The organism is Pantoea sp. GW821-FHT03E06, assembly GCF_059420725.1.
In genome coordinates, this window is sequence record NZ_JBWKUG010000001.1 from 1,551,489 (window position 1) to 1,608,134 (window position 56,646).

Consider the following 56,646-nt stretch of genomic DNA (forward strand, 5'->3'; position numbering starts at 1 on the left):
CAGATTATGCTGATGATTACCCGCGGGCAGAAAGTGACGGAGATTTCCGAACAGCTTAATCTCAGCCCGAAAACCGTTAACAGTTACCGTTATCGTATGTTCAGCAAGTTAAACATCAGCGGTGACGTAGAGTTAACGCATTTGGCCATTCGACATGGCCTGTTCAATGCGGAGCCATTAATCAGTAGTGAGTGACGTTTTCAATCCCAAAGCCTTTCTCAGCACCGTGACCAGTCAACCCGGCGTCTATCGCATGTACGATGCGGCCGGCACGGTGATCTATGTTGGTAAAGCCAAAGACCTCAAAAAGCGCCTGACCAGCTACTTCCGGACGCAGGTGGGCAGTCGCAAAACGGAAGTGCTGGTCAGTAACATCCAGAATATTGACGTCACCGTAACGCACACTGAAACGGAAGCACTGCTGCTCGAGCATAATTACATTAAGCTCTATCAGCCGCGCTATAACGTATTGCTGCGCGATGACAAGTCTTACCCCTATATTTTTCTCAGCGGCGATAGCCATCCACGTCTGGCGATGCATCGCGGTGCGAAGCATGCCAAAGGTGAATACTTTGGGCCATTCCCCAACGGCTACGCGGTGCGGGAAACACTGGCGCTGCTGCAAAAAGTTTTCCCTATTCGCCAATGCGAAAACAGTGTTTATCGCAACCGTTCGCGGCCCTGTCTGCAATATCAGATTGGGCGTTGCCTGGGGCCTTGTGTTGCGGGCCTGGTGAGCGAAGAGGAGTATGCGCAGCAAACCGATTATGTGCGGCTGTTCCTTGCGGGCAAAGATGATCAGGTGATTAATCAGCTGGTTAAACGTATGGAAGACGCCAGCCAGGCGTTGCGTTTTGAAGATGCGGGCCGTTTGCGCGATCAAATTCAGGCCGTGCGGCGTGTTACCGAGCGGCAGTTTGTTTCCAATCAAGGTGATGACCTTGACGTGATGGGCGTGTCATTTGATGCCGGCATGGCCTGCCTGCACGTGCTGTTTATTCGCCAGGGCAAAGTGCTCGGCAGCCGCAGCTATTTTCCTAAAGTGCCAGCGGATACTGAACTCACGGAAGTGGTGCAAACTTTTGTCGGCCAATTCTATTTGCAAGGCAGCGAAGCGCGCACCTTACCGGCTGAAATCCTGCTGGACTTTTACCTGCCCGAGCGCGAATTGCTGGCCGAGTCGCTCAGCGCCCTGGCGGGACGCAAAGTCAATATTCAGAGTAAACCGCGTGGTGACCGCGCGCGCTATCTTAAGCTGGCGCGCACCAACGCGGCGACAGCGTTGACCACCAAACTGTCACAACACTCTACTATTCAGCAGCGTCTGGCGGCGCTGGCGACATTCCTTGAGCTCGACAGCATCAATCGGATGGAGTGCTTCGACATCAGCCATACCATGGGCGAGCAGACTATCGCTTCATGCGTGGTATTCAACCGCGATGGCCCGCTGCGCTCGGATTATCGCCGTTATAACATTGAAGGCATTACGCCGGGCGATGATTATGCGGCGATGAATCAGGTGCTACGGCGTCGTTACGGTAAAGCGCTGGAAGAGGATAAAATCCCCGACGTCATTATCATCGACGGCGGTAAAGGTCAGCTGGCCCAGGCGAAACAGGTGTTTGCCGAGCTCAATGTACCTTGGGATAAAGATCGTCCCATTTTACTCGGTGTTGCCAAAGGCAGCGATCGTAAGGCGGGATTAGAAACCCTGTTCTTTGAAGCGGAAGGTGAGGGCGTTTCTTTACCTCCGGACTCGCCAGCGCTGCATGTGATCCAGCATATTCGTGACGACTCTCACAATCATGCGATTTCAGGTCATCGGAAAAAACGCGCCAAAGTGAAGAACACCAGTGCGCTGGAAAGCATTGAAGGAGTGGGACCAAAACGGCGCCAACAGCTGCTTAAGTATATGGGTGGGCTGCAACCGCTAATGAATGCCAGCGTGGAAGAGATAGCCAAAGTACCGGGCATTTCTGTCGCTCTGGCAGAAAAAATATACTACTCACTGAAACACTAACATTGAAACAGGGTGGGCAATGTAGGAACATACATGAAATCCTACTCACACCAGACAGTTACTGGCATATGCAATTTAACATTCCGACGTGTCTTACCCTGTTTCGAGTCGTACTTATTCCCTTCTTTGTCCTGGCGTTCTATTTGCCATTTCAATGGGCTCCCTTTGCCACTGCACTGATCTTCGTCATCGCTGCGGTAACTGACTGGTTTGATGGTTTTTTAGCTCGCCGCTGGAAGCAAACAACACGGTTTGGTGCATTCCTCGATCCGGTGGCGGATAAAGTGCTGGTGGCAATTGCCCTGGTGCTGGTGGCTGAGCATTTCCACGCATGGTGGATCACTTTGCCAGCGGCAACCATGATTGCCCGTGAAATTATTATCTCTGCGCTGCGTGAGTGGATGGCTGAGATTGGCAAACGCAGCAGTGTGGCGGTTTCCTGGATCGGTAAGGTAAAAACCACCGCGCAAATGTTCTCACTGTTTGCCTTACTGTGGCGTCCGGAGGCGACGGTAGTCGGCGTGGGTGTGGTTGCGCTGTATATCGCAGCGGTGCTGACTTTCTGGTCAATGTTCCAGTATTTAAGCGCGGCACGTGGCGATTTGCTCGATAGCTGATCGATGCGATTTAAAAAGCAGCAAACGGACGCAGTGTGTGGATAATTCTATTGACTCATTGCGTCAGATAAGTAGAATGCATCGCATCGAACGGCAGCTGGCCTGCAAGAAGCTGAATGAAATCAGCAGGTTTGATGAAGAAAGAACAGAATCGAGTAGTTGAGTTAGCAATGCAGTCGCAAACTCAAATACAGAGATTATGCGGGAATAGCTCAGTTGGTAGAGCACGACCTTGCCAAGGTCGGGGTCGCGAGTTCGAGTCTCGTTTCCCGCTCCAAATTTAGTAGTTCGTATCCAACGGATTACATATCAGATTAAAGGCGCGTTGGCAGAGTGGCCATGCAACGGATTGCAAATCCGTCTACCTCGGTTCGACTCCGGGACGCGCCTCCAATTTACACCCTGCCCGGGTGGTGAAATCGGTAGACACAAGGGATTTAAAATCCCTCGGCTTATGGCTGTGCGGGTTCAAGTCCCGCCCCGGGCACCATATTTGAAGTTGAATAAAACGAATAAAAAAGCAATATGCAGTAATGTCGTAACCGCCCAAGGGCGGTTTTTTTGTTTTTGTTGTCTGCCTTTTACCCATAAAAAACCCGGCTAAGCCGGGCGCCTTGTTACGATTGCGGTTGTCCCACCGGTCCTGCGCCTTCGCTGGCCCCCGGAACAGGCTGATTACTTGGTGCATGTGGACGTCCATCACCGCCGACCGCGTCACTTTTATGCATACAGCCCGCAAGCGATACCAATGTTAATGTTACCAATACTGCTTTGGTTAAAACCTGCATCTGTAGCTCCTTATTAATAAGCGCTTAGCTAACCAATCTTAAAGAGATCAACGTATTGACCCTCAAGATAAGCAAAGCAGCCGCGGCGAATTACGCAAGTTAAATGCTGGCGAAATACTAAAAAACGCCGAATTTTCGGCGTTTTTCATCTCAATCCTAATTTTACCCAAGATTACCGGTTAATCGTTCATGAAAATCACTGCTGCGATTATCCAGACCAACAAACGTCACGATCGCCCCGTGGCGCTGATAGCGGTACTCGATGGCATCGAGAGCCGCCACGCTGGATGCATCCCAAATCTGCGCGTGGGTGAGGTCAATGGTGACGGTTTTAGGATCGTGACCGTAATTAAAGTGTTCGAACAGGTCATTACTGCTGCCGAAGAACAGTGGACCACGCACGATGTAACTGACCTGCTTTCCGTCGTCGCTCAGCTGACGCTCAGCATGGATAACGTGGGCAATGCGACGCGCAAATAGCATCATTGCCAGAATCACGCCAACCAGCACGCCAATGGCCAGGTTGCCGGTCCACACGGTGACGGCAACGGTGAGCAGCATCACAAAGGTTTCTGACCACGGCATGCGTTTCAGCGTCGCGGGTTGCAGGCTGTGCCAGTTAACGGTTTTCACCGCAACTACCATCATAATACCTGCCAGTACCACCATTGGAATCTGCGCCATAATCTGGCTAAGTCCGGTAACCAGCAGCAGCAAAACAATACCTGCCGCCAGCGTGGAAACGCGCGTCCGCGCTCTGCCTAGCTCAACATTGACGATGGTCTGGCCGATCATAGCACACCCTGCAATGCCACCATAAAAGCCCGCAAGAATATTGCCGACGCCCAGCGCCCAGGATTCACGGCGCTTGCCGGATGGCGTATCGGTAATGTCATCCACCAGTTTGGCGGTCAGCAGCGACTCCATCAGACCAACAAAAGCGATGCTCAGCGCGGTGGGCCAGATAATTTGCAACGTTTGAAGATTGATCGGCACCAATAGCGTGGTAAAGCCTGGCAAACCGGCGGTCATAGGGCCTTCATCGCCAACATTAGGCACGCGATAGCCAAGCAGCAGTGCGACGGCGGTGACCACCACAATTGCTACCAGCGGTGACGGCACGCTTTTCAATACTTTAGGCAGCAGGACGACGATCGCCACCGTGACGGCAAACAGCCCGCACACCAGCGTGGATTGTCCCCAAACGTGCGGGACTTGCGCAAAGAAAATCAAAATGCCAAGCGCGTTAACGAAGCCAATCATCACTGAACGTGGGATATAGCGCATCATGCGCGATAAGCCGGCGAAACCAAAAATGATCTGGATGAGCCCGCCCATAATCACCGCCGGCAGAATGTACTCCACACCGTGCGCATGCACCATTGGGCCAATGACCAGCGCCACTGAACCAGCCGCAGCGGTCACCATCGCCGGACGACCGCCCAGAATCGAGAGCGTCAGACACAGCACGACCGACGCTACCAGGCTCACTTTAGGATCAACGCCTGCAATCACCGAAAATGAGATCACTTCAGGAATCAGCGCCAGTGCGGTAATGATCCCCGCCAGACATTCACGGGTTAAGAGGGCAGGCGAACGTAATACGTGCCCCACAGTGATATCGCTCTCCACCGCAGGGGTGCGCTCAGTTGGTTGGCTCATAGATTATGCAGGCTCTTTTATTATGTTGCGCATACCGTCGCGGTACGGCAGTAACCAGTTGGAATATTCAGGGAAGGATGTTACCGGGCAATGATATCTGATGCTAGCAAGATGGGAGAGGAGAAGGTGATTCCATCCCTGGAATCCGGTTTCAGACCGCGAGATCGTCAGGTGTTTTATTGACAACTAATTCGAGCAGATGGCGATAAATATCCAGCTGAATCACATCACTTTCCATTTCAAGGCGATTGATCAGGGATGAAATGATCGCTTTATTTGAAACCGGCGTACCGGCTTGCAGGATTTCGGCAATGATTTGCCCGAAAACTTCCATTTCAGTGCTATCGCTGTTACCGGCGAGGGTAAAGTAATCAGCGATGGCGTTGCTGCTGGCTGCGGCGTTTTGCATATGTGAGGCCCTTTAAATCGGTCTGATGGCAAATTTGCCTTCAGCTTCATGATGGAAAAACTTACACGCGGACAGGCGCGCAAGACCCAACTCATCAACCAACGCAAAAAGACACCTCTGAAGGTGGAAATCCACAACACCTTCAGAGGCGACGCAAAGTGCATCATTCGTTACGGAGCCATCAGCTGGCTCTCGGGACGTAAAGTTATACAATATGGCTCAACTTGTACAATGTTGATATTAAGCTATTTGTGCTAATCGTTATTTATCAGTAAATTATATTTAAATTTATTCTGTAAAATCTATACAAGCAGCCAGCCGTAACTAAAATCATGCCAACGTTGTACAACTGAATGTGAGACATGGAACGCTATTTGGTGCGTCGAGGAGCGCTGCTGATGCCAGCACACTTTCCATTGCAGTTCACCTTCGCATATAATAACGCACTTATTTAGTTAGATATCTAATCATTAGGTCACTACGTTTTGAGCGACTATCCGCAACCTTTTTCTCGTTTACTGCATCTTACCGCTCACGCATGGCGGCTGGCAGTTGACCGTCGCTTAAAAGAGAGCGGGCTCAGCATGAGCAGCTGGATGGCAATAGCCAGCGTCGCCACCGCCACAGAGCCACCCACGCAAAAGGCATTGGCACAGCTACTCGGCCTGGAGGAAGCCAGCGTCGTTCCGCTGGTTGATCGATTGGTGAAGCAGGCGCTGCTGGCGCGCGTCCAGCCACCTGAAGATCGACGCAAGCGCCTGCTGATCCTGACGGAGCAAGGCCACGTGGCATTTGCCGAAGTGAAAACGCAAGCCGATGCACTGCGGGCGCAGCTGCTGGCGGATATCGAACCCGAATCTTTGGCGGTGACCGAAAAGGTTTTGCAGCAGCTGCTTGAACGTCTGGGAAGTGTGTGACCGTGGCGAAGCGCAATCCTTATGCCCAGCGCGAATGGCTGCCGCACGAGAAACCCATGTTGCCTGGCTCGCCTTCCACGCCGCTACATTCCCCTGCGAAGCGAATCGCCTTCGGTATTATTGGGCTGTTGATCTCGATAACCGGCGCCCTGAGTAACGCGCTGGTTTCTGCCAATCTAACCAATCTGCAGGGCACTTTTGGGGCCTACAGCAATGAGATCGCCTGGCTGCCCGCCGTTTATGTGATGGGCAATATCTCCATTAATCTGCTGTTGGTGAAGTTTCGCCAGCAGTTTGGCCTGCGACTGTTTACCGAAGCGTTTTTAGTGCTGTACGTCATTGTGGCGTTCTTCCATATTCTCGCCAACGATCTCAGCTCAGCCATCATTGTCCGCACCGCACACGGTATGGTGGGGGCCGCGCTTAGCTCGCTCGGCATCTATTATCAGATTCAGGCGTGGCCAGCAAAGCATCGGCTTAAAGCGCTGGTGATCGGTATCACCGCGTCGCAGTTGGCGATTCCGCTGGCACGTTTATTTTCAACCGAGCTGCTGCAGCTGCAAGAGTGGCGCGGATTGTATCTGTTTGAGCTCGGACTGGCGCTGATTGCGCTGGGTTGCGTGCTGGTGGTTAAATTACCGCCCGGCGACCGGATCAAAGCCTTTGAGAAGATGGATTTTGTCACTTTCATGCTACTGGCACCCGGCATGGCTTTACTGTGCGCCGTGCTGTCGCTGGGACGTATCGAGTGGTGGTTCAGTACGCCGTGGTTGGGCGTGGCATTGGCTTTGGCGCTGGTGTTGATCGTGGCGGCAATCGTCGTGGAGCACAATCGCGCCAATCCGTTAATTAACACGCGCTGGCTCAGCAACGGCATGATTGTAAGGCTGGGAATTGTGATGATCATGATGCGCATCCTGCTGGCCGAACAGAACACCGGCGCGGTTGGCTTTCTGCAGCAGCTGGGTTTGCTCAACGATCAAATGCGCGGGCTGGCATTTGCCATCATCGCCGGCGTGATTTGCGGCATGGTTGCCAGCGCCTTAACCATCAAACCGACGCATCTCAGTTGGCCGATCGTTGCCTCGCTGGTGGTGATGATCGTTGCCTCGCTGATGGATGCGCAATCCAGCCCGCTGACGCGCGGCAACAATCTTTATGTTAGCCAGTTTTTGCTGGGCTTCGGCAGCGCGTTCTTCCTCGCGCCCGCCATGCTGCTGGGGATTGGCGGCGTGGTAACGCAGCCCAAAAATCTGGTGAGCTTCGTGGTGCTGTTCGGGATGAGCCAAAATCTCGGCGGGCTCATTGGTGCGGCGATCCTTGGCACTTTCCAGACGTGGCGCGAAAAATATCACTCCAGTCTGCTGGGCGATCAGCTGTCACAGCTTGATCCGAACGTCACTGAGCGACTGAGCCAATACAGCGCGCTGTTCAGCAGCCAGCTAGCGGATAACGTACTGCTCAGCGCGCAAAGCAGCAGTCAACTGCAAACGGTGGCCACGCTGCAAGCCAACGTGCTGGCCTATAACGACACCTATTATCTTACCGCTGCGTTGGCGTTCATCACGCTGATATGGGTGTTGTACCGCCTGTCGCGGTTACGCTATATCAACTGGCGTCAGACAAAAATGGATGCGGCAAAATCATCAGTAAACCCGACGGAGAATTCATGAGCCAACAGGACGATATTCAGGCTGCGGAGCGCGAGCGCACCAACCGCCGACGCATTCTTTCCATTGCTGCCGGCAGCGGCATTGTGATTGTTGGCGTGCTGGTGATTTTGTATGCCTGGCAGTTATGGCCGTTCACTAGCACCCTGCAGGCCACGGAAAACGCCTATGTACGCGGTCAGGTCACCTTTATCAGCCCGCAGGTGAGCGGCTATCTCACCGAGGTTGACGTGGTGGATTTACAGCCGGTGACCAAAGGGCAGCTGCTGATGACCATCGACGATCGTATTTATCGTCAGCGGGTGCATCAGGCGCAGGCGCAGTTAGAGATGAAAATCGCGGCGCAAAACAATAACCAGCAGCAGCGCAAAAGTGCTGAAGCCACCATTGTTAGCAACAAAGCGGCACTGGAGAATGCCAAGGCCCAGGCGCTGAAAAGCAGCCTCGATCTCAAGCGCGTGGAGAATCTGGCAGCCGACGGTTCGCTGTCGGTACGCGAGCGCGATGCGGCACGCGCCGCCAACGCGCAGGCCGAAGCGCAGCTGCGTCAGGCGGAGGCGCAGGTAGCCGTGTCACAGCAAAATCTGCAAACTGTGGTGGTCAATCGCGGCTCACTGCAAGCGGATGTTGCCAGCGCTCAGGCGGCGTTAGAACTGGCGAATATCGATTTGGCCAACACGCGCATTATCGCGCCGGATAGCGGGCAGCTTGGCCAACTCTCGGTGCGCAAAGGGACCTACGTCACCGCCGGAACGCGATTAACCTCCGTGGTGCCTGAAAACAAATGGGTGATCGCTAACCTGAAAGAGACCCAGCTGGCGCGCGTCCGTCCCGGCTTGCCGGTCAGCATTCGCGTCGATGCGCTCGACGGCAAGCATTATGACGGCCGCGTTGAGTTTATTTCACCCGCTGCCGGTTCCGAGTTCAGCGCTATCTCGCCAGATAACGCCACCGGCAATTTTGTGAAAATTGCCCAGCGCATTCCGGTGCGCATCAAGATTCTCAACGACGATCTGCACGCGCTGCGCCCGGGCATGTCGGTGGAAGTGGAGATTGATACTGCCGCAGAGCCGTATAAGGAAGCGCCATGAAGCGCCTACTGTTAGCCACCTGCATGGCGCTGATGGTGACAGGCTGCGCCACTGAGGTCGAAAAAGCGCCTTCATCCTTACCCATTCCGGATAACTGGCGTCAGCAGGTGGGGCCGCACGCGGCACCAGAAGCGCGCTGGTGGCAACATTTCGGCGATGATAACCTCAATCGTCTCGTTAGCCAGGCGTTGCAGCACAATAGCGATATCCTGATGGCGCGGTCGCGCGTCGATCAATACCGCGCCGAGTTGCGTGCTGCGCAGGGCGATAATTTCCCCACGCTGTCAGCGGGTGTTGCCGCTACTCACCAGCGCACACTGTCGGCGGCAACCGGCCAGCCGTATGAAAGCGCAGTGTTTCAGGGATTGCTGCAGGCTAACTATGAGGTTGATCTGTGGGGCAGTCGCAGCAGCAGCATCCGTGCCGCCGCAGCGTCGTTGGATGCGCAGCGTGCCGCCGCCTCAGCGGCCGAATTAACCGTCGCCAGTTCGGTGGCATCGGGCTATCTCAGCCTGTGCGCGCTGGATGAACAGCTGCGGGTCACGCAAGCCACGCTGGCGACGCGGGAAAATTCGCTTAATCTGGCGCAGCGTCAGTTTGAAACTGGCTATACCTCACGCCTTGAATGGATGCAGGCAGCATCGGAATACCAAACGGCCAAAGCACAGGTTCCGCAGCTACAGCATCAAATTGAGCAGCAGGAGAACGCGCTCAGCGTGCTGGTGGGTATGAACCCACGTGAGATTGCGCGCAGCAGCCAGTTCGATCATATCAAGCCGCAAATCTTGCCATCTCTGCTCCCTTCGCAGTTGCTTAATCGTCGGCCAGATATTGTGCAAGCGCAGCGCCAACTGCTGGCTGCGGATGCTTCGCTGGCGTCAACGCAGGCGAAGCTTCTCCCGTCGCTCAACCTCACCGCCAGCGGCACGTTACAAAGCAGCGAGCTGCATCAGCTATTGGATAATCCGTTCCGCTTGTGGAGTATTGGTGGCAGCATTCTGGCTCCGCTGCTCAATCGCGAAGCGCTTACTGCGCAGGTCGACGTGGCAATGGCAACGCGTAACCAGGCGCTTTATGGCTATGAGAAGGTGGTTCGCAACGCTTTCTCCGAGGTGGATAATGCGCTGGATGCGATTCGCCGCAGTCAGGAGCAGCTGGCAGAATTGCAGAAGCAGGAGAGTTATGTCGCGGAGGCGTATCGCATTGCGCATAACCGTTATCAGAATGGTTATGCTTCCTACCTTGATGAGCTGGATGCCCAGCGCACGCTGTTCAGCACCCAGCTGAATATCGTGTCGGTGAAAAATACGTTGTTATTGGCACAGATCGATCTTTATCGCGCGCTGGGCGGAGGCTGGCAGGGGTAACGCCGTTGATCGTGTATTTTAGCTCCGCCATTCAGCTGCCTGCGTCGACGCAGGCAGCATAACAGCCTACTTAACGATCCCTTTCTAACGTTTTATGTCGACCGCCTTATTTTCTCACAGACCTTTTTTTAACTGGAAAGTTCAGGAAACTTCTTGCTTTCGCCGTTCGACTGCGCATAATCGCAAACCGCAATAATAATGATTATCAATACGTTTGCATTAGGGGATCTCCATGCGCAATACGCCTTTCAATCCCGGACTGAAACCGACGCTGTTGGCCGTAATGGTCAGCGCCGGTTGTTTGCCAGTGATGGCTGCTACTACCAACACCACAACTCAAACTGACGCGAAGAACGACCAGCAGACGCTGACCGTGACCGCAGCACCGCAAACCGATTTCAAACCAGGCGGCGACGATCTGGTACCTGCTTACCTTGATGGGCAGGTGGCTCACGGCGGCCGCCTTGGCATGCTGGGCGAACAGAATGCGATGGACGTGCCGTTCAACGTGATTGGCTTCACTTCGAAGATGATTCAGGACCAGCAGGCGCAAACCATCGGTGACGTGGTGCGCAACGATGCTGGCGTGCAAAATCTGAAAGGCTACGGCAACTTCGCGGAAAGCTATCGCATTCGTGGCTTCAAGCTGGATGGCGATGCCATGACCTATGGCGGGCTGGCCGGCATTGTGCCACGTCAGGTAATGGATGCTTCGCTGATTGACCGCGTGGAAATTTTCAAAGGTGCCAACGCATTGTTGAACGGCTCGGCCGAGAGCGGCGTTGGCGGCATGATTAACCTTGAACCAAAGCATGCGGATGATACGCCACTGACGCGTATCGGCGTGGATTACACCTCAGGTTCGCAGGTCGGCGGCAGCGCCGATATTGGCCGTCGTTTTGGCGACAATAACCAATTTGGCGTGCGTCTGAATGCGGTGAATCGTGAAGGCGGCACCGAGATAGACGGCGAGAAAAAACGGACTACGGCGGCATCACTTGGTCTGGATTATCGTGGTGATCGTCTGCGCACGTCGCTGGACGTGGGTTATCAGAAGAAAACTTTCCACGATGCGCGTAATGGCATCAATATCAGCAATATTGATTTCATTCCTGATGTGCCGTCTAACTCGAAAAACTACAGCCAGAACTGGGTGTTCAGCGATATTCAATCAGAATTCGGATTGGCGAAAGCCGAGTACGATCTGACCGATCAGTGGACCGCCTATGCGGGACTTGGCGCGCAGCACACGCATGAGGTGGGCAACTACGGTATTCCAAAGGTGTTGGATAGCGCAGGCAACGCCACTATTGGCCGTTTCAGAACCAACCGTGTGCAAGACAACATGAGCGGCATGGTGGGGCTGCGTGGCGATTTCACTACCGGTCCGGTGACGCATAAAGTTAACGTTGGTTACTCGGCGATGACCGCGAATGCCAAAAACAGTTACCGCATGTCGTCGGGTAATGATGCCGATGTGAATATTTACCAGCCGCAGGATGTGACCGAGCCGGACAATGTTTTCTCCGGCGGCACCAAATTTAGCGATCCTTTGACCACTTACCGCTCGCGTTCACAAGGTTATCTGCTGAGCGATACGCTGGGCTTCTTTGATGACACCTTGCTGGCAACGCTGGGGGCTCGCCATCAGAAGGTGGTGGTGCGTAACTATGGTTACGACGGGGCGGAAGATGCCGGCACCCGCTTTGACAGCAGTCGCTGGTTGCCAGCTTATGGGCTGCTGTATAAAGCCACCGAAAACATCTCGCTGTATGCCAACCATACCGAATCATTGACGCCGGGCACTGCTGCACCGTTTGGTACCAGCAACTACGGCAGCGTAACCGGGATTGTGCATGCCAAACAGAATGAAGTGGGCGTAAAAGCGGACTTTGGTCGCGTAGGCGGATCGTTGGCGCTATTTGAAATCAAACAGCCGGTTGGCGTGAAAAATAACAACGTATACCAGCTGAATGGTGAACAGCGTAATCGCGGCGTGGAACTGAACGTCTTCGGTGAACCGGTGCTGGGCCTGCGCCTCAACAGTAGCGCGACCTGGATTGATCCAGACATGACGAAAACGGGCGACAGCGATCAAAATGGCAAGAATGCCATTGGCGTGCCGCGCTTCACTGCGGCGCTGGGCGCGGAGTACGACATCAAACCGGTCGATGGACTCACGGCAACCGCTTTGCTGAATTACACCGGCTCTCAGTACGCTGACCTGGCGAATAACATGAAACTGGACGATTACACTACGCTGGACTTAGGGCTGCGTTATCGCATGAAAGTTAATCAGAACGATATGGTGTGGCGTGTGGGCGTTGATAACGTGACCAATGAGAAATATTGGGCAAACGTGGATGACAGCGGCACCTATTTGTCACAGGGCGAACCACGCACCGTGAAAGTCTCACTGAGCTACGATTTCTAATTCGTATCCACGGGGCGTCTTCACGCCCCGTTATCATCCTGTTGAGAAATAATCCTGTACCTTACGGCACTTTGCATTACACTCTCCTCGGCAATCCTGCTCGAAAACTCGCCCTATGTTTGAGTCACCATGAGTTCACCTGCACCACCTGACGATCACGACGAACCTTATCGCCAACCGCTGGATGATGCGCTCTTCGCCATAGTGGTGCTTGCAGTGACGTCGGTTACCCTTATAATCTTCGTCCTGATGATTACGCTGTGGATGAGTTAACGTCAGCAACGGGAAAGGGAGGTCTGTGAGGAGATGTCGATGGAATCCAGAGATGACAAACTGATCGCCATAATTGGCCTGTTATCCGCCTGTTTGATTGGCGTGGTGTTTCTCTTCACCATGACCTGGCTCACCGACGTGCGTCACCCGGTGGATCCAACCTTGGATGTCCAAACCTGTCCTCAGAACAGGGAAAACACCCAGCAGTCTTAATCCCTTTTCTGCCAGCTTTGCCACTTAATCTGTTGACTGCGTAACTCCAGCGCCAGCGCTTCATGCAGAGTGCGATTGCCGTTAGGATCGCCCAAGCCAAACAGCGCGCCTGGTGAACGTCTATCGTCGGCCCATGCCGGATACTCCACCACCGGATAAAGTGAAATACCTTCCAGCGCCACACCTTGCTCTAACGCCAGCCGCGCTTCTTCGCTCACCTGACGCAGCCAGGGCGCACGCGCATCACCTTCGGCCCCGGTTTCTGCCAGCAGCATGGGACGCTGATAGCGTTGCCAGCACTGCATCAGCAAACGGTGCAGCGGTTGACGCGTTGGGTGATCGAGCGGAATGGTTTCACCTGAAAAGAACCAGTGATTATCGGGGTAATAATTGAGGCCAAGAATATCGAGAAAATCTTCGCGGCCTCCCAGTTCCGGTGCATCGCGTCCGGCCAGCCAATCCCAGGCTTCAAATTGCGCCTGATGCTGCGCGTCGGCGTAAGGTTTACTGTCAGGATTATCGGGATGCGTTGCTACCTGTACCAGCGGATCGGTCAACACAAAGCGTGCATCCGGATAAACGTCTCGAATGGCGTGCATCGCCGCCAGCGAGGCGCGGACTAACTGACGTTTTAATTCTCTGCCACGATCGCTGGCATAAGGGTCGAGCCAGGATACGTCGGCGCCCGCCCACGACCAGAATGAAATTTGATTAATCGGAGTAAAAAACGGTTTTTCAACGCCTTCGTCATGCATTAGCTGCGCCATCGCGCGCGCGAAGCGCTCAAAGTGATCGACAAAGCTGGCTTTCCAGATATCAAGATGATCGGGGTAGCCGAAATGCGCCAGCTCCCAGATAATCTGCACATCATGACGCGCCGCTGCGTGCACCATGGGCAGAAACGAGCGCCAGTCATATTCATTGGGTGTGGCTTCAATCAGATGCCAGCGCGCACCATCGCGCGCCGTGCGTAATCCTTCTTGTGCTAGCGCGGCATAATCTTTTTCCAGCAGCATGTCATGCCCGCTGCTGATCACCATATCCAGCCTGCGTCCGCCTGCCCGACAGGCGGTGGAACAGGGAAAACTGCCTTGAAAGAAGCTTTGGAACAGCTGAGGGTGATGGCGCAGGGTTTGCTGAGTCATAATCCTCTCCTCACGGTGAAGGCCGGATGCAGAACGCTTGGCTAAGTCTAGACTAAATTAACGTCGTGCCAGTGGGCAGAAGTGGAAGGCTCTGATTGCTTCTCTGCGCGGCGATACTAACAATTATAGGTCCACAGCTTTCAGGGATTCACTATGAGTGAAGCAGCAACATCTTTGCCGCCCGAAGAACCAGCGGGCAGGGGGCTAAAGCCAGGTGTCGACGCGCGCTGCGCCTTACATCCTGGCAAGAGCGGCATTCATCCGCTTAACGACGGGTTGGATGCCTTTGCAGCGCGCTATCAACTGATGAGCATGGCGCAGCACACCATTGATGTGCAGTACTACATTTGGCACAACGACATGTCTGGGCGCTTATTGTTTAGCGCGCTGCTGGATGCCGCCGAGCGCGGTGTGAAGGTGCGTTTGTTGCTGGATGACAACAACACGCCGGGTTTGGATGAAACGCTGGCCGAACTCGATCGGCATGCCAATATCGCCGTGCGCCTGTTCAACCCGTTCTCATTCCGTACGCTACGTGCGCTTGGCTATCTCACCGATTTTTCCCGCCTTAATCGGCGTATGCACAATAAAAGTTTAACGGTGGATGGCGCTGCCACGCTGGTGGGCGGTCGTAATATCGGCGATGAGTATTTTGGTACCGGCAATGAACCGCTGTTTACCGATTTGGATGTGCTGGCGATTGGTCCAGTCGTCGATGAAGTGACGCAGGATTTTGAACGCTATTGGCGCAGCAAAGCGGTGTCACCGCTGCGCAAGGTGGTTGATGTTAGCGGCGATGCGCATCAGGCGGTGCGATTGCCGGTTGAATGGCAGCAGAGTGAAGCCGTTGAGCGCTATCTGGCGCGACTCAAGCACTCTTCGTTTATTAGCCAGATGGAGCAGGGCGAGCTGGATATGACGTGGGCGGCGTCACGACTGCTGAGCGACGATCCACGTAAAGGCCTTGGAAAGGCGAAACGCCGCAATTTACTGCCCCAGCGTATGCTGGAGGTCATCGGCACGCCGCAGCAGCAGTTTGATATTATCTCCGCCTACTTTGTTCCTACGCGTTCCGGTGTGGCACAGCTGCTGGCGCTGAAGCGGCGCGGCGTCAAAATTGCGGTACTGACCAATTCACTGGCGGCTAATGACGTTACGGTGGTGCACGCCGGTTATGCGCGCTGGCGTAAAAAGCTGCTGCGCCACGGCATCGCTTTGTATGAACTAAAACCGCAGGATAACCCGCAAAGCGCACCGCATGACCGCGGGTTAACCGGTAACTCGGGTTCAAGTTTGCATGCCAAAACGTTTACCGTGGATAAACGTAAGGTGTTTATTGGATCGTTTAATTTTGATCCACGATCGGCGGTGCTAAATACCGAAATGGGACTGGTCATTGAGAGTGAAGCCCTGGCGCAGCAAACCCATCAGCGTTTTATCGCTGGGATGCGCGATCGTGCCTGGACGCTACGTCTGGATAAATGGGGACGCGTTAACTGGGTAGAGTTTGCCGGAGAGCAGGGCGAAGTGGTGCATAAACATGAGCCGCAGTGCACGCTAATGCAGCGTTTGCTGGTGCGTTTGGTGTGGCGATTACCCGTGGAGTGGTTGCTCTAAAGTAATCGGGCCAGCTTAGCTGGCCCGACATCTATTTGCGCTGCGGCTTACCTGAGAACAGGAAACGCAGCAGCGGAATACGCAGATGAATTTCGTACAGCGTAAAGGCCACGCCAAACACCATCAACAAGCCAAGGAAGAAGCCAAGCGTGTTGCTGCCAATGTGCGGCGTAATGTAGATGCCGTACAGAATGGTCAGCGGATGGTGTACCAGATAGATAAACAGCGAAGCATTAACCAGATACATGATGCGCGGAGAGTGACTGTTCAGCAGATTGTGGCCGAAGCTAAAACAGACATTCAGCATGCACAATCCCATCAACGTCGAAACAAGCATATCAATTTCGTAAAGCCAGCCCTCACCGCTGCTGTATCGCTGATTCAGGCTGTAAGCAATGAATACCGCAATGGCGCCAAAGCACACAACGGGATTGAAGCGGACAAACAGCGCTTTCAATGCCTGATGTTTCCAACTGAGCGCGCCTAACATGAAGAACGGCAAGAACATCAACGTTTGCATCACGGCAATGCTAAACAGGCCATCGGCGAATACGGCTGGAGCCAAAATAAATAATACGCGCCGGAAAATACACCAAACCAGCGCGTAAGCCAGCAGCGCCAGCATGAGTTTCCCCCAGCCAATCTGCTGATAATCAATGCGACGCTGCTGTGTGCTCAGCCAGCGAAACGCCAACATCCCGAACGTGGTCAGGATCACCAGGACCAATAAGAACCACAGGTGTGAGATCAGCTCCCACATCAGCGTGTTGTATTTGTCATAGAGCGAAAATTGGTTCCAGTCACCTATCTTATCGGTGAGGTTTTTGGTGATGAAAAACTGCGGCAGGGTGATGAGCGGAACCGCCGTTAACAGCGGAATGCCGACGCGCTCCAGACGCACCTTCAGCCAGCGCTGCGGCTGATAGCGCAAGTAAAGCATGTAGGAAAAATAGCCTGAAATTACAAAGAACACCTGCATGCGGAAGGCGTGAATAAAATCATTCAATACCGTCAACCACATTGAGGCGTCATGGCTGTTGACGGCCCATCGTTGCGTGGAGTAAATCAGGGAGACGTGAAATGGCACGCCTAATAACATTAAATACGCTCGAATCGAGTCGAGGAAATATTCACGTTGGGGTTTAGCTGAACTCATAATCTTCCAATAGTCAGTTTACTTGCCGGTTTCGCCCTGAAACCGGATTATGCCGAATGAAAATTCTACCGGCTGTAAACAGGGTATACTATCAGGTGGATCTGTAGGTGATTTTGCAGGGTTTAATTATCCGAAAAGCACACTTTCAGCTTACAAATCAGCGGAACAATCTTTTACATACGCTGTCGGAAAACCGAATAATCCTTTAAGATAAGCGGGTTTGATCTAAGCACACGAAAGGGGGGGATGTGCTGAATAATGTGAATAATAAAGTGGGACTGGTAAAGATGCGCTGGGTAGGCGCGGCAGTTCTGCTGGCTATGTATGCCAACAATAGTTGGGCGTTTAACATCGATGATGTAGCAAAACAAGCCAAGGCGTTGGCAGGGAAAAGTTTCGAAGCGCCAAAGAGCAATTTACCCTCTCAGTTTCGTGAAATGAAGTTTGCTGATTATCAGCAGATCCAGTTTAACCACGACAAAGCTTATTGGGGCAAACTGCGCACGCCGTTTAAGCTTGAGTTCTATCATCAGGGCATGTATTTCGATACGCCGGTGAAAATTAATGAAGTCACCGCGTCTTCCGTGCGTGAAATTAAATATAACCCTGACTACTTCAATTTCGGCAACGTAAAGCACGATGCTGATTCAGTCAAAAACCTCGGCTTTGCTGGGTTTAAGGTGTTGTATCCTTTAAATAAAAAAGGAAAAGACGACGAAATTTCCAGCTTCCTTGGCGCCAGCTATTTCCGTGTGATTGGCGAAGGGCAAGTGTATGGTCTTTCCGCGCGTGGTCTGGCGATTGACACCGCGCTGCCTTCCGGCGAAGAGTTCCCGCGCTTTAAAGAGTTCTGGATTGAGCGTCCAAAACCGCAGGATAAACAGCTGGTGATTTATGCGCTGCTGGATTCGCCACGTGCGTCGGGTGCCTATCGCTTCACCATCCGTCCGGGCAAAGAATCAACCGTTGATGTGCAATCCAAAGTTTACCTGCGTGATAACGTTGGCAAGCTTGGCGTTGCGCCGCTGACCAGTATGTTCCTGTTTGGTGCGAACCAGCCATCGCCGGTGACCAACTTCCGTTCAGAGCTGCACGATTCGAACGGTCTTTCCATTCACGCGGGTAACGGGGAGTGGATTTGGCGTCCGCTGAATAACCCGAAACATCTGGCGGTGAGCACCTTTACCGTTGAGAACCCGAAAGGCTTTGGTCTGCTGCAGCGCACGCGTGACTTCAGCCGTTTCCAGGATCTCGACGATCGTTACGACCTGCGCCCAAGTGGCTGGGTTGAGCCGCAGGGTGATTGGGGTAAAGGCCGCGTTGAGCTGGTAGAGATTCCGACCGCCGATGAAACTAACGATAATATCGTTGCTTTCTGGACGCCGGAAAAACTGCCAGAGCCGGGCAAAGAGATGAACTTCCAGTATCGTCTGCACTTTACCCGTGACGAGAACCAGCTGCACTCAGACGACATTGCCTGGGTGAAAGACACGCTGCGTTCCGCTGGCGATGTTAAACAGTCGAATCTGGTGCGTCAGCCAGACGGTTCGATCGCCTTCACCGTTGATTTCGTTGGCAAAGCGATGAGCAAGCTGCCGGAAGATACGCAAGTGGCTCCGCAGGTTAGCGTGGGTAATAACGCTGATGTGGTTGAGCAAAGCGTTCGCTACAATCCGGTGACCAAAGGCTGGCGTTTAGTGTTGCGTCTGCGTGTGAAAGATAACAAGCAACCAACCGAGATGCGCGCAGCGCTGGTGAGCGGCGACAAGACATTGACGGAAACCTGGAGCTATCAGCTACCTGCCAATGAATAAATCGATATTTCTACCTCAATCCTACGTGGAGGCCCTGCCGCTTGATGCGGCAGGGCGTGCCCGTCTGAGCGATTCACTCCAGAATGCGCAGGCGTTCCACGCTATTCATTCGACGCTGGGGCAGGATATCGCCGCCAGCGAGCGTCCGGACGATGCGCCGCTGAAATCGGTCTCGTCCCGTGTGCAAATGGCCTGGCCTGACTCGTTGGCGGAGGGTCAACAGCTGAGCAAGGATTATCTCGATCGCACCACGCTAAAGGCCATGCCAAAGGTGAAGCGTTCGCTGATGTTCCCTGAGGTGTGGCGTACTAATCCCATTGCGCGCGCCTGGGATTCGGTACGTGGTAAGAAATCCACGCCGCGCTATGCTTCGGTGGAAGAGCAGAAAACCGAAGATAAGTGGCGTCACGTGGGTTCCATGCGCCGTTATGTGCTGCTGATTCTGACGATTCTGCAAACCGTCGTGGCTACCTGGTACATGAAAACCATTCTGCCCTATCAGGGCTGGACGCTGATCGATCCCATCGAGATGTTTAACCAGAACTGGTTGCAGTCAGTTGAGCTGATCCTGCCTTACATTTTGCAGACCGGGATTCTGTTCCTGTTTGCCATTTTGTTCTGCTGGGTTTCTGCCGGTTTCTGGACCGCGCTGATGGGCTTCCTGCAGTTGCTGATTGGGCGTGATAAATACAGTATTTCGTATTCAACCACCGGTGATGAACCGCTGAATCCGGAACACCGTACGGCGCTGATCATGCCAATCTGTAATGAAGACGTTGAGCGTGTGTTTGCCGGCCTGCGTGCGACCTGGGAATCGGTCAAACGTACCGGCAATGCCGAGCACTTTGACGTTTACATTCTGAGCGACAGCTACGATGCGGATATCGCTATCGCCGAGCAAAAAGCCTGGATGGAGCTGGTGCGTGATGTCGGCGGTGCAGGTAAGATTTTCTATCGCCGTCGTCGTCGTCGTGTGAAGCGTAAAAGCGGCAATATCGATGACTTCTGCCGCCGCTGGGGCAGCAACTACAGCTACATGGTGGTGCTGGATGCCGACAGCGTGATGAGCGGTGAGTGTCTTACCGGTCTGGTACGCATGATGGAAGCCAACCCGAACGCCGGTATTATCCAGTCGTCGCCAAAAGCGTCAGGCATGGATACGCTGTATGCGCGCTGTCAGCAGTTTGCTACGCGTGTGTATGGCCCGCTGTTTACCGCCGGCTTGCACTTCTGGCAACTGGGTGAATCACATTACTGGGGCCACAACGCCATTATTCGTGTGAAGCCCTTCATCGAACACTGTGCGTTAGCACCGCTGCCAGGAGAAGGTTCTTTCGCCGGTTCCATCCTTTCACATGACTTCGTCGAGGCGGCGCTGATGCGTCGTGCAGGCTGGGGTGTATGGATCGCCTACGACCTGCCGGGTTCCTATGAAGAATTGCCGCCGAACCTGCTGGATGAGCTCAAGCGCGACCGTCGCTGGTGTCACGGCAACCTCATGAACTTCCGCTTGTTCCTGGTGAAAGGTATGCATCCGGTTCACCGCGCGGTATTCCTGACGGGCGTGATGTCCTATCTGTCTGCGCCGCTATGGTTTATGTTCCTCGCTCTTTCCACCGCCTTACAGGTGGTGCATACGCTGATGGAACCGACCTACTTCCTGCAGCCGCGCCAATTGTTCCCGGTGTGGCCGCAGTGGCGACCGGACCTGGCGATTGCGCTGTTCTCAACTACGCTGGTTCTGCTGTTCCTGCCGAAGTTGCTGAGCGTGATACTGATCTGGTTCAAAGGCGCAAAACCTTACGGTGGTGCCATCCGCTTGTTCTGCTCGCTGATTCTGGAGATGCTGTTCTCGGTGCTGTTAGCACCGGTGCGCATGCTGTTCCACACCGTGTTCGTGGTCAGCGCGTTCCTCGGTTGGGAAGTGGTGTGGAATTCGCCGCAGCGTGACGACGACGCCACGCCGTGGGGTGAAGCCTTCCGTCGCCATGGTTCGCAGATGCTATTAGGTCTGGTGTGGGCGGGCGGCATGGGCTTGCTCGATCTCAACTTCCTGTGGTGGCTGTCGCCGATTGTCTTCTCACTTATTCTGTCGCCGTTTGTTTCGGTGATGTCGAGCCGTGCCACGGTAGGGCAGAAGAGTAAGAACGCCAAACTGTTCCTGATTCCGGAAGAGTACGAGCCGCCGAAAGAGTTGGTCGATACCGATCATTATCTGCAGATTAACCGTCAACGTGCGCTGAAAAATGGCTTTATGCACGCGCTGTTCAATCCCGCGTTTAACGCTCTGGCGACGGCAATGGCCACCTCACGTCACAAGCAGAGCGATTTGCTGGACCATGCACGCGATCGTCGTGTTGATCAGGCACTGAGTGACGCACCAGAAAAACTGAACCGCGAGCAGCGTTTGCAGCTGATCAGCGATCCGGTGGTTCTGGCACGCGTACACTCACGCCTGTGGGAAAGTGCGGACAAATATCATCAGTGGGTAGAAAGCTATCAAAAGCTGAAGCTCAATCCTGAAGCGCTGCCACAGCGTTAAGGATAGAAAAGTAAAAAGCGGCAGAAATGCCGCTTTTTTTTCGTCTTTAATCTGGCTGGATTAACGTAATCTTTACGTCTGAAGGTGTGGTTATTTCACCTCACAGGCGTTTAAACTGGCACCCGTTCATTGTGAGTAAACGTTGTGAATTATTTCCTGAAAGTCGCCGCGCTTAGCGCCGCTATCCTATTACTTACCGGCTGTGGCAGCATTATTAGCCGTACTATTCCCGAGCAGGGGCACGGCAATCAATATTATCCCGGCGTGCAATGGGATGTTCGTGACGGACCCTGGCGCGTGCTAACCATTCTCGATCTTCCGCTCTCATTAGTAATGGACACACTTTTGCTGCCCGTTGATGCTAGCCATGGCCCGTACGAATAACCTTTAAGACAGGTTGTCCGAGGGGCTGTTATCGTCTTCCCACTCTTGCGCTGCCGCTTCGCCTTCTTCCAGGTCACGCGGTGGTTCAAGCTGGAATTCGCCTTCATCCCACTCATGCAGGGTGTTTTCTGCTTGCCACTCCTGACGCAGTTCGACTTCATCGTAATCGCCGTCAAACACCGCCTGTGCGGCTTCTCCGCTGGAGATCGGCAGGCATTCACCTTGCCCATCCTCTTCTGCGAAAAATTCTGCCTGCCACATAATGTCGCCGTCCTGCATCACATACTTCTGTAGTGCAAACTGGCTGACGCTGGCATCGTCTTCGGCGATGTCAGGTTGGCTGGCGAGAAACTCCTCACGTGCGGCTTCAATGGCTTCTTCCAGGGTGCTATACAGGCTCATCATCAACTCCATGTCTGTTAAAAAGGGATTTCACAGAAGGATAGACGAAAAATCACGAAGTGAAGGGTAAAGAGGAAATATTGATTGGGCGGTTGATTGAAATTCAACCGCCCAACCGGTCAGGCTATTTTCTGCGGAAAATGTAATACAGGACGGACTGATTCATGAATAATTGGAGCCGAGTAGCGGATACAACATTTAATACAGGGTTTAACTTTTTTGAAATTAATGCGTGCTGTCGAAAGCGCCTGATTTAAATTATAGAGGGTGCCAATAAAAACCATATCCTCTTTAACCGGCAGGCGTTTACACTCTTTGCGATGTAGAAGATGATAGCCTTCATGATCGGTACTGATCGTGACATAGTAATAGATGCCTTTATTCATTTTATAGTTTCCTGAGATATATTTGCTGTGTGTAATCTTTTTATATTTTTTTCAAAATTGAACTTATTAAAATAGCTGACACTGTCGAAACTAACTGGATTTATTATAGGGAACAAATTCCATAATGATATAAGGGTCTATGATAATTGAATAAAATGGAATATAGATGATTTTAATCAGACAATACCTTGTTTATTAAGTTAATTTTATTACATTGATTAGAGTGGTAGAAGAGTTTGCAAATATTAAATAGGATTAGCCCTGGAAATGATAGTAATCAGATCCGATGAGATACATTCTTACCCATAAATGTTAATGAGGATTAAAATCGGGAATCAAGCACTAGCGAACCGTTTTGTTCACGCCTCGCCTGTAAAGGTTAATATTTAACCTAAAACGCGTGGCCGCAATGAAAAAAACTCGCTTAAAAGTGGTACTAACCAAACTATCAGGCTAAGTTCAGGCTGGTCTGGAAGGAAGCTAAAATAGCCAAATGATGTCTCAAGATAAGCCAAATCACAGCGGGAATTGATGAGGCACCCCGTGTGCCTCATCACAATTAATAAATGGATGGCTGCCCTTCAGGGCGGGTTTTAAAGCGGCGATGTAGCCACATATATTGCTCTGGTGCGAGCAGAACGGTCTCTTCCACCACTTTATTCATTACCGTTGCAGTGTCGAGTTCTGATTCCAGCGAGAATTTATCGCGGATATCCGGCATCATTTTCAGTTCATAGCCACGGCCATTGGGCAGACGTCGTGCCAGAAACGGTACGACACTCGGATTAGCCAGGCGAATCAGCATGTGCGTACCGCTGGTGGTGGCGGCATCCGGCACGGCAAAGAACGGCGCAAATACGCTGCTGCGTGGGCCGTAATCATGATCCGGTGCATACCAGATAATGTCGTTATTCTTCATCGCGCGGATCATGCCCTTCAGATCTTTACGGTCTAACATACTTTTGTTGGAACGCATGCGGCCCCAGGTTTGCAGCCAGTCGAGCAATTTGTTGTCGTTAGGACGATACACGCCAATGCCTGGATTGTGCATACCGAACACGCGCGCGCCCAGTTCAAGCGTCAGAAAGTGCATACCAATCAGAAGAATGCCGCGTTTCTCTGCCAGCGCATGACTAACATGCTCTAAGCCGCTGGTGGCAACCCATTTACGGATGCGCCAGTCCGGCCAGAACCAAGCCATGCCGGTTTCAATGAGGCCCATGCCCACAGATTCAAAATTGTGTTTCACCATGGCCTGGCGTTCATTTGTTGGCATCGCGGGAAAACAGACTTCCAGATTGCGCTGCGCCACTTCTACGCGGCGCTTCATGAAGCGCATCGCGATACGCCCAAGCCCGCAGCCGATAGCATGCAGCACGGGATAGGGCAGCAGCACCAGCACATAGAGAAAACCAATGCCGACCCATGTCGGCCAATAGCGAGGATGAAGGAGTTCACGGGTGAGTTGGGGAAGTTGAGTCATGGAAATGTCAGTATCCTGCGTCTGATGCCAGAGAGTCCGGTTTCTGTAATTGGGTGTGATTATGCCATTTTTTCCTCCTGGCTGAAATCAAGCATAGATGGCGGATCCAAATCCGACAGCAGGTATACGCACGAAAATGCAATTGCAGCGCAGAAAAACGTGCATTTTGCACGCCGTCAGGCTTTTCTCGCCAACGTTTCGAATCATGCTGAATTCGGGTATGATACGCGCGCTAAATTTCTCTGATTGCTAACAGGACGAACACCATGCCAGTGTTACATAACCTTGTTTCCAATAAAGAGCTGAAGGAACGTATGTTGGCGGAAACCGAACCACGTACCACAGTCTCTTTTTATAAATATTTCCAGATTGCCGACCCCAAAGCGTTCCGTGATGCTCTTTACGTTGAGTTAACCAAACTCAAGGTGTTTGGTCGCGTCTACGTGGCGCACGAAGGCATCAACGCACAGATTAGCGTGCCCGCCAGCCGTTATGAACAAATGAAGGCGACGTTGTATGCTTTCGACGCAGCGCTGAATAATCTGCGCATGAATATTGCGTTGGATGATGACGGCAAATCCTTTTGGGTACTGCGTTTGAAAGTACGTGAGCGCATCGTTGCGGACGGCATTGAAGACGCCAGTTTTGATGCCAGCGATGTCGGTGCTTACCTGAAAGCGGCTGACGTCAATGCGATGCTTGATGATCCAGATGCGCTATTTGTGGATATGCGTAACCACTATGAATATGAAGTGGGCCGCTTCGATAACGCTATGGAAGTGCCGGCGGATACCTTCCGCGATCAGCTGCCGATGGCGGTGGATATGTTGCAGGATCGCAAAGATAAGAAGATCGTCATGTATTGCACCGGCGGCATTCGTTGCGAAAAGGCCAGCGCCTGGATGAAACATAACGGCTTCAATGATGTTTATCATATTGAAGGCGGCATTATTGAGTACACGCGCCGCGCGCGTGAGCAGGGTTTACCGGTGCGCTTCAAGGGCAAAAATTTTGTCTTCGATGAGCGCATGGGCGAAAGGATCTCTGACGATATTCTTTCCAGCTGCCACCAGTGCGGTGCGCCTTGCGACAGCCACACCAACTGCGTGAATGATGGCTGCCATCTGCTGTTTATCCAGTGCCCAAGCTGCGCGGAAAAGTATAAAAACTGCTGCAGTCCAATCTGCATGGAAGAGTCAATGCTTTCGCCTGAAGAGCAGCGCGCACGCCGTGCGGGCCGCGAGAACGGTAACAAAGTGTTCAACAAATCGCGTGGTTTGCTGAACATGACAATGGCGATTCCGGCACCCGATAAAAAGTAATCTGCTTGCAGCCTGAAGGATTCAGGCTGCATTTCTTACTGGCGCACGCCTTCAACTGAAATAATCAATTCCGCTTTCTGCGCTGCCGGGCCAAGATCTTTGCTGATGTTAAACTCTTTCAGCACAATCTCCCCGCTGGCTTCAAATCCTGCGCGATAGCCGCCCCACGGATCTTTGCCTTCACCAATCAGTTTTGCCTCCAAAGTCACCGGTTTAGTGACGCCATTAAGCGTCAGGTCGCCGGTAACTTTGTATTCTTTGCCCTCTTTCTTCACGCTGGTGGAAGTAAAGGTGGCCTGCGGGAACTTGCCGGTATTGAGGAAATCCGCGCTGCGCAGGTGCTTATCGCGTTCCGCATGATTGGTATCGAGACTATTGGTGTTAATCGTAACGTTGACCTTGTCCGCCGACGGATCGGCTTCATCAAAGGTGAAGCTGCCGTCAAAGTCTTTGAAAGTGCCGTATAACCAGCTGTAACCCAAATGCTGAATACGGAACTGGACAAATGCATGCTGGCCTTCCTTATCAAACTTGTAGTCCGCAGCGCTGGCCGTCAGGCTGACGCTCAGTAATCCCGCCGCCGCTACTGCCAATAATGTCTTTTTTAACATGCTACTTTTCCTTTTCAGAGGTTAACGGGATGCGGTAACTCAACATCCTTTTCAATGTCACATCACGGTCGATGAAATGGTGTTTTAGGGCTGCCAACGCATGTAGTGCTGAAAGTAAAATCAGGCTCCAGGCCATCCAAAGATGAATATCGCCGGCAAGGTCGGCCTGCTGAGCGGCACCGCTGAAGAGGGCGGGCACATCGAACCAGCCGAATAAGGAGATGGGTTTACCCTCTGCGGTAGAGATGAGGTAACCACTCAACAGCAGCACCATCAGCAATCCGTACAACAAGCCATGTGCAACGCGTGCGGCGCGACGAACTGAGAGGGAGTCACTCTGCAGCGGCTTAGGAGGTGGCGAAAGAAAACGCCAGCCGATGCGCGCGAGTAGCGCAGCAAACAGCAGAAGGCCGATGCCCTTGTGTATTTCTGGTGCATCGTGATACCAGCTGTCGTAATAACCTAATCCGACCATCCACAGGCCCAGCGCAAACATGCCGTAGATAGCCAGCGCCATTAGCCAGTGCAATAAAATCGAAACCATACCGAAATGCTGTGTGGAATTGCGCCACATAATAATTATCCAGCAGGATGAAATAAGTGGTAATGAGCATCTACATTTTGAAATGTAAAATCAATTACCCTTACTTTTCTATAATATTGAAAATAATATTCGGATTATATGAGGGAATATTGAGAAGTTAATCAGGATAATTGAAGGGCTAAACCATAATGTTAGAGTAGCGGTTAAGCCATGCACGAATACGTGTTCTTATGCGGCACAAAAGGTCAATGAGCGTAAGGTAATGTCAGTTTCCTTCAGGAGAGCCAACGCAATGTCCGCGTTGGCTCGATAGCATTAATTAAAACGGTCAAGCGAGAAGGGCTTGATATCGAAAGAGAAAGGTTTTTCCTGGGCAAACTCACTGGCGAGTTCACCGAGCACGCTGGCAAATTTGAAACCATGTCCACTTAAGCCGGTGATGATAAGACGATTTGGTTCACCCGGCAGTGTATCAATAATGAAATCTTCATCCGGCGTATTGTCATAGCTACACGCCTCGCCATGCAAACAGACGCCCACGCCCGGTAAAAACTTGCGCAGGAAGGTAAAGGATTCATTACCATCCACCGCGATGCTGCCAAAGGGCTTACGATCTTCAGGCGTTTGCATCAACTGGCCGCCGTCGTGACGTCCCACTTTTAGTGCATTGTTATCGGCGGGGAAGCCATAGAAATGGCTGCCATCAATCATCTCAACCGTAAAACCCGGGAACTGGTTGTTCTCGCTGTAGCGACCATCGGCCTGATACCAGGCAAATACTTTGCGTACCGGCGCCACGGGTAAGTCGGCCACTAAATGACTCACCCAAGTACCCGCACTGATCAGTAATTTGCGTGCACGGAAAATCCCATCGCTGGTGGTGACCTGCTGCAGATCGCCATCGCGATCGATATGAGTGACCGGACAGTTAAACAGTTGCGCACAGCCCGCCTGTTCTGCCAGCTGCACCCAACTGCGTACCGCTTGCTCGCATTTGAGAAAACCGGAGTGAGGCTCGAATACGCCGAGGTAGCCGTCGGGCACCGTAAATTGCGGCCAGCGCGCGCGCACTTCCTCTGCCTGCAGGATCTCGACAGTCAGCTGCCAGGTTTTCGCGCTTTGTATCACATTTTGAATAAAGGAGGAGGTGTGGGGTGCTAAATTCAGGATGCCGCTGCGATGCATAATGCGTTCACCGCTCTGTCGTTCCAGCTCATCCCATAATGTTTGGGCGCGCAGTACCAGCGGCACGTAACGCTCACCTTCGCCGTAAGCATGACGAATTAGACGTGTTTCACCGTGGTGTGTGCCCTGATTATGCGGTGGGTGGGCGCTATCAATCATTAGCACGGATAAGCCCGCTTGAGTCGCGTAAAAACCGGCGGCAGCACCGACCGAACCGCTTCCCACTACAATCAGATCATAAACCATAACGACATCACTCCAGGCAAAGGGCGAAATTTTTCAACAGCATATCAAAAGATAACGGCCATGAAAAAGGCACCCTGTTGGGTGCCCTTTCACGCGATAGTATAAATTAGTGCTTCTGATTGTCGCGTAGGTATTGCTCTGTGGATTCTATCTTTGCAATGCCAGCTTCGAGTATGGAGATAAACTGTCTGGCCACATCGGTTGTCAGCCAGTAGGTCGGGCCCACGTCAGCTTCTTCTTCTTTCTGACCCTGCGAGGAGAGCGAGTGCAGGCGAATCATCATGGCGTCATAACTGTCTACGGTGCTGATGTCCCATCCTACCAACGGATGAGTCTGAATGACGTCTTTATTTCTGTCCATTATAACCTCCGTATTACTCGTTAAACGAAGTGCTTCTTGAGGTTCAATGCGGCTTGTATCGTGCACTAGCGAAACAATTATAACATGAATTAGCGTCTTCAATAGTTAAAAGATATGGCGAACTTAAACACAGCAAAATTAAACGCATTTAAAAAGCGAATTTTAACGAATAATAAAATGCCCGCAGAAGAGGGCATTTTATGGGAAATCTAAGGGTGGGGCGTCAAAGATGTTATCGACGTTTATACGCTAAAACTTTAGCCCGAAAAGCACGGCAACTCTATTCGGCAGGCGCTGCAGGAATCAGGCCATGGCGTTTCTGAATCTCTTCGGCCAGCCGGGTAAAATGCTGCTGTAACTGTGCGTCATGGTTCTGGTTTTGCGCTTCAAGCGTCAGATTATGTACCAGCAGCTGATTAGCGCGATCGTCAAGACAAAACGTTAAGCTGGCAAAGGCATTTTCTAATACCGTTAAACGGCGCTGTTGCTCGGCAATGAATGCCAGCAATTCACCAAAGGTCATTGCCTCTTCTGGTTTTTCAGTAGTCATGTAAAACACCTCCTGTAAGCATGACGAGGCAAGAATAGGGGATTGCTTAGCATGAGTCTAGATGCAGGAAGTTTTTCTGGCGAGGGGGAAATAAAAACAAAAAAGCCGGATAGCGAAACCCGGCAAAAACGGCACAGTGGCTGTTAATCGTTATTAAACCAGTCGTCAGCGCTTTCCCAGGTTTCTTGTAGAATATCGGTGATGCGATCGCGTGACGCTTTGCAGCCACCAAAAACGGTGAGCTGATTGCCGCCCGCGTAGCGGACTTTCACGTGGTGATCGTCATCAGGAAAGTCTTGAGTAATGCGGCGTACAAGCTCGATGCTGAGTGCATCCAGGGCACCCGCAGGAAGGGGCTGAGTTTTTGCTACGGTAATTTCAACACGCATAGAAGCCTCCGGAATAATATACTGTTTATTTGTACAGTACATTTATTCCAAAGGCAAGTACCGGTTACTTATTGTTTGATGCGCCAGTGTAGTGTCTCGCCCGCAAGGAAGGGCACCAGCGTGTCATTCGCCAGCGCGATACTTTCCTCAACTTGCCACGATTCGCGTACCAGCGTTATTGTCCCTTCGTTGAGGGGCAGACCATAGAAATTCGCACCGTTTTCAGAACAGAAGGCTTCGAAATGCTCCAGCGCGTTCAGCTCCTCAAATACCGTTGCGTACGCAGGCAGTGAGGTTGGCGCATTAAATACGCCGGCACAACCACAGCTCGCCTCTTTCAGGTGACGCAGATGGGGCGCGGTATCGGTACCGAGGAATACGCGGCGATTGCCGCTCGCAACCAGCTTGCGTAGCGCCTCCTGATGAATATTGCGCTTGAGAATCGGCAGGCAATAAAGATGCGGGCGGACGCCGCCTACCAGCATGTGATTACGGTTAAACATCAGATGCTGTGGAGTAATGGTGGCGCCCAGCAAATCGTTGCCTGCGGCCAGATACTCTGCCGCTTCTTGCGTGGTGATATGTTCCATCACGACTTTCAGGGCAGGAAACTGTTGACGCAGCGGCTCAAGCACGGTTTCGATAAAGCGGGCTTCGCGGTCAAAAATATCGATATGCGCATCGGTCACCTCCCCGTGTACCAACATCGGCATGCCAATTTTCTGCATGCGATCGAGCACCTTGGCAATGGAGGCGATGTTCGTCACACCATGACTCGAGTTGGTGGTGGCGTGCGCAGGATAGAGTTTGGCGGCGGTAAAGGTGCCGTCGTGGAAACCGCGTTCAATCTCATCAGGATCGAGCGAATCTGTAAGATAGCAGGTCATTAGCGGAGTAAATGCGTGCTCAGCAGGTAGCGCCGCCAGAATACGTTCGCGATAGGCTACGGCCGCCGCCACGCTAATGACCGGTGGAACCAGATTTGGCATAACGATAGCTCGACCATTCACCGCGCTGGTATAAGGCAGCACGGCGTTAAGCATCGCGCCATCGCGCAGATGGATGTGCCAATCGTCAGGACGGCGAAGGGTAATTTGCTGAGGTTGGGCTGTCATTCAAAGACTCCGGCAGAGAAGAAAACGAAGAGGCGCGTTTAGGCCGGGGAGTAATCATAAGGATGTAGGCAACCGTTTGCACGGGATTTTATTGTGACAAACAAAAACCGCACCCTAAGGTGCGGTTGTGCGACTCAATGGGTAAACGGAATCACCAATTCGCCGGGTTTGACTTCAATACCTTTCGCCAGTTTTTTCGCCAGCGCTTCCGTTTTGCTGCGGTCTTCGCTCAGCACATAGGCCGGCTTCTCGTTAAAGTAGCGCTTTAGAGACTCATTGAGGTAGGGCGTGAGCGTTTTCATAATCGACGCCATTTTCTCTGGCTGCACCTGCGCATCAACAATCTCCATGTCATGCAGATAAATTGCGCCTTCTTGTGCGTTATACACCGGCTGCGCCTTCATCTTCAGCTGCATTTCTGCCTGTTGCGGACCAAACAGCGAGCTGACATTGATATTGGCTTTGCCGGAGAGCGTAATTTTACCGGGCTCTTCACGGCCAATCTGACTGATCAGATCGCTCAGCACGATGTGTGCGTTTACCAATCCGGAAACGCCAATGTCTTTTTCGAAGTTATTACGCTTTTGCAGCGCCTGATTCACTTCCTGTTCGCTGATGGTGTATTGCGTCAATTGATTACAGCCGCTGAGAAGCACGGCCAAAAAGAGGGCCAGCAGCCCGGAAAACGCCTTTTTCATATTGTCCTCATCCTGATCGATACGGCAAAACAGGCGTTAGCCTGCCTGATTCAGCGAGCCGTGTCACCAGGAGAGAGATGAGAAGCGCCGTAGCGCTTCTCTTGCAGCGATAGAGGAGATCGGTTACGGGGGCAAACTAACTGCTGAAAATTGCCGGTGCCACCTGGCGGGGATGAAATTGCCACCAAAGTGCAAACAGGGTGATCATGCCGATACTGCTGAGCAACATCCACGGCAGCTCTGGCAATCCCCATTGTTGTCCCATGTCGAACATCCAGCCGCCGCCGGAGTAGCCAATCAGACCACCAATGGCGAGGCCAAGGCGGCTAAAGCCCATATAGCTGCCGCGCGCGCGCGCGCTGGCCAGCGAAGCGCTGAGCGTTTCGCGTGCCGGTTCGGCAATGATCGAGCCGAGATAAAAGAGGGCAATCAGCATAAACAATGACGGCAATGAATCGGTCAAGCCCACCGGTAGCAGGCTGAAGGTCATCAGGCATAAACCCGCCATTAATCGGGTTTCCAGGCGGAAGCGCTTCTCGCTCCAGCGCGCCAGCGGATAGAGTAAGCTCAATGACAACAGCGCCTCAATGGCATACATCCACTTCACCGCCGCCGGCGCACCCGCGACCTGATTCACCATCACCGGCAGCATCAGCATCACCTGCACGGCAAGGATGTAATAGCCTGTCAGCGTAAGAACATACAGGCGGAAACGTTTGTCCTGCCAGACGCGCTGCATGCCCGCCCGCATTGCGATGCGTTCGGTCGAAATACGCCAGGCCGGCAGCCAAATCGCGTTAAACAGGGCGGCACAGACAAACACGCCCGCGCCAACCCAGCAGACTAAACGGAAATCCCACGCCAGCAACCAGCTCCCGATTAACGCGCCAAGTACCGCGCCGGCGCTGTCCTGCATCATCAGCAATGAGAAGAAACGACCGCGTTCACGCGCACGCACCAGCTTCATTACCAGCGCACTGCGCGGTGGGTCGAAGAGCGTTCCCCCCAGACCGGAAAGTAAACAGGCCAGCCACAACAGCCAGGGCTCATGAGCCAGCGCCATGCAGGCAAAGCCCGCCGCACGCATCAACATGCCCGTGACGATCAGCGGACGCGCGCCAAACCGATCAGCAATGGCTCCGCCGAATATGCCGAACCCCTGCTGAACAAACTGACGTAAGCCGAGCGCAATACCCACCATCAGCGCTGCCCAGCCAAGCTGTTCGACAAAATGTATGGAGATGAGGGGAAATACCACAAAAAAACCCATCACGACCAACATGTTATCCACTAAAAGAAATGTTTTACCGAGGCGTCGTGCCCGCGCAACCCGAGACATGCTAATTCCTAAGCAAATAGAAGCAGAGAAGAGACCAATTGGTCTATATTCCGCCTGCTGAAGGGTTAAAAACAGGTTTCTGAGGATGATATTTTTTCATCGAATCCGCAGAAATATTAATCCTAAATCAGGATGAATCTCCTGGAACGCGTTGCGGGGTTTTACCGCAGGCGGGGCGACGGTTATAGTGAGAAGTATCGCCGCTGGCGTACATCTTTCTTAAGTTATGGATTTCAGGAGTCATGATGTTTGGCTATCGTTCTGCTGGCCCACGCGTGAGCCTCACTACCGATCGCTTAGTGGTCCGTTTAGTACACGAACGCGATGCCTGGCGATTGGCGGATTATTACGCTGAAAATCGCGCGTTTCTTAAGCCCTGGGAGCCAGTGCGCGACGAGAGCCATTGTTATCCTTCGGGTTGGCAGGCCCGCCTTGGGCTAATCGCCGACATGCATAAACAGGGCTCAGCCTACTATTTTGTGCTGATGGACCCAGAAGAGCGCGAAGTGCGTGGCGTGGCTAACTACAGCAATGTGCTGCGCGGTTCGTTCCACGCTTGCTACCTTGGCTATTCGCTAGGAGAGAAATGGCAGGGCCAGGGTCTAATGTATGAAGCGCTCAGCACCACCATTCGTTATATGCAGCGGCAGCAACGCATCCATCGCATCATGGCCAATTATATGCCGCATAATCAACGCAGCGGCGATCTGCTGGCGCGGCTGGGATTTGAAAAAGAGGGCTATGCCAAAGATTACCTGCTAATTGATGGGCGCTGGCAGGATCACGTGTTGACCGCACTGACCTACCGGGAGTGGACCCCGGATCGCCGTGGACAATAAACAAGGATTAACCCAATGAAAATGGCCTTATCCGCGCAGGCGTTGCGCGTGATTGGTTGCCTGCTGGAGAAGCAGGTCACTACACCGGATCAATATCCGCTCTCGCTGAATGGCGTCGTGACCGCCTGCAATCAAAAATCTAACCGTGAACCGGTGCTTAACCTCAGCGAAATGGAAGTGCAGGCACAGCTTGATGAGCTGGTGAAAAAGCATCTGGTGACGGCTAATAATGGCTTTGGGCAGCGCGTGAGTAAGTATGAGCAGCGCTTCTGCAACTCGGCCTTCGGCAATCTGCAACTGAGTCGTGCGGAAGTGGCGGTGTTGACGCTGCTGTTTCTGCGCGGCGCCCAGACGCCAGGTGAGCTGCGCACACGCAGCGGCCGTCTGCATGAGTTCAGCGATATGAACGAAGTAGAGCAGACGCTGAATCAGTTGAGCACGCGGGAAGACGGCCCGATGGTGGTGCGTTTAGCGCGTGAGCCTGGCAAACGCGAAAGCCGTTATATGCACCTGTTCGGCGGCGAGGTGGTGGATGAGCGGGCTACCGCCGACAGCGCTTTGGACAATGACGATCTTGTGGCGCGCGTGGCGCAACTGGAAGAAACGGTTGCTGAGTTACAGTTGCAGCTGGAACAGCTGCTGCAAAAGGAGAACTAATATGACGCTGCGCATTGGCATTGTTGGGTTAGGCGGCATCGCACAAAAAGCGTGGCTGCCGGTGCTGTCACAGGCGAGTAGCTGGCAGCTGGCCGGGGCTTTTTCTCCCAATCAGGCGAAGGCACAACCGATCTGCGACAGCTATCGTATGCCTTACTTTGGCCAACTCGATGCCCTCGCTGCGGCCAGCGATGCGGTGTTTGTACACAGCAGCACCGCGAGCCATTACGATGTCGTCAAAGCACTCTTGCTGGCTGGCAAGGATGTGTGCGTCGATAAACCGTTAGCGGAAACGCTGCAGCAGGCGGAAGCGCTGGTGGCGCTGGCGGACAAACATAAACGCAAGCTGATGGTGGCGTTCAATCGCCGCTTTGCACCGCGCTATCAGCAGCTAAAAGATGAGATGGCGCGCGCTGCTTCACTGCGCATTGAGAAGCATCGGGCAGACAGCGTTGGCCCACACGATCTGCGTTTTACTCTGCTCGACGACTATCTGCACGTGGTCGATACCGCATTGTGGCTGGCTGGCGGTAACCTGAAGCAAGAGTTGGGACATATTGAGACCAACGAGGACGGCGCTATGCTGTATGCCGAGCACCACTTCGCCGCCGGATCGCTACAAATCACCACCAGCATGCATCGTCGTGCCGGCACGCAGCGCGAGGTAGTCAGTGCTATTTGCGATGGCGATTACATTGAAATTAATGAGATGCGTGACTGGCAGCAGGAGAACCGCAGCGGAATCGTGCGTGATGTGCCGCCCGCCTGGCAAAGCCATCTTACCCAGCGCGGTTTCAGCGGCGCGGCACACCATTTCATTCAGTGTGTAGAAAATCAGACGATGCCTGAAACCAGCGGTGAACAAGCACTGGCGGCGCAGCGTCTGGTGGAAAAACTGTGGCGTGATGCCGAACAGGAATAATCCCTTGTAACACTCAATGCTGGTCATTTCCCGCCGCGGCAGTAGACTATCGCCGGACATCACGGGATGTCCGCGCTAAGTCGCTCATTTATCCGACACTTTTCAGGATGCGCCACTCAAAATGAATTTGTTGAAATCGCTGGCTGCGGTCAGTTCGATGACCCTGTTTTCACGCGTGCTGGGCTTTGCCCGCGATGCCATTGTGGCGCGTGTGTTCGGTGCGGGGATGGCAACCGATGCCTTCTTCGTTGCCTTCAAGCTGCCTAACCTATTACGCCGCATTTTTGCCGAAGGCGCGTTTTCCCAGGCCTTTGTGCCAATCCTTGCAGAATATAAAAGTAAGCAGGGCGAAGATGCTACGCGCGTGTTTGTTGCCTATGTCTCCGGCTTATTAACGCTGGTGCTGGCGGTGGTCACCGTGCTAGGCATGATCGCCGCGCCTTGGGTGATTGTGGTAACCGCACCGGGCTTTGCCGATACGCCGGATAAATTCGCCTTAACCAGCGCGCTGTTGCGTGTGACCTTTCCTTATATTCTGCTGATCTCGCTGGCGTCGCTGGCGGGTGCGATTCTTAATACCTGGAACCGTTTTTCAGTGCCCGCATTTGCACCGACGCTGCTGAACATCAGCATGATCGGATTTGCGGTTTTCGCGGCACCGCACTTTCATCCACCGGTGATGGCGCTGGCCTGGGCGGTAGTGGCGGGTGGGGTGCTGCAGCTGTTCTATCAGCTGCCGCACCTGAAGAAGATTGGCATGCTGGTATTGCCGCGCCTTAATTTGCGCGATGCCGGCGTCTGGCGCGTGATGCGCCAAATGGGCCCGGCGATTCTTGGCGTGTCGGTCAGCCAGATTTCACTGATCATCAACACCATTTTTGCCTCCTTTTTGGTATCGGGATCGGTTTCATGGATGTATTACGCCGATCGCCTGATGGAGTTTCCGTCTGGCGTTTTAGGCGTGGCGCTGGGCACTATTCTGTTGCCCTCGCTGGCGAAGAGTTTTGCCAGCGGCAATCAGGAAGAGTATTCACGCCTGATGGATTGGGGCTTACGTCTTTGTTTCCTGCTGGCTCTGCCGAGCGCGGTGGCCTTGGGGATTTTGTCCGGTCCGCTCACCGTGGCGCTGTTCCAGTACGGGAAATTTACCGCCTTTGATGCCTTGATGACGCAGCGCGCGTTAATTGCTTATTCGGTGGGGTTGATGGGGCTAATTGTGGTGAAAGTGCTGGCGCCGGGATTCTACTCACGTCAGGACATCAAAACGCCGGTGAAAATTGCTATTGTGACGCTGATTATCACACAGTTGATGAACCTGGCGTTTATCGGACCGCTGAAACACGCCGGTTTATCCTTGTCGATCGGTCTGGCCGCTTGCCTGAATGCCGCGCTGCTTTACTGGCAGCTGCGAAAGCAGGATATCTTCCAGCCGCAGCCTGGCTGGTTCAGTTTCCTGACGCGTTTGCTGATTGCGGTGGTGGTAATGGCCGCAGCGCTGCTGGGCATTTTGCAGGTGATGCCGTCATGGGAAGAGGGGCAAATGTGGTGGCGGCTGCTTCGCCTGGCGGCAGTGTGCGGCATCGGCGGCGGGGCCTATTTCGTCATGCTCGGGCTGCTTGGCTTCCGTCCTCGCGATTTCGCCCGCCGTACGATGGCATAAAAAAATCCCGCCGCGGCGGGATTTTTTATTGATTACCCTTTACGACTCAACGTCGCTTGACCCTTGCCTAAGCCATCGGGGCCGTAAAATGCCTGGGTTTGATGCGGGCGTAACACGGCCAATGCTTCATTTGTGAAGCCAATCTGATGCTGCAGCAGAATCCCATTATGCATATTGGTATCGCGCAGGCGGCGTGTATGCTGCTGAATGCGCATCCAGCGACTTTCGCGATCGCTGTGATCACCATAGGGCGCCTGCGTGCCGAGACTTTTCTCGGTGGTGCGGCGCATGTCGTCCAGATAATTCAACGTGGTCAGCAGCGCACTCTTGTCTTCAGAGATGCGCTGTAGCATGTTGCCATTAACCTGACCGGCAGAAAGTTGCTGTTGTTCTTCATCCATTACTACGGCGAGTGACGCCAGCACATCCTGCATTTTGTCTAAGGTGATCAGCAGATTGTCCATTGGGATCAGTTACCCTCTAAATACGCCTTGGTATCGGCGATCAGCGCGTCGGCGATCTTACCGGTATCCATTTTCAGTTCGCCATTACGAATGGCCGTTTTCAGCTGCTCAACGCGCGCTGTATTAATGTCCTGGCTGCCGGGCTGCATCAGCTGCGCCTGCGCAGTACTCAACTTCACTGCCGCGCCGCTTTCGCTGGTGGTGCTGGCGGTTGGCGTGGCGCTTTGGCGCACTTTCGCGCTGTTATCGTTGGTATCGCGTGTCTGTACAGTGCTAACCGGGTTCAAAGGTTGCGTTCTGTCGATGCTCATTGTGTGGCTCCTGTAAGGTCAGTTGGGGGTCAGTCAACTGAGTCAGCATAGGGTAATGTCTTTGTTGATATCTCTATCGGCAGAACAGCAGGGTTCTTTAACGCTTTATAGCGATATCAGAATATTCCCATCCGCGTCGACGCGACCACTGACAACCTGACCATTTCCCATACGCACACGCACCATTTGCGCTGCGCTAGCGTTGTTCAGCGCACGTCCTTCGCTACTGGCATTAAACCCATTTCCACTGGCGACTACCATCACATTTTGACCTGCTTTCACGCGCCATGCCTGGCGCAGCATGGAGGCCGTCACGGCTTGTCCCGGCGGAATATCACGCAAGGCAATGGCATCCGTTACGCCGCTACTGTCGATCAGCGCGCGCGCCGGCAGCTCATCGAGGCGACCGGTTTCCAATCTGAAGTCATCTGGGCTGAGTGTGCTGCCACGCGCCACCTGACGACTAGCGACTAAATATTGTCCAGTGACCTGCACCTGCACCTGCAAGAAACGACGATTTTGATCGCAGTTGGCCGCAATGCTGATGTTGCCCCACTGGCGGCTATTGCCCGGGAGCTGTAATTCGGGGGTATCGCAGGTGGGCCACTGTGACGGCGGCGTGCGCACCACCACGCTCATTCCCGCGGCATGTTGCGGATCGCGGGCTTTAAAAAATTGTGTCAACTGAGCATTAAGATCCGCCGCGTGACTGGGTAGCGCCAGTGCCAGCCAAAGTGTGGTGAGCAAGGTGGAATATCTGCGCATAACGCCTCCTGACGAGAAGATGGCACTGAGTCTACGCCTCGCGCAAAAAAATCAATGTCAAAAATAGCCGTCATTTTTGCTGCTATTCAGACGATCACCCTTGCTTTTGTCCACTTAAGCTGTCAGCTCGAAATTCTCATTCGCGGAGGAAGCATGCTCGACAAACTCGATGCCGCGCTGCGATTTGGTACAGAAGCGTTAAACCTACGTGCTCAGCGTCAGGAGATCCTGGCGTCAAACATTGCCAACGCCGATACCCCGGGTTACCAGGCGCGGGATATCGACTTTGCCAGCCAGCTGAGCAAGGTGATGCAAAACGGTCGCGCGGAAGGCAGCAGTCTGGCGCTGAAGGTGACGTCCTCACGCCACATTGAAGCGCAAACCAATTCTCAGCCATCGCTGGATCTGATGTACCGCATTCCCGATCAACCCGCCGCGGATGGCAACACCGTGGATATGGATCGCGAGCGTACGCAGTTTGCTGATAACAGCCTGAAATACCAAACCGATCTCACCCTCATCAGTAGCCAGATCAAAGGCATGATGAACGTTCTGCAGGGGCAATAAGCATGGCATTGCTGAATATTTTTGATATCGCCGGCTCGGCGATGACAGCGCAATCGCAGCGCCTCAACGTCAGCGCCAGTAACCTGGCCAACGCCGATAGCGTAACCGGTCCTGATGGCCAGCCTTATATCGCAAAGCAGGTGATTTTCCAGACCGATGCCGCACAGGGCGCAGCCACTGGCGGCGTCAAAGTGGCTGGCGTGGTTAACGATCCCACCCCGGCCAAACTGGTGTATGACCCAGGCAATCCGATGGCCGATCAGAAGGGCTACGTCAAAATGCCTAACGTTGATGTGGTCGCCGAAACCGTTAACACCATGTCTGCGTCGCGCAGCTATCAGGCCAACGTCGAAGTGCTGAACACGGTGAAGTCAATGATGATGAAAACCCTCACCATGGGTCAGTAACGGAGAACGATTATGAGCGTAGCAGTAGGGATTAAAGACAATCTGGACCCCACGGTACTGACGTCCAGCAGCGCGTCGAGTGGTAACACCTCGGCGGACTTGCAGAATCAGTTTCTGAATATGCTGGTGGCGCAGCTGAAAAATCAGGATCCCACCAATCCAATGGATAACAGCCAGCTCACAACGCAGTTGGCGCAGATCAACACCCTAAGCGGAATTGAGAAACTGAACACCACGTTAGGGTCGATTTCCGGTCAAATCACCACCAGTCAGTCGCTGCAGAGTTCCACACTGATTGGGCATGGCGTGATGATCAACGGTTCGCAGGTGTTGGTGGGCAGCGGTACGACCACGCCGTTTGGCGTTGAGCTGGCAACAGCTTCCACCGCCACCAGCGTCACGATTAAAGACAGCAATGGCACCACCGTGCGTACCATCGATCTCGGCAAGCTGAGTGCAGGCGTTCACACCTTCTCGTGGGACGGCAAACTGGATGATGGCTCGACCGCCGCAGATGGCAAATATTCTGTATCACTCGCCGCCAGCAATGGCAGCACCCAACTGGTGGCGCAGCCGCTGAACTATGCCTATGTCAATGGCGTCAGCACCACCGATAACACCACGAAACTGGATCTCGGCACCATGGGCTCCGCGACCCTCGATGAAATTCGTCAGATTCTCTGATTAACCTTTTAGCAGGAGAGATTACATGTCTTTTTCACAAGCGGTGAGCGGCCTGAATGCTGCTTCCAGCAACCTGGATGTGATTGGTAACAACATTGCCAACTCCGCCACAGCCGGATTTAAATCCAGCACCATCGCCTTTGCCGATATGTTTGCCGGTTCAAACGTTGGTCTCGGTACCAAAGTGGCAGCGGTAATCCAGAACTTTGGTGATGGCAGCACCACCTCGACCAGCCGTGGGCTGGACGTGGCACTGAGCGGCAACGGCTTCTTCCGTATGACCGACGCCAGCGGCGGCGTGTTCTATTCACGTAACGGCCAGTTCACGCTGGATGCAAACCGTAACCTGGTGAATACCCAGGGCCTGAACGTAACCGGCTATCCAGCCAGCGGTACGCCACCAACCATTCAGAGCGGCGCTAACCCGGTTGCCCTGAGCATCCCCACCACGCAGATGGGCGCACGCGCGACCACCACGGCGACCCAGGTGGCGAACCTTAACTCCACCAGCACCGTGCCGACTGTCACCACGTTTGATGCCTCCAACGTGGATAGCTACAACGCGAAAACCACCATGACGGTGTATGACACGCAGGGTAACGATCACCAGCTGGATATGTATTACATCAAAACGGCGGATAACACCTGGACCGTTCATATCATGGATTCCACCACCGGCAAGCAGATTGGCAACGCCGATCCTGATGATGGTTTGGGTTTCCAGATGAAATTCAATGCCAGCGGTACGCTGACTAGCGTATCCAAAATGGTTGATGATCCCCTTAACCCTGGCACCGCGATCCCATCTACCACGGCAACCAGTCCATCACTGGCCAATCTGGTTGTGGGTGGCACCAACGGTGCGGATGGCATGAATATCAGCCTAAGCATGTTGGGTAGCCTGCAGCAGAACACCGGCACCAGCACTTTCGGTAACCCAACGCAGGATGGTTACCAGCCGGGCGACCTGACCAGCTACACCATCAACGATGATGGCACCATCACCGGCACCTACTCCAACCAGAAAACCCAGCTGCTGGGGCAGATCGTGCTGGCGAGCTTCTCTAACCCGGAAGGTCTGAAATCTGAAGGTGACAACGTTTGGTCCGCAACCAGCTCGTCAGGTCAGGCGGCCGTTGGTCTGGCAGGCACCGGTACCTACGGCAACCTGACCTCAGGTGCGCTGGAAGCATCGAACGTCGACATGAGTAAAGAACTGGTGAACATGATCGTTGCGCAGCGTAACTATCAGGCTAACAGCCAAACCATCAAAACTCAGGACCAGATTCTCAACACCCTGGTTAACTTACGTTAATTCGCTAACGGGATTGCTTTATGGATCACGCAATATATACCGCGATGGGCGCGGCGAGTCAGACGATGGACCAGCAATCGGTGACCGCCAGCAACCTCGCCAACGCTTCAACGCCGGGCTTTCGTGCTCAGCTCAACGCGTTGCGCGCGGTGCCGGTCAACGGTTGGTCGCTGCCAACGCGTACCCTGGTTGCCGCTTCAACGCCGGGCGCTGATATGACGCCAGGTACCATGGACAACACTGGCCGTACGCTGGATGTAGCGGTACAGCAAGATGGCTGGCTGGCGGTGCGTACCGCTGACGGTGCCGAAGCCTATACCCGCAACGGCAACATGCAGATAAGCGCTACCGGTATTTTGACCATTCAGGGCAATCCCGTCATGGGCGATGGCGGTCCAATCGCCATTCCGCAAGGGGCGGAGCTGACCATCGCGGCCGACGGCACCATTACTTCGCGTAATGCGGGGGATGCGCCCAACGCCACGGTGCAAATTGGCAAGCTGAAACTGGTTCGTGCCACAGGTAAAGAGTTACAGCGCGGTGACGACGGTATGTTCCGTCCAACCCAGCAAGCACAGGCTACGCGCGGCGCCGCGCTGGCGAACGATGCCTCGGTGACCGTCATGCCCGGCGTGCTGGAAGGCAGTAACGTCAAACCAGTGGAAACCATGGTCGATATGATCGCCAACGCCCGACGTTTTGAGATGCAGATGAAAGTGATCTCTAACGTTGATGAAAACGAACAAAAAGCCAACCAGCTGCTCAACATGAGCAGCTAAGGCGTAAGGAAAACACCATGATTCGTTCTTTATGGATCGCGAAAACCGGTCTTGACGCTCAGCAAACCAATATGGACGTCATCTCCAACAACCTCGCGAACGTTAGCACCAACGGCTTTAAACGTTCGCGCGCGGTATTCGAAGATTTAATGTACCAAACGCTGCGCCAGCCGGGTACGCAGTCGTCGGAGCAAACCACGCTGCCGTCGGGCCTGCAGATCGGTACCGGTGTGCGTCCAGTCACCACCGAGCGTCTGCATCAGCAGGGTAACCTGTCGCAGACCAGCAACTCGAAAGATGTGGCCATCAACGGCCAGGGTTATTTTGAAGTGCAGATGCCGGACGGCACCTCGGCGTATACCCGCGATGGTTCTTTCCAGGTTGACCAAAACGGACAGCTGGTGACGAATGCCGGTTACCCGGTGCAGCCAGGCATCACCATCCCGGCTAACGCCACCAGCATCACCATCTCGCGTGACGGTGTTGTGAGCGTGACGCAACAGGGCCAAACCAACCCGGCGCAGGTGGGACAGCTGACGCTGAGCACCTTCATGAATGATGCGGGCTTAAATAGCCAGGGCGAAAACCTTTATCAGGAAACGCAGGCATCGGGTGCGGCCACGCAGAGTACGCCGGGCCAAAACGGTGCCGGTCTGCTGTATCAGGGTTATGTCGAAACCTCAAACGTCAACGTGGCGGAAGAGTTGGTGACCATGATTCAGACGCAGCGCGCTTACGAAATTAACAGCAAAGCGATCAGTACCTCCGATCAGATGCTGGCGAAGTTAACCCAGATTTAATCCTGGTGTCGTTGGGTCGGCTTTGCTGGCCCGATTAAGAACATGAAAAAGGTCATAACTCCGTGGCGAAGCAAGTGATTCTCAAGCCTGGTCATTGGTTAGTAGCCACATTGCTACTGACGCTTAACGGTTGTGCGCTGGTTCCGCGCACGCCGCTGGTACAAGGATCGACAACGGCAGAGCCGACGCCATCCGCCCCGCCAGTGGTGAACGGTTCTATTTTCCAGGGCGTCGCACCGCTGAACTACGGCTATCAGCCGCTGTTTGAAGATCGCCGTCCACGCAACATTGGCGACACATTGACGATCACCTTGCAGGAAAACGTCAGCGCCAGCAAAAGTTCCTCCGCCAACGCCAGCCGCGATGGCAGCAACAGTTTCGGCGTCACGGGCGTGCCAACCGGCCTGAGTGGTTTGGTGGGTGCGGGCGGCGAAAAAGCCACGCTTGATGCGAATGGCAAAAATGACTTCGCAGGTAAAGGTGGCGCCACGGCGAATAACACCTTTACCGGCACCATCACCGTCACCGTGAATCAGGTGCTGTCAAACGGCAACCTGCGCGTGGTGGGTGAGAAACAGATCGAAATTAACCAGGGCACGGAATTTATCCGCTTCTCTGGCGTGGTTAACCCGCGCACCATCAGCGCCAGCAACGCCGTGTTGTCAACGCAGGTGGCCGATGCACGTATTGAGTACGTCGGAAATGGTTATATCAATGAAGCGCAGACGATGGGCTGGTTCCAACGCTTCTTCCTGAACGTCTCGCCGATGTAAGAGGTAATGAGAATGAATATGACGACTCTGCTCCGCCTGAGCCTGGGCTTACTGCTCGGCTTCAGCGCTATGGCGCATGCTGACCGCATCCGCGATCTGACTTCCGTGCAGGGTGTGCGCGACAACCAGCTCATTGGCTACGGCCTGGTCGTCGGCCTGGATGGCACCGGCGACCAGACCACGCAAACCCCGTTTACTACGCAAACGGTCAGCAACATGCTCTCTCAGCTGGGTATTACCGTGCCAACCGGCACCAACATGCAGCTGAAAAACGTGGCGGCGGTGATGGTGACAGCCAAGCTGCCGTCATTTGCACGTCAGGGACAAAACATCGACGTAGTGGTTTCTTCACTCGGTAATGCGAAAAGTCTGCGCGGCGGTACGCTGCTCATGACGCCGATGAAAGGGGTGGATAACCAGGTTTATGCGCTGGCACAAGGCAATATTCTGGTTGGTGGCGCCGGTGCATCTGCCGGCGGCAGCAGCGTTCAGGTTAACCAGCTTAACGGTGGCCGCATTACCGGTGGTGCAACGGTAGAGCGTGAGCTGCAGAGCAACTTTGGTAGCCAGAACACCATTAACCTGCAGCTGAACAGTGAAGATTTCACCATGGCGCAGCGCATTGCCGACACCATTAATGCACGCGGCATTGGTTCTGCTCAGCCGCTGGACGCGCGTACTGTGCAAATCCGTGTATCACCGAACAACAGTTCACAGGTGCGTTTGCTGGCGGAGATTCAGAACCTTGATGTTTCCGTACCGCTGGAAGATGCCAAAGTGATCATCAACTCACGTACCGGTTCAGTGGTAATGAACCGCGAAGTGACGCTGAATACCTGTGCGGTGGCGCAAGGTAATTTGTCGGTGACAGTTAATCAACAGCAAAACGTTAGTCAGCCCGATACGCCATTGGCAGGTGGGCAGACAGTGACAACCAACAACACGCAGATTGATTTACGCCAGAGCGGCGGCGCGCTGCAGCGCGTGAACTCCAGCGCCAACCTGAACAATGTGGTACGTGCGCTTAATGCGCTGGGTGCGTCACCGATTGAGCTGATGTCGATTTTGCAATCGATGGAAAGCGCGGGTTGCTTGCGCGCCAAACTGGAAATTATCTGATGACCGATACGCAATCGCTGATGAATGCGGCTTACGACAGCCGCTCTCTGAACGACCTGAAACGTGAAGCCAGCGCCGACCCGAAAGGGAAGGCGATGCAGGTGGCAAAACAGGTGGAAGGCATGTTTGTGCAGATGATGATGAAAAGCATGCGCGCAGCGCTACCGCAGGATGGTTTGCTGAGTAACGACCAGACGCGGCTTTTCACCTCAATGTACGATCAGCAGATTGCGCAGGAGATCGGTAAGCGCGGCCTGGGCATGGCCGATCTGATTGTTAAACAGATGCAGCCGGCGCAAGAACCGGATGAAACCGCCGGCACGGTGCCCATGAAACTGGATAACAGCTTCATTTATAGCAACCTGCCGTCCAATCAGCTGGAGCAGATGGTGCGAAAAGCGGTGCCGCGTCTACCGGTTTCTCCGGGCAGTTTACCCAGTGATAGCAGCGATTTTATCGCGCAGCTCGCTCAACCGGCGCAGGTGGCAAGCCAACAGAGTGGTATTCCACATCATTTGATTCTGGCGCAGGCCGCGCTGGAGTCTGGCTGGGGCCAGCGGCAAATCCTCACGCGCGACGGCAAGCCGAGCTACAACGTATTTGGTATCAAGGCGAGCAGCGACTGGAAAGGCGCCACCACCGATATCATGACCACCGAATACGAAGGTGGCGAAGCGAAAAAAGTACGTGCCAGCTTCCGCGTCTACGGCTCCTATATGGAAGCACTCAGCGACTACGTCAAATTGCTTTCCAGCAATCCGCGTTATGCCGCCGTAGCGAACGCGCCAAGTGCCGAGCAGGGCGCGCGTGCCTTGCAGGCGGCCGGTTACGCCACCGATCCGAAATATGCGCAGAAGCTGGTAGGAATGATCCAACAATTCAAAAACATGGGTGAAAAAGTGATGAAGGCGTACAGCAACGATATCACTGATTTGTTCTGATTTTTTGCCTCAAGTTTCACTTAAGCAAGCCGATAACTATCACATGCCGCGGGCGCTCATCGTTCGCGCAATCGCACTGATGACTGCCAGCCCGGTTAACGGGAAATTAAGGAACCGAGATGTCCAGCATAATTAACTCAGCGATGAGTGGGCTGAGCGCCGCACAGGCTGCATTAAGCACCACCAGTAACAACATCAGCAATTATACGGTAGCGGGCTATTCGCGTCAGACGGCGATTTTGTCGCAGTCGAATAGCACGTTGCAGGGCAATAGCTATTACGGCAACGGCGTCACGCTTTCGGGCGTACAGCGTGAATACGATGAGTTCATCACCGCTCAGCTGCGCGGCTCCAGCGCCAACTACAGCGCCGTTAATACCCAATATAATCAGATTTCCAACATTGATGACCTGCTGTCGACGTCGACCACCAGCTTGTCGACGTCGATCCAGAGCTTCTTCACTAACGTACAAAACGTGGTGAGTAACGCCAACGATCCGTCGGCACGTCAGTCAATGCTGAGCTATGCGCAAGGCCTGGTAAACCAGTTCCAGACCACCGCGCAATATCTCAATAACATGCAAACCAGCGTAAACACCGATATCGCTTCGAATGTTGATCAAATCAACACCTTTACCAGCCAGATTGCCGATCTGAATACACAGATTGCCAAGCTGACCACTGGCGGTGGCGCGGCACCTAACAATCTGCTGGACCAGCGCGATCAGTTGGTGAATAGCCTGAATAATGTGGTTGGCGTAAACGTCTCCCAGCAGGACGGCAGTTACATCGTTTCCATGGGCAGCGTGACGTTGGTCAATGGTAAAAACGCCACCAGTCTGGTGGCTATGCCTTCCAGCAGCGATCCCTCTCGCACCACCGTTGGCTACGTGGATAAGCAGGCTGGCAACGTGGAGATCCCAGAGAAAACCTTAACTACCGGTTCACTGGGCGGTTTACTGGCATTCCGTACTCAGGATCTGGATACGGCGCAGAACCAGCTTGGCCAGTTAGCGGCAGCGTTCACCACCAGCTTCAACACCGTGCATAGCCAGGGTTTTGATAGCACTGGCGCTGCTGGCGGCAACTTCTTTAACATCGGCTCGCCCACAGTAGCGAGTAACAGCAAAAACACCTCATCGGCCACGGTAACCGCGGCGTGGTCAGACACTAGCGCGATGAAGGCCTCCAACTATACCGTGAGTTATGACGGCAGTAATTGGTCGGTTACCCGCATGTCAGATAACGTGAAGTTTAACGTTACGCCGGATGCGACCGATGGCACGCTCAACTTTGACGGGCTGAAACTGACGGTGAGCACGACGCCAGCACCGAATGCCAAAGACAGCTTCCTGGTTAAGCCGGTGCAGAACGTGATTGCTGGCATGTCGGTGGCGATCACCGATGAATCGCAGATTGCCGCGGCTTCCAGCGCGACCAGCGGTGAAAGTGATAACCGTAACGCGCAGAAATTGTTAGATCTTCAGGATAGTAAGCTAGTGAATGGCAACGCCACTATTGCGCAGGCCTACGCCAGTATTGTCAGCACCGTGGGTAACAAAACCAGCACGCTGGAAACCGCCAGTACGACGCAGCAGAACGTAGTAACCCAGCTGAGCGATCGTCAGCAATCCGTTTCTGGCGTTAACCTCGATGAGGAGTACTCCAACCTGACGAAATATCAGCAGTTCTACATGGCGAATGCGCAAGTGCTGCAAACGGCGAGTACCATTTTTAATGCGCTGATGGACATCCGCGGCTAAGCATAGAGGATAAAAACCATGCGTCTTAGTACCAATATGATTTTCGACCAGCAGGTGCGCGGTATTACCGATTCGCAATCCTCCTGGCTAAAAGTGGGGCAGCAGCTCTCAACCGGATTGCGCGTTAACAATCCTTCTGACGATCCTATCGCGGCCTCGCGTGCGGTGGTGCTGTCGCAGTCACAGGCGAAAAGTAGTCAATATGCGACGGCGCGCAGCTTTGCCGATCAAAGCTTGTCGATGGAAGAGAATGCACTTTCTAGCGTTACCAGCAGCATTCAGGATGCGCAAACCATGATAGTTTATGGTTCTACCGGCACCCTGAGTGACGACGACCGCGCGTCGATCGCCACCAAACTGGAAGGTATTCGCTCCCAGCTGTTGAATCAGGCGAACAGCCGTGACGGTAATGGTCGCTACATCTTTGCGGGCTATCAAACGGATGTCGCGCCTTTTAGTGATGCCGGCGCCCCGGCGGGCGTGACCTATGTAGGTGGCGCCGATCCCATCACGCAAAAAGTTGATGATGGACGTACCATGGCCGTCAGCAGCACGGGATCTTCCGTATTTATGTCGCTCACCAGCAACTCAAAGGCGGAGCCGGACGGCAGCGCCAGCGAAAAAAACCTGTTTAATATGCTCGATAGCGCGATTGCCGCGTTAAAGACGCCGCAGGATGATGCCGATGATGCGACTAAACAGGTTTTCCAGGACGCGATGGATAAGTCCAACCGTGGTCTGAGCAACTCACTGAATAATGTGCTGGCGGTCCGTTCTGCCGTGGGTTCACAGTTAGCTGAACTGGATACGCTGGATGCGCAGGGCGACGATCGCGACACCATCATGGCTTCGCAAATGACCGATCTGGTGCAGGTGGATTACACTCAGGCCATCTCCAGCTATACCATGCAACAAACGGCTCTGCAGGCGTCGTATAAGACGTTTACCGATATGTCGAAGATGTCACTATTCCAACTGAATTCCTGATTGACCTGAATCTTTGAGCGTACTTTAACCGGGTGCGCTTAGTTTCTCCCACCGCCTTTGAGGCTGTGGGATTTTTTTTGCCGGTAAGAAACACGCTAAGTGATGAAGTGGCTGAATGTCAGCCAATAAAAAACCCCGGACTCGCCGGGGTTTGATGTTTACTGACTTGCTAAAGCTTACGCGCTTTCCGGGCGTGTTGCCGGTGCGGTGGCTTGATGCGTGGCGCTATGACCACCCGCAGAACCCCGTCCATCAAAGTCGAACGGTGGACGAACCCATTCGCTGTGACGAGCCGGCTCCGGTTGCCACGCTGGTGCAGGCGCTTTGGTCATCGGTGCAGTTGCATGATGTTTAAAGCGTGTTTTAGCTGTGGTTACTGCAGTGTCACGTGCCGCAACTGGCGCATGAGGTTCAGTTACCGGCGTGACTTCAGCAACAGCCGCCACTGGCGCAGCCAGAACCTCTTCAACCTGAGCTTCCACTGCTGGCGAAACATCTGCCGGTGCCTGCTCAACCACCGCAGCCACTTCACTGGCTTCTGGCTTCGCTTCTTCAACGATTGCCGCAGGCTCAGCTTCAGCAGCAATTTGCTGTGCAACAGGTTCATCGGCAGCAGTAATCACCGCGGGCTCTTCGTTGACTGGCGCAGCAATTGGCGAGACGTCATCAGTGTTTACCACTGGCACATCAATATGCGCCTGCGGTTCAGCCTGATGTACTGTCTCTTCTGCAGCTGCCTGCTCAACGGCCGGTTCAACAGCAGCCACTTCAGCGGGTTGTTCCACGGTCGCTGCGGCTTGTTGGTAGCCATAATCCGATACTTCATGCATGGCATCTTGCGTGGTGTATTCTTCCTGAGCTTGTGCCACCGGATAGTTAAGCCACACTTTTCCTGAGGCCATTTCTGGGGAAGCAGCAGCAGATTCCAGCGGCATCGGAGACTGCGTTGGGTAACGCTCATCACGATAACGGCGGCGGCGCTGACCACTCACGCGCAGGTGACGCGGTGAACGACGTGAACGACGCGGCATATTGGCGTTGTCACGGTTATCGCTATCATCCTGCTCGTCATTACTGGCTTCAGGTTGCTCGTGATACTGGGTACGCGGCGCAGTTTCTACAGCAGCTTCATGCACAACCGGAGCAGGCGTTTCTGATGCAATTTCACTGTCTTCGCCAACCCGCACACGTTGAGACAGCTGACGCTGTTTACGACGTGGCATCACTTGTACACGTTCTTCTTCCTGAGCAACGCTTTCATCGATTACATCCGCTTTTACTGCGGGTTCAGCGACTTTCTGATCCTGCTGTTGCGCACGTTTCTCTTCCTGACGACGACGCTGGCGCTCGGCGCGCTGTTCGCGGCGCTGCTGCTGCTGCTCATCGCGCTGCTCAAGGGCTTCATCGCTCAGCACAGGACGAGCTTCACGCGGCTCGCTATTTTGACGCTTATTACGACGATTATCCTGATTGTCACGCGGTTCGCGGGATTCACGTGGCTCACGCGCTTCACGCGGCTCGCGAGGTTCACGACCTTCGCGCACCTGCTGGCCATTCTCACCATTGCGCGGAGTGCGTTCGCGACGGTTGTTGCGACGATTGTTATTGTTGCGACGTTCGCCACGCTGCTGGGTATTTTCAGATTCAGCCGCCGCTGGTGCTTCTTGCTGAGTTTCAGCAGGCGCTGCAGCTGGTGTATCACCGGCGAACATCTTCTTCAAACCGTTCAGCAGACGGGCAACGAAACCAGTGTTGGTGACAGCCGGAGCGGCAACTGCGGGTTTGGTTTTCGCTTCCACTGCAGGCTGAACGTCTTTCACCACTTCAACCGGTGCTGGTGGTGCATCTGGCATTGCGAAAGCGGCCAGTGCTGGCTGCTCCGGACGACGACGCTCAGCGTGCTCTTCTTCAGAAGGCAGCGCCATTTCCGCTTCGTGCAGTTTCGGCAGATGATAGCTAAGAGTTTGCGTCTCTTCGCCGTTGCGTACGCGCAGCACAGAGTAGTGTGGCGTTTCCATCTGATCGTTTGGCACGATGATGGCACGCACGCCGCCCTGGCGTTTCTCGATGGCGCTGACTGCATCACGCTTTTCGTTCAGCAGGTAGGACGCCACCGGGACGGGAACAATCGCATGGACTTCTTTGGTGTTGTCTTTCAGCGCTTCTTCTTCAATCAGACGCAGAATCGACAGCGACAGTGATTCGTTATCACGGATGGTGCCGGTACCGCTACAGCGAGGGCAGACGTGATGGCTGGATTCACCCAATGATGGGCTGAGGCGCTGACGCGACATCTCCAGCAAACCGAAGCGGGAAATGTGGCTGATCTGGATGCGAGCACGATCCTGGCGCACCGCTTCACGCAGACGATTTTCCACGGCGCGCTGGTGGCGCACTGGCGTCATATCAATGAAGTCGATAACAATTAAACCGCCGAGATCGCGCAGACGCAGCTGACGCGCAATCTCATCGGCCGCTTCCAGATTGGTATTGAAAGCCGTTTCTTCGATATCGCCACCGCGGGTCGCGCGTGCGGAGTTGATATCAATAGCGGTCAATGCTTCGGTGCTATCAATAACAATTGAACCGCCTGACGGCAGACGAACTTCACGCTGGAAAGCGGATTCAATCTGCGATTCGATTTGGTAATGGCTGAACAGCGGGATTTCACCGGTGTACAGTTTGATTTTGCTGCTAAAGTCAGGACGGCCGAGGGCAGCAATATGCTGACGCGCCAGATCCAGAACTTTCGGGTTATCGATGAGGATTTCACCAATATCCTGACGCAGATAGTCACGGAAAGCGCGCACGATCACGTTGCTTTCCTGATGGATCAGGAAAGGTGCCGGGCGACTGTCTGCGGCTTTTTTGATTGCTTCCCAGTGTTTCAAACGGAAGCTGAGATCCCACTGTAGCGACTCGGCAGATTTACCGACGCCAGCGGTGCGGACGATTAACCCCATACCGTCTGGCAGTTCCAGCGCGGAGAGGGCTTCTTTCAACTCGGTACGATCGTCGCCCTCGATACGGCGAGAAATGCCGCCAGCACGAGGATTGTTCGGCATCAATACCAGATAGCTACCGGCTAACGAAATAAAGGTTGTCAGTGCTGCACCTTTATTACCGCGTTCCTCTTTATCAATTTGAACGATAACTTCCTGACCTTCACGCAGCACATCTTTGATATTCGGACGACCATGTGCGTTGTAGTTGGATGGGAAATATTCGCGGGAAATTTCTTTTAGAGGGAGGAAACCGTGACGTTCTGCACCGTAATCGACAAATGCAGCTTCAAGGCTCGGTTCAACGCGGGTGATTTTACCTTTGTATATGTTGGCTTTTTTCTGTTCGTGTCCAGGACTTTCAATATCCAGATCGTACAGACGTTGTCCATCAACCAGGGCAACGCGCAACTCCTCCTGCTGAGTTGCGTTTATTAACATTCTTTTCATCGTGACTTACTCGTTATTCTCACATGAGTGATGTAGCTGCGGGCATCGTTACCCTGGACGAGAATCAACCGATGGCCCCGTGTCTTAATGCACTGACGTCAACCTCACGGTTGTCGGCGGCTAAAGGGGCGCAAATCTTGTCGGTGGCCTGTTTTTCATAAGGAAATCCAGCGCCTGAAGGTGGAAGTGCTACAGAGTATTCAGAAATCCACGCATCCTAGTCTGTCGTCCAGGCCGCAACCCGCAGCCCGCTAAGTGCCTGATTTAACATTACGTCTTACGCCATTGCTGCGTGTCCGTTCAATCCGGCAAAATGACTTATTTCGCTCTTTTTCCTGCCTGAATCTTTCCAGGGCAGAAACCCCTGCATTATTCCATTGCTCACCAACATATAGCAAGGCGACTTTTGCCAAGCTGCGAAGTTTATTCATCCATAACCTGTTCATTTGCAGGGCTAATCATCGCATCGGTGAAAATGTCGCCATTTTCCCCGTTTAACTGTGCGACAAAGAGAGAGTTAAGCACAGAAAAAGGGGTGGCGCTATCCGGGTACACTATTTAGAATCGCCGCCATGAAAACAGAGAATCCGGGCGTACAGTATGTCGCCATCACGGCTGAAAATGCCGGACAACGTATTGATAATTTTCTGCGTACCCAGCTCAAGGGCGTGCCGAAAAGCATGATTTATCGCATTTTGCGTAAAGGCGAAGTGCGGGTGAATAAAAAGCGGGTTAAACCTGAATATAAGCTGGAAGATGGCGATGAGCTCCGTATTCCCCCGGTGCGCGTTGCTGAACGCGAAGAGCAGGCGGTTTCACCTAAGCTGGATAAAGTTGCTGCGCTCACCAATGCCATCCTTTATGAGGATGATTATTTACTGGTGTTGAACAAACCATCAGGTACGGCGGTACACGGTGGCAGCGGCTTAAGTTTTGGCGTGATTGAAGGACTGCGCGCCTTACGTCCAGAAGCGCGCTTCCTTGAGCTGGTTCACCGACTCGATCGCGACACTTCCGGCATCTTGCTGGTGGCTAAAAAGCGTTCGGCGTTGCGTTCGCTGCATGAGCAACTGCGCGAGAAGGGCATGCAAAAGGATTATTTGGCGCTGGTACGCGGTGATTGGCCATCGCATTTGAAAGTTGTTCAGGCACCGCTGCTGAAAAACATTTTGCAGAGCGGCGAACGCGTGGTGCGCGTGAGTGCAGAAGGCAAGCCTTCGGAGACGCGTTTTAAAGTTGAAGAGCGATTCGGTTTTGCGACCTTAGTCAAAGCCAGCCCGGTAACGGGCCGTACGCACCAGATCCGCGTCCATACGCTTCACGGCGGCCATCCGATCGCTTTTGACGATCGTTATGGCGACCGTGAATTTGATGCGCAACTGAGCTCAACCGGCCTATCGCGACTTTTTTTACATGCTGCCGCGCTGACTTTTACCCATCCTAATACCGGCGAACTCTTGCGAATGGAAGCGCCATTGGATGGCGCTTTGAAGCACTGCCTTGCCCAGCTGCGTCAGAAAAAAAAGCCTGATGACCAGGGTATCAACTCAATGCGTTGATGCCCGCACTTCTTAACATTTCGTTTAACGCAATCAGCGGTAAGCCAACTAAGGTATTGGGATCGCGGCCTTCCAGTCTTTCAAACAGGCAAATACCTAATCCTTCGCTTTTGAAACTGCCTGCACATTGAAGCGGCATCTCCTTCTCAACATACGCGTGAATCTCTGCGCGACTTAACGTACGAAAATGTACGGTAAAAGGTTCGCAAATCACGGTTTGTTTGCCGCTCTGCGGCTGGATGAGCGCCAAACCCGTGTAAAATGTGATCGCATTGCCGCTCGCCGCCGCCAACTGCCGACAAGCCTGCTCCACGGTATAAGGCTTACCCGCAATCTCACCATTCAGAACGCACACCTGATCTGAACCGATAATCCAGCTATCAGGGTAATGCTCAGCCAGCGCCTGTGCTTTGGCTAATGCCAGGCGCTGCACCAGTTCTGGCGCTGATTCATTGAGATACGGCGTTTCATCACTGTTGGGGGCGGCTGTTATAAAAGGCAGACCCAGTTTGGCCAGCAATGCCTGACGAAAAGGGGAGGTGGATGCTAAAACTAAAGGTGTCATCATTTTTTTTCAGAATAGATAGCGTAAAGATGACAGTCATTTTAAACTATGCGCCGCACTGGATGCGACTAACGGGTGAAAGATGCCGTAAACCGGCCTTTTTCTTTGACTCTATGACGTTACAAAGTTAATATGCGCGCCCTATGCAAAAGGTAAAATTACCCCTGACGCTCGATCCGGTCCGCGCCGCGCAAAAACGCCTTGATTATCATGGTGTTTATGCACCTGAATTGGTGGCGCGCTTGGCCGAAACGGTCGTGAGTGTGGACAGTGATGTTGAATGCGATATGTCGTTTGCGGTTGACAACCAGCGCCTCGCCGTTCTGCAAGGAACAGCCGAAGTGCAGGTGACTTTGTCATGTCAACGCTGCAACCAGTCGTTTCCACGTCATGTTCACGTAAGCTATTGCTTCAGTCCTGTCTCTTCTGATGAGCAGGCCGAGGCACTACCGGAAGCCTACGAGCCAGTTGATGTCAATGATTTTGGTGAGATCGACTTGCTGGCGGTGATCGAAGATGAACTCATCCTCGCGCTGCCCGTGGTTCCGGTGCATGATTCTGAACACTGTGAAGTGTCCGACGCGGACATGGTATTTGGTCAATTGCCTCCAGAGGCAGAAAAACCAAATCCGTTTGCCGTATTAGCCAGTTTAAAGCGTAAGTAATAGGAGTAAGGTCCATGGCCGTACAACAGAATAAACCAACCCGTTCTAAGCGTGGTATGCGTCGTTCACACGATGCTCTGACCACTGCTGCTCTGTCAGTAGATAAAGTTTCTGGCGAAACTCATCTGCGTCACCATATCACTGCGGATGGTTACTACCGCGGTCGCAAGGTTATCACCAAGTAATCCTCGCGATTACACAAGGCGATACCTTGACACGTTTGACCCTGGCAGTTGATGCCATGGGCGGGGACTTCGGTCCCTGCGTGACAGTGCCTGCATCCTTGCAGGCACTGGCCTCTCATTCGGAGCTGGTTCTTCTTCTGGTCGGTGATCCCGACATCATCTCGTCATTTCTTGCCAAAGCGGATTCCTCGTTACAGAGGCGTGTGCAGGTCATCCCTGCCGAATCGGTTATTGCAAGTGATGCCAAACCTTCTCAGGCAATTCGTAATAGCCGCGGCAGTTCGATGCGTGTGGCGTTAGAGTTGGTCAAAGAAGGTAAAGCGCAAGCCTGCGTCAGTGCGGGAAATACCGGCGCGCTGATGGGCCTGGCGAAAATGTTGCTTAAGCCGCTGGATGGGATTGAGCGTCCGGCGTTGATGACGGTGTTGCCGCATCAGCAGCATGGCAAAACGGTGGTGCTGGATCTCGGTGCTAACGTTGAGTCTGACAGCGATATGCTGGTGCAGTTTGCGATTATGGGCGCGGTCATGGCCGAAGAAGTGCTGGAAATTGCTCAGCCTCGGGTTGCACTGTTGAACATTGGTCAGGAAGAGACCAAAGGATTGGAAACAATCCGCGCCGCATCTGCGGTGCTACGAGCGTCACCGCAAATCAACTATATTGGTTACCTTGAGGGGAACGATCTCCTCACCGGCAAAACGGATGTGCTGGTCTGTGATGGCTTCGTGGGTAACGTCACGTTGAAGACCATGGAAGGCGTGGTAAGAATGTTCCTCTCTCTGCTGAAATCGTCAGAGGAAGGAAAAAAACGGGCCTGGTGGCTAAGATTGCTGGGGCGCTGGATTCAAAAGCGTCTGGCAACGCGTTTCGGCCACCTCAACCCCGACCAGTACAATGGCGCTTGTCTGTTAGGATTGCGCGGGACAGTGATCAAAAGCCACGGTGCGGCGAATCAACGTGCATTTGCCGTGGCGATAGAGCAGGCAGAGCAGACGGTGCGAAAGCAAGTCCCAGAGAGGATTGCGGCGCGCCTTGACACTGTATTAGCCAGGAGTGACAAAGCGTAGATGTTTACCAAAATTATCGGTACGGGCAGCTATTTGCCTGAGCAGATTCGCTCCAATGCGGATCTGGAAAAAATGGTCGAGACGACGGACGAGTGGATTGTCACCCGTACCGGCATCCGTGAGCGTCGTATTGCCGCTCCGGAAGAAACGGTTGCCACCATGGGCTTCACCGCAGCACAGCGTGCGCTTGAGATGGCGGGTGTGCATGCGAATGACGTTGGCCTGATTATTGTGGCCACTACGTCCTCGAGTCACGCTTTCCCAAGCTCAGCCTGCATGATCCAGCAAATGCTGGAGATTGAAGATTGTGCTGCTTTTGATTTGGCTGCCGCCTGCGCGGGCTTCACCTATGCGTTGAGCGTTGCCGATCAATACATTAAAAATGGCGTGGTTAAGCATGCGCTGGTGATCGGTGCAGATGTGCTGGCACGTACGCTCGATCCCAACGATCGTGGCACTATCATTCTGTTTGGCGATGGCGCGGGAGCTGTTGTTCTGAGTCAGAGCGAAGAGCCGGGTATCCTCTCTACTCATCTGCATGCCGATGGACGCTACAGCAAATTGCTGACGCTGCCGTATCAGGATCGCGCCCATCAGGATGAGCCCGCTTACCTGACAATGGCGGGTAATGAAGTCTTCAAAGTGGCCGT

General features: G+C 53.6%; 57 protein-coding genes and 3 tRNA genes (2 of these 60 running past the window's edge). 38 read left to right on the forward strand and 22 right to left on the reverse strand.

The window, feature by feature from the left end; all coding sequences use genetic code 11:
• From uvrY to AC07WB_RS07165, 6 genes are all read left to right on the forward strand, one after another.
• A protein-coding gene (uvrY, locus tag AC07WB_RS07140) for a UvrY/SirA/GacA family response regulator transcription factor (protein WP_097094301.1) crosses the window boundary here: on the forward strand, positions 1–195 show its end. It extends 465 nt beyond the left edge of the window; the window shows 195 of its 660 coding nt (coding positions 466–660); its start codon lies off the left edge, out of view; its stop codon occupies positions 193–195.
• Positions 188–2,020 carry an excinuclease ABC subunit UvrC gene (uvrC, locus tag AC07WB_RS07145; RefSeq protein WP_345826920.1) on the forward strand — a complete coding sequence of 611 codons (1,833 nt, stop codon included), beginning with the start codon at positions 188–190 and terminating at the stop codon, positions 2,018–2,020. Before uvrY ends, uvrC begins: the two co-directional genes overlap by 8 nt.
• 68 nt (positions 2,021–2,088) lie before the next feature.
• Complete coding sequence (gene pgsA / locus AC07WB_RS07150) at positions 2,089–2,637, forward strand: CDP-diacylglycerol--glycerol-3-phosphate 3-phosphatidyltransferase (RefSeq protein WP_008102316.1); 549 nt, start codon at positions 2,089–2,091, stop codon at positions 2,635–2,637.
• 201 nt (positions 2,638–2,838) lie between these two features.
• A tRNA-Gly gene (locus AC07WB_RS07155) sits at positions 2,839–2,914 on the forward strand.
• 42 nt (positions 2,915–2,956) lie between these two features.
• Positions 2,957–3,030, forward strand: a tRNA-Cys gene (locus tag AC07WB_RS07160).
• Positions 3,031–3,041: 11 nt separating this feature from the next.
• Positions 3,042–3,127 (forward strand) — tRNA-Leu (locus AC07WB_RS07165).
• A gap of 127 nt (positions 3,128–3,254) precedes the next feature.
• On the opposite strand, the gene AC07WB_RS07170 is transcribed toward AC07WB_RS07165, so the two are convergent.
• From AC07WB_RS07170 to AC07WB_RS07180, 3 genes are all read right to left on the reverse strand, one after another.
• A complete protein-coding gene (locus tag AC07WB_RS07170) occupies positions 3,255–3,425 on the reverse strand; it encodes a hypothetical protein (protein ID WP_007887299.1) in 171 nt (56 codons plus the stop codon).
• Positions 3,426–3,587: 162 nt separating this feature from the next.
• The gene (locus AC07WB_RS07175; RefSeq protein WP_494940238.1) at positions 3,588–5,087 is read right to left on the reverse strand and encodes a SulP family inorganic anion transporter; all 1,500 of its coding nucleotides are present in this window, start codon (positions 5,085–5,087) and stop codon (positions 3,588–3,590) included.
• A 151-nt stretch (positions 5,088–5,238) separates the two neighbouring features.
• The gene (locus tag AC07WB_RS07180) at positions 5,239–5,496 is read right to left on the reverse strand and encodes a biofilm/acid-resistance regulator YmgB/AriR (protein WP_097094298.1); all 258 of its coding nucleotides are present in this window, start codon (positions 5,494–5,496) and stop codon (positions 5,239–5,241) included.
• 485 nt (positions 5,497–5,981) lie between these two features.
• Here AC07WB_RS07180 and AC07WB_RS07185 point away from each other — a divergent pair, with 485 nt between their 5' ends.
• The 7 genes from AC07WB_RS07185 to AC07WB_RS07215 all read left to right on the forward strand — a co-directional run bounded on the left by AC07WB_RS07185 (position 5,982) and on the right by AC07WB_RS07215 (position 13,461).
• Positions 5,982–6,413 carry a MarR family winged helix-turn-helix transcriptional regulator gene (locus AC07WB_RS07185; RefSeq protein ID WP_097094297.1) on the forward strand — a complete coding sequence of 144 codons (432 nt, stop codon included), beginning with the start codon at positions 5,982–5,984 and terminating at the stop codon, positions 6,411–6,413.
• A 2-nt stretch (positions 6,414–6,415) separates the two neighbouring features.
• On the forward strand, positions 6,416–8,086 hold the full coding sequence (locus AC07WB_RS07190; RefSeq protein WP_097097556.1) for an MFS transporter: 1,671 nt from the start codon (positions 6,416–6,418) through the stop codon (positions 8,084–8,086).
• Complete coding sequence (locus AC07WB_RS07195) at positions 8,083–9,174, forward strand: HlyD family secretion protein (RefSeq protein WP_345826902.1); 1,092 nt, start codon at positions 8,083–8,085, stop codon at positions 9,172–9,174. The genes AC07WB_RS07190 and AC07WB_RS07195 overlap by 4 nt, the downstream gene beginning before the upstream one ends.
• On the forward strand, positions 9,171–10,541 hold the full coding sequence (locus AC07WB_RS07200) for an efflux transporter outer membrane subunit (RefSeq protein ID WP_097094295.1): 1,371 nt from the start codon (positions 9,171–9,173) through the stop codon (positions 10,539–10,541). Before AC07WB_RS07195 ends, AC07WB_RS07200 begins: the two co-directional genes overlap by 4 nt.
• 232 nt (positions 10,542–10,773) lie before the next feature.
• On the forward strand, positions 10,774–12,975 hold the full coding sequence (locus AC07WB_RS07205) for a TonB-dependent receptor (RefSeq protein WP_494940239.1): 2,202 nt from the start codon (positions 10,774–10,776) through the stop codon (positions 12,973–12,975).
• 129 nt (positions 12,976–13,104) lie between these two features.
• Positions 13,105–13,248, forward strand: coding sequence for a hypothetical protein (locus AC07WB_RS07210; RefSeq protein ID WP_007893692.1), 144 nt, complete (start codon positions 13,105–13,107; stop codon positions 13,246–13,248).
• A 39-nt stretch (positions 13,249–13,287) separates the two neighbouring features.
• A complete protein-coding gene (locus AC07WB_RS07215) occupies positions 13,288–13,461 on the forward strand; it encodes a hypothetical protein (protein WP_494940240.1) in 174 nt (57 codons plus the stop codon).
• Here the strand turns inward: AC07WB_RS07215 and AC07WB_RS07220 are convergent.
• Positions 13,458–14,606, reverse strand: a complete 1,149-nt coding sequence (locus AC07WB_RS07220) for a glycoside hydrolase family 1 protein (RefSeq protein WP_494940241.1) — start codon at positions 14,604–14,606, stop codon at positions 13,458–13,460. The genes AC07WB_RS07215 and AC07WB_RS07220 overlap by 4 nt on opposite strands.
• Positions 14,607–14,759: 153 nt before the next feature.
• On the opposite strand from AC07WB_RS07220, the gene AC07WB_RS07225 reads away from it, so the two are divergent.
• Entirely contained in the window at positions 14,760–16,223 is a 1,464-nt protein-coding gene (locus AC07WB_RS07225) for a phospholipase D-like domain-containing protein (RefSeq protein ID WP_400455366.1), read from the forward strand.
• A gap of 31 nt (positions 16,224–16,254) precedes the next feature.
• Here the strand turns inward: AC07WB_RS07225 and mdoC are convergent, their stop codons facing one another.
• A complete protein-coding gene (gene mdoC / locus AC07WB_RS07230; RefSeq protein WP_494940242.1) occupies positions 16,255–17,379 on the reverse strand; it encodes a glucans biosynthesis protein MdoC in 1,125 nt (374 codons plus the stop codon).
• A 278-nt stretch (positions 17,380–17,657) separates the two neighbouring features.
• Between mdoC and AC07WB_RS07235 the strand changes: the two genes are divergently transcribed.
• The 3 genes from AC07WB_RS07235 (at position 17,658) to AC07WB_RS07245 (ending at position 22,119) form a co-directional block, all read left to right on the forward strand.
• A complete protein-coding gene (locus AC07WB_RS07235) occupies positions 17,658–19,193 on the forward strand; it encodes a glucan biosynthesis protein (protein ID WP_176519187.1) in 1,536 nt (511 codons plus the stop codon).
• The gene (gene mdoH, locus AC07WB_RS07240; protein WP_494940243.1) at positions 19,186–21,735 is read left to right on the forward strand and encodes a glucans biosynthesis glucosyltransferase MdoH; all 2,550 of its coding nucleotides are present in this window, start codon (positions 19,186–19,188) and stop codon (positions 21,733–21,735) included. The genes AC07WB_RS07235 and mdoH overlap by 8 nt, the downstream gene beginning before the upstream one ends.
• Before the next feature lie 144 nt (positions 21,736–21,879).
• Entirely contained in the window at positions 21,880–22,119 is a 240-nt protein-coding gene (locus AC07WB_RS07245; protein WP_494940244.1) for a YceK/YidQ family lipoprotein, read from the forward strand.
• Between the two features lie 3 nt (positions 22,120–22,122).
• Here AC07WB_RS07245 and AC07WB_RS07250 read toward each other — a convergent pair whose 3' ends face one another.
• From AC07WB_RS07250 to AC07WB_RS07260, 3 genes are all read right to left on the reverse strand, one after another.
• Positions 22,123–22,521: a MysB family protein gene (locus AC07WB_RS07250; protein WP_097094287.1), complete on the reverse strand. Its 399-nt coding sequence runs from the start codon at positions 22,519–22,521 to the stop codon at positions 22,123–22,125.
• A gap of 119 nt (positions 22,522–22,640) precedes the next feature.
• Entirely contained in the window at positions 22,641–22,907 is a 267-nt protein-coding gene (locus tag AC07WB_RS07255) for a hypothetical protein (protein ID WP_097094286.1), read from the reverse strand.
• A 559-nt stretch (positions 22,908–23,466) separates the two neighbouring features.
• Entirely contained in the window at positions 23,467–24,390 is a 924-nt protein-coding gene (locus AC07WB_RS07260) for a Kdo(2)-lipid IV(A) acyltransferase (protein ID WP_494940245.1), read from the reverse strand.
• Between the two features lie 266 nt (positions 24,391–24,656).
• Between AC07WB_RS07260 and trhO the strand changes: the two genes are divergently transcribed.
• Positions 24,657–25,712 (forward strand): oxygen-dependent tRNA uridine(34) hydroxylase TrhO, encoded by a 1,056-nt coding sequence (gene trhO / locus AC07WB_RS07265; RefSeq protein ID WP_097094283.1) that lies wholly within the window; start codon positions 24,657–24,659, stop codon positions 25,710–25,712.
• A 35-nt stretch (positions 25,713–25,747) separates the two neighbouring features.
• Here the strand turns inward: trhO and AC07WB_RS07270 are convergent, their stop codons facing one another.
• The 9 genes from AC07WB_RS07270 to mdtH all read right to left on the reverse strand — a co-directional run bounded on the left by AC07WB_RS07270 (position 25,748) and on the right by mdtH (position 32,750).
• Positions 25,748–26,323: a YceI family protein gene (locus tag AC07WB_RS07270; RefSeq protein ID WP_400455370.1), complete on the reverse strand. Its 576-nt coding sequence runs from the start codon at positions 26,321–26,323 to the stop codon at positions 25,748–25,750.
• 1 nt (position 26,324) lies between these two features.
• Positions 26,325–26,900, reverse strand: coding sequence for a cytochrome b (locus AC07WB_RS07275; RefSeq protein WP_494941056.1), 576 nt, complete (start codon positions 26,898–26,900; stop codon positions 26,325–26,327).
• Between the two features lie 282 nt (positions 26,901–27,182).
• Complete coding sequence (gene solA / locus AC07WB_RS07280) at positions 27,183–28,298, reverse strand: N-methyl-L-tryptophan oxidase (protein WP_345826895.1); 1,116 nt, start codon at positions 28,296–28,298, stop codon at positions 27,183–27,185.
• A 106-nt stretch (positions 28,299–28,404) separates the two neighbouring features.
• Complete coding sequence (gene bssS, locus AC07WB_RS07285; RefSeq protein ID WP_097094279.1) at positions 28,405–28,659, reverse strand: biofilm formation regulator BssS; 255 nt, start codon at positions 28,657–28,659, stop codon at positions 28,405–28,407.
• A gap of 280 nt (positions 28,660–28,939) precedes the next feature.
• Positions 28,940–29,209: a hypothetical protein gene (locus AC07WB_RS07290; protein ID WP_097094278.1), complete on the reverse strand. Its 270-nt coding sequence runs from the start codon at positions 29,207–29,209 to the stop codon at positions 28,940–28,942.
• Positions 29,210–29,352: 143 nt separating this feature from the next.
• A complete protein-coding gene (gene dinI, locus AC07WB_RS07295; protein ID WP_097094277.1) occupies positions 29,353–29,598 on the reverse strand; it encodes a DNA damage-inducible protein I in 246 nt (81 codons plus the stop codon).
• 68 nt (positions 29,599–29,666) lie between these two features.
• Positions 29,667–30,713: a dihydroorotase gene (gene pyrC / locus AC07WB_RS07300; protein WP_494940246.1), complete on the reverse strand. Its 1,047-nt coding sequence runs from the start codon at positions 30,711–30,713 to the stop codon at positions 29,667–29,669.
• A gap of 134 nt (positions 30,714–30,847) precedes the next feature.
• Positions 30,848–31,411 (reverse strand): lipoprotein, encoded by a 564-nt coding sequence (locus tag AC07WB_RS07305; RefSeq protein ID WP_494940247.1) that lies wholly within the window; start codon positions 31,409–31,411, stop codon positions 30,848–30,850.
• A 136-nt stretch (positions 31,412–31,547) separates the two neighbouring features.
• On the reverse strand, positions 31,548–32,750 hold the full coding sequence (gene mdtH / locus AC07WB_RS07310) for a multidrug efflux MFS transporter MdtH (protein ID WP_494940248.1): 1,203 nt from the start codon (positions 32,748–32,750) through the stop codon (positions 31,548–31,550).
• 245 nt (positions 32,751–32,995) lie between these two features.
• Here mdtH and rimJ point away from each other — a divergent pair, with 245 nt between their 5' ends.
• From rimJ to murJ, 4 genes are all read left to right on the forward strand, one after another.
• Complete coding sequence (gene rimJ / locus AC07WB_RS07315) at positions 32,996–33,589, forward strand: ribosomal protein S5-alanine N-acetyltransferase (protein WP_097094273.1); 594 nt, start codon at positions 32,996–32,998, stop codon at positions 33,587–33,589.
• Between the two features lie 15 nt (positions 33,590–33,604).
• Complete coding sequence (locus AC07WB_RS07320) at positions 33,605–34,246, forward strand: DUF480 domain-containing protein (protein WP_345826892.1); 642 nt, start codon at positions 33,605–33,607, stop codon at positions 34,244–34,246.
• A gap of 1 nt (position 34,247) precedes the next feature.
• The gene (locus AC07WB_RS07325) at positions 34,248–35,168 is read left to right on the forward strand and encodes a Gfo/Idh/MocA family protein (RefSeq protein WP_400455378.1); all 921 of its coding nucleotides are present in this window, start codon (positions 34,248–34,250) and stop codon (positions 35,166–35,168) included.
• Positions 35,169–35,289: 121 nt separating this feature from the next.
• On the forward strand, positions 35,290–36,828 hold the full coding sequence (gene murJ / locus AC07WB_RS07330; protein ID WP_097094270.1) for a murein biosynthesis integral membrane protein MurJ: 1,539 nt from the start codon (positions 35,290–35,292) through the stop codon (positions 36,826–36,828).
• Between the two features lie 32 nt (positions 36,829–36,860).
• On the opposite strand, the gene flgN is transcribed toward murJ, so the two are convergent.
• From flgN to flgA, 3 genes are all read right to left on the reverse strand, one after another.
• Positions 36,861–37,292: a flagellar export chaperone FlgN gene (flgN, locus tag AC07WB_RS07335; protein WP_345826889.1), complete on the reverse strand. Its 432-nt coding sequence runs from the start codon at positions 37,290–37,292 to the stop codon at positions 36,861–36,863.
• A 5-nt stretch (positions 37,293–37,297) separates the two neighbouring features.
• Complete coding sequence (gene flgM, locus AC07WB_RS07340; RefSeq protein ID WP_345826888.1) at positions 37,298–37,603, reverse strand: flagellar biosynthesis anti-sigma factor FlgM; 306 nt, start codon at positions 37,601–37,603, stop codon at positions 37,298–37,300.
• A 105-nt stretch (positions 37,604–37,708) separates the two neighbouring features.
• Positions 37,709–38,368 carry a flagellar basal body P-ring formation chaperone FlgA gene (gene flgA, locus AC07WB_RS07345; RefSeq protein ID WP_097094267.1) on the reverse strand — a complete coding sequence of 220 codons (660 nt, stop codon included), beginning with the start codon at positions 38,366–38,368 and terminating at the stop codon, positions 37,709–37,711.
• A gap of 153 nt (positions 38,369–38,521) precedes the next feature.
• On the opposite strand from flgA, the gene flgB reads away from it, so the two are divergent.
• The 11 genes from flgB to flgL all read left to right on the forward strand — a co-directional run bounded on the left by flgB (position 38,522) and on the right by flgL (position 48,503).
• Entirely contained in the window at positions 38,522–38,935 is a 414-nt protein-coding gene (gene flgB, locus AC07WB_RS07350; RefSeq protein WP_097094266.1) for a flagellar basal body rod protein FlgB, read from the forward strand.
• 2 nt (positions 38,936–38,937) lie between these two features.
• Positions 38,938–39,342 carry a flagellar basal body rod protein FlgC gene (gene flgC / locus AC07WB_RS07355; protein ID WP_097094265.1) on the forward strand — a complete coding sequence of 135 codons (405 nt, stop codon included), beginning with the start codon at positions 38,938–38,940 and terminating at the stop codon, positions 39,340–39,342.
• 12 nt (positions 39,343–39,354) lie between these two features.
• Positions 39,355–40,026 carry a flagellar hook assembly protein FlgD gene (gene flgD / locus AC07WB_RS07360; RefSeq protein ID WP_097094264.1) on the forward strand — a complete coding sequence of 224 codons (672 nt, stop codon included), beginning with the start codon at positions 39,355–39,357 and terminating at the stop codon, positions 40,024–40,026.
• 25 nt (positions 40,027–40,051) lie between these two features.
• Positions 40,052–41,341, forward strand: coding sequence for a flagellar hook protein FlgE (flgE, locus tag AC07WB_RS07365; RefSeq protein WP_097094263.1), 1,290 nt, complete (start codon positions 40,052–40,054; stop codon positions 41,339–41,341).
• 20 nt (positions 41,342–41,361) lie between these two features.
• The gene (locus AC07WB_RS07370) at positions 41,362–42,120 is read left to right on the forward strand and encodes a flagellar basal body rod protein FlgF (protein ID WP_097094262.1); all 759 of its coding nucleotides are present in this window, start codon (positions 41,362–41,364) and stop codon (positions 42,118–42,120) included.
• A gap of 17 nt (positions 42,121–42,137) precedes the next feature.
• Positions 42,138–42,920 carry a flagellar basal-body rod protein FlgG gene (gene flgG / locus AC07WB_RS07375; RefSeq protein ID WP_097094261.1) on the forward strand — a complete coding sequence of 261 codons (783 nt, stop codon included), beginning with the start codon at positions 42,138–42,140 and terminating at the stop codon, positions 42,918–42,920.
• Between the two features lie 62 nt (positions 42,921–42,982).
• A complete protein-coding gene (locus AC07WB_RS07380; protein WP_097094260.1) occupies positions 42,983–43,693 on the forward strand; it encodes a flagellar basal body L-ring protein FlgH in 711 nt (236 codons plus the stop codon).
• Between the two features lie 12 nt (positions 43,694–43,705).
• On the forward strand, positions 43,706–44,812 hold the full coding sequence (locus AC07WB_RS07385) for a flagellar basal body P-ring protein FlgI (protein WP_097094259.1): 1,107 nt from the start codon (positions 43,706–43,708) through the stop codon (positions 44,810–44,812).
• Positions 44,812–45,753: a flagellar assembly peptidoglycan hydrolase FlgJ gene (flgJ, locus tag AC07WB_RS07390; RefSeq protein ID WP_400455386.1), complete on the forward strand. Its 942-nt coding sequence runs from the start codon at positions 44,812–44,814 to the stop codon at positions 45,751–45,753. Before AC07WB_RS07385 ends, flgJ begins: the two co-directional genes overlap by 1 nt.
• A gap of 119 nt (positions 45,754–45,872) precedes the next feature.
• A complete protein-coding gene (flgK, locus tag AC07WB_RS07395) occupies positions 45,873–47,516 on the forward strand; it encodes a flagellar hook-associated protein FlgK (RefSeq protein WP_097094257.1) in 1,644 nt (547 codons plus the stop codon).
• Positions 47,517–47,534: 18 nt separating this feature from the next.
• Complete coding sequence (gene flgL / locus AC07WB_RS07400) at positions 47,535–48,503, forward strand: flagellar hook-associated protein FlgL (protein ID WP_097094256.1); 969 nt, start codon at positions 47,535–47,537, stop codon at positions 48,501–48,503.
• Between the two features lie 176 nt (positions 48,504–48,679).
• On the opposite strand, the gene rne is transcribed toward flgL, so the two are convergent.
• The gene (gene rne, locus AC07WB_RS07405) at positions 48,680–51,955 is read right to left on the reverse strand and encodes a ribonuclease E (protein WP_494940249.1); all 3,276 of its coding nucleotides are present in this window, start codon (positions 51,953–51,955) and stop codon (positions 48,680–48,682) included.
• A 572-nt stretch (positions 51,956–52,527) separates the two neighbouring features.
• Between rne and rluC the strand changes: the two genes are divergently transcribed.
• Positions 52,528–53,514 carry a 23S rRNA pseudouridine(955/2504/2580) synthase RluC gene (rluC, locus tag AC07WB_RS07410; protein ID WP_494940250.1) on the forward strand — a complete coding sequence of 329 codons (987 nt, stop codon included), beginning with the start codon at positions 52,528–52,530 and terminating at the stop codon, positions 53,512–53,514.
• On the opposite strand, the gene AC07WB_RS07415 is transcribed toward rluC, so the two are convergent.
• On the reverse strand, positions 53,498–54,079 hold the full coding sequence (locus AC07WB_RS07415; protein WP_494940251.1) for a Maf family protein: 582 nt from the start codon (positions 54,077–54,079) through the stop codon (positions 53,498–53,500). The two genes, rluC and AC07WB_RS07415, sit on opposite strands and share 17 nt — an antisense overlap.
• 143 nt (positions 54,080–54,222) lie before the next feature.
• Between AC07WB_RS07415 and yceD the strand changes: the two genes are divergently transcribed.
• The 4 genes in view from yceD to AC07WB_RS07435 are tightly spaced (at most 26 nt apart) and all read left to right on the forward strand, a layout consistent with a single transcriptional unit that may run on beyond the window.
• Positions 54,223–54,744: a 23S rRNA accumulation protein YceD gene (gene yceD, locus AC07WB_RS07420; protein WP_097094252.1), complete on the forward strand. Its 522-nt coding sequence runs from the start codon at positions 54,223–54,225 to the stop codon at positions 54,742–54,744.
• Between the two features lie 14 nt (positions 54,745–54,758).
• Entirely contained in the window at positions 54,759–54,929 is a 171-nt protein-coding gene (gene rpmF, locus AC07WB_RS07425) for a 50S ribosomal protein L32 (RefSeq protein WP_007885783.1), read from the forward strand.
• Positions 54,930–54,955: 26 nt separating this feature from the next.
• Positions 54,956–55,996 carry a phosphate acyltransferase PlsX gene (plsX, locus tag AC07WB_RS07430; protein ID WP_097094251.1) on the forward strand — a complete coding sequence of 347 codons (1,041 nt, stop codon included), beginning with the start codon at positions 54,956–54,958 and terminating at the stop codon, positions 55,994–55,996.
• Positions 55,997–56,646: the 5' portion of a beta-ketoacyl-ACP synthase III gene (locus tag AC07WB_RS07435; protein ID WP_097094250.1), read on the forward strand. The gene runs 304 nt beyond the window's last position; 650 of the gene's 954 nt are visible here — the first part of the coding sequence; the start codon lies at positions 55,997–55,999; the stop codon falls past the right edge of the window.

What these genes read in the sequence shown, in the direction of transcription:
- AC07WB_RS07305 (WP_494940247.1), bottom strand. Translation starts at nt 31,411, where the DNA reads ATGAAAAAGGCGTTTTCCGGGCTGCTGGCCCTCTTTTTGGCCGTGCTT.
- flgM (WP_345826888.1), bottom strand. Translation starts at nt 37,603, where the DNA reads ATGAGCATCGACAGAACGCAACCTTTGAACCCGGTTAGCACTGTACAG.
- flgJ (WP_400455386.1), top strand. Translation starts at nt 44,812, where the DNA reads ATGACCGATACGCAATCGCTGATGAATGCGGCTTACGACAGCCGCTCT.
- AC07WB_RS07250 (WP_097094287.1), bottom strand. Translation starts at nt 22,521, where the DNA reads ATGAGCCTGTATAGCACCCTGGAAGAAGCCATTGAAGCCGCACGTGAG.
- AC07WB_RS07270 (WP_400455370.1), bottom strand. Translation starts at nt 26,323, where the DNA reads ATGTTAAAAAAGACATTATTGGCAGTAGCGGCGGCGGGATTACTGAGC.
- rimJ (WP_097094273.1), top strand. Translation starts at nt 32,996, where the DNA reads ATGTTTGGCTATCGTTCTGCTGGCCCACGCGTGAGCCTCACTACCGAT.
- AC07WB_RS07200 (WP_097094295.1), top strand. Translation starts at nt 9,171, where the DNA reads ATGAAGCGCCTACTGTTAGCCACCTGCATGGCGCTGATGGTGACAGGC.
- flgK (WP_097094257.1), top strand. Translation starts at nt 45,873, where the DNA reads ATGTCCAGCATAATTAACTCAGCGATGAGTGGGCTGAGCGCCGCACAG.
- yceD (WP_097094252.1), top strand. Translation starts at nt 54,223, where the DNA reads ATGCAAAAGGTAAAATTACCCCTGACGCTCGATCCGGTCCGCGCCGCG.
- dinI (WP_097094277.1), bottom strand. Translation starts at nt 29,598, where the DNA reads ATGCGTGTTGAAATTACCGTAGCAAAAACTCAGCCCCTTCCTGCGGGT.
- AC07WB_RS07205 (WP_494940239.1), top strand. Translation starts at nt 10,774, where the DNA reads ATGCGCAATACGCCTTTCAATCCCGGACTGAAACCGACGCTGTTGGCC.
- AC07WB_RS07415 (WP_494940251.1), bottom strand. Translation starts at nt 54,079, where the DNA reads ATGACACCTTTAGTTTTAGCATCCACCTCCCCTTTTCGTCAGGCATTG.
- AC07WB_RS07320 (WP_345826892.1), top strand. Translation starts at nt 33,605, where the DNA reads ATGAAAATGGCCTTATCCGCGCAGGCGTTGCGCGTGATTGGTTGCCTG.
- mdoC (WP_494940242.1), bottom strand. Translation starts at nt 17,379, where the DNA reads ATGAGTTCAGCTAAACCCCAACGTGAATATTTCCTCGACTCGATTCGA.
- pgsA (WP_008102316.1), top strand. Translation starts at nt 2,089, where the DNA reads ATGCAATTTAACATTCCGACGTGTCTTACCCTGTTTCGAGTCGTACTT.
- AC07WB_RS07170 (WP_007887299.1), bottom strand. Translation starts at nt 3,425, where the DNA reads ATGCAGGTTTTAACCAAAGCAGTATTGGTAACATTAACATTGGTATCG.
- flgG (WP_097094261.1), top strand. Translation starts at nt 42,138, where the DNA reads ATGATTCGTTCTTTATGGATCGCGAAAACCGGTCTTGACGCTCAGCAA.
- flgL (WP_097094256.1), top strand. Translation starts at nt 47,535, where the DNA reads ATGCGTCTTAGTACCAATATGATTTTCGACCAGCAGGTGCGCGGTATT.
- AC07WB_RS07290 (WP_097094278.1), bottom strand. Translation starts at nt 29,209, where the DNA reads ATGACTACTGAAAAACCAGAAGAGGCAATGACCTTTGGTGAATTGCTG.
- AC07WB_RS07175 (WP_494940238.1), bottom strand. Translation starts at nt 5,087, where the DNA reads ATGAGCCAACCAACTGAGCGCACCCCTGCGGTGGAGAGCGATATCACT.
- AC07WB_RS07195 (WP_345826902.1), top strand. Translation starts at nt 8,083, where the DNA reads ATGAGCCAACAGGACGATATTCAGGCTGCGGAGCGCGAGCGCACCAAC.
- rluC (WP_494940250.1), top strand. Translation starts at nt 52,528, where the DNA reads ATGAAAACAGAGAATCCGGGCGTACAGTATGTCGCCATCACGGCTGAA.
- AC07WB_RS07210 (WP_007893692.1), top strand. Translation starts at nt 13,105, where the DNA reads ATGAGTTCACCTGCACCACCTGACGATCACGACGAACCTTATCGCCAA.
- AC07WB_RS07215 (WP_494940240.1), top strand. Translation starts at nt 13,288, where the DNA reads ATGGAATCCAGAGATGACAAACTGATCGCCATAATTGGCCTGTTATCC.
- bssS (WP_097094279.1), bottom strand. Translation starts at nt 28,659, where the DNA reads ATGGACAGAAATAAAGACGTCATTCAGACTCATCCGTTGGTAGGATGG.
- flgC (WP_097094265.1), top strand. Translation starts at nt 38,938, where the DNA reads ATGGCATTGCTGAATATTTTTGATATCGCCGGCTCGGCGATGACAGCG.
- trhO (WP_097094283.1), top strand. Translation starts at nt 24,657, where the DNA reads ATGCCAGTGTTACATAACCTTGTTTCCAATAAAGAGCTGAAGGAACGT.
- pyrC (WP_494940246.1), bottom strand. Translation starts at nt 30,713, where the DNA reads ATGACAGCCCAACCTCAGCAAATTACCCTTCGCCGTCCTGACGATTGG.
- murJ (WP_097094270.1), top strand. Translation starts at nt 35,290, where the DNA reads ATGAATTTGTTGAAATCGCTGGCTGCGGTCAGTTCGATGACCCTGTTT.
- AC07WB_RS07225 (WP_400455366.1), top strand. Translation starts at nt 14,760, where the DNA reads ATGAGTGAAGCAGCAACATCTTTGCCGCCCGAAGAACCAGCGGGCAGG.
- rpmF (WP_007885783.1), top strand. Translation starts at nt 54,759, where the DNA reads ATGGCCGTACAACAGAATAAACCAACCCGTTCTAAGCGTGGTATGCGT.
- flgB (WP_097094266.1), top strand. Translation starts at nt 38,522, where the DNA reads ATGCTCGACAAACTCGATGCCGCGCTGCGATTTGGTACAGAAGCGTTA.
- mdoH (WP_494940243.1), top strand. Translation starts at nt 19,186, where the DNA reads ATGAATAAATCGATATTTCTACCTCAATCCTACGTGGAGGCCCTGCCG.
- AC07WB_RS07325 (WP_400455378.1), top strand. Translation starts at nt 34,248, where the DNA reads ATGACGCTGCGCATTGGCATTGTTGGGTTAGGCGGCATCGCACAAAAA.
- mdtH (WP_494940248.1), bottom strand. Translation starts at nt 32,750, where the DNA reads ATGTCTCGGGTTGCGCGGGCACGACGCCTCGGTAAAACATTTCTTTTA.
- AC07WB_RS07220 (WP_494940241.1), bottom strand. Translation starts at nt 14,606, where the DNA reads ATGACTCAGCAAACCCTGCGCCATCACCCTCAGCTGTTCCAAAGCTTC.
- flgD (WP_097094264.1), top strand. Translation starts at nt 39,355, where the DNA reads ATGAGCGTAGCAGTAGGGATTAAAGACAATCTGGACCCCACGGTACTG.
- AC07WB_RS07260 (WP_494940245.1), bottom strand. Translation starts at nt 24,390, where the DNA reads ATGACTCAACTTCCCCAACTCACCCGTGAACTCCTTCATCCTCGCTAT.
- rne (WP_494940249.1), bottom strand. Translation starts at nt 51,955, where the DNA reads ATGAAAAGAATGTTAATAAACGCAACTCAGCAGGAGGAGTTGCGCGTT.
- AC07WB_RS07180 (WP_097094298.1), bottom strand. Translation starts at nt 5,496, where the DNA reads ATGCAAAACGCCGCAGCCAGCAGCAACGCCATCGCTGATTACTTTACC.
- flgA (WP_097094267.1), bottom strand. Translation starts at nt 38,368, where the DNA reads ATGCGCAGATATTCCACCTTGCTCACCACACTTTGGCTGGCACTGGCG.
- AC07WB_RS07370 (WP_097094262.1), top strand. Translation starts at nt 41,362, where the DNA reads ATGGATCACGCAATATATACCGCGATGGGCGCGGCGAGTCAGACGATG.
- flgE (WP_097094263.1), top strand. Translation starts at nt 40,052, where the DNA reads ATGTCTTTTTCACAAGCGGTGAGCGGCCTGAATGCTGCTTCCAGCAAC.
- flgN (WP_345826889.1), bottom strand. Translation starts at nt 37,292, where the DNA reads ATGGACAATCTGCTGATCACCTTAGACAAAATGCAGGATGTGCTGGCG.
- AC07WB_RS07385 (WP_097094259.1), top strand. Translation starts at nt 43,706, where the DNA reads ATGAATATGACGACTCTGCTCCGCCTGAGCCTGGGCTTACTGCTCGGC.
- solA (WP_345826895.1), bottom strand. Translation starts at nt 28,298, where the DNA reads ATGGTTTATGATCTGATTGTAGTGGGAAGCGGTTCGGTCGGTGCTGCC.
- AC07WB_RS07255 (WP_097094286.1), bottom strand. Translation starts at nt 22,907, where the DNA reads ATGAATAAAGGCATCTATTACTATGTCACGATCAGTACCGATCATGAA.